The sequence below is a fragment of the Burkholderia pseudomultivorans genome, from assembly GCF_902499075.1.
GTDB classification, from domain to species: domain Bacteria; phylum Pseudomonadota; class Gammaproteobacteria; order Burkholderiales; family Burkholderiaceae; genus Burkholderia; species Burkholderia pseudomultivorans.
The window spans coordinates 113,912-170,823 of sequence record NZ_CABVPP010000007.1 but is presented as its reverse complement, the minus strand read 5'-3'; the positions used below and the strand labels follow the sequence as shown (position 1 = coordinate 170,823).

49 protein-coding genes and 1 pseudogene (2 of these 50 running past the window's edge) are annotated in these 56,912 nt (G+C 67.9%); 13 read left to right on the top strand and 37 right to left on the bottom strand.

Translation table 11 applies throughout. The annotated features are described in order from the left end of the window. From BST28156_RS08030 to BST28156_RS08020, 3 genes are all read right to left on the bottom strand, one after another. Positions 1-94, bottom strand: partial view of a DUF4411 family protein gene (locus BST28156_RS08030; RefSeq protein ID WP_060244337.1) — the 5' portion only. It extends 389 nt beyond the left edge of the window; only the first 94 of its 483 coding nucleotides appear in the window; its start codon is at positions 92-94; its stop codon lies beyond the left edge, outside the window. Then, positions 81-1,121, bottom strand: a complete 1,041-nt coding sequence (locus BST28156_RS08025; protein WP_254596358.1) for an ImmA/IrrE family metallo-endopeptidase — start codon at positions 1,119-1,121, stop codon at positions 81-83. Before BST28156_RS08025 ends, BST28156_RS08030 begins: the two co-directional genes overlap by 14 nt. A 219-nt stretch (positions 1,122-1,340) precedes the next feature. Beyond that, positions 1,341-2,213, bottom strand: coding sequence for an L-fucono-1,5-lactonase (locus BST28156_RS08020; protein ID WP_174901959.1), 873 nt, complete (start codon positions 2,211-2,213; stop codon positions 1,341-1,343). A gap of 812 nt (positions 2,214-3,025) precedes the next feature. On the opposite strand from BST28156_RS08020, the gene BST28156_RS08015 reads away from it, so the two are divergent. The 3 genes from BST28156_RS08015 to BST28156_RS08005 all read left to right on the top strand — a co-directional run bounded on the left by BST28156_RS08015 (position 3,026) and on the right by BST28156_RS08005 (position 4,990). Then, positions 3,026-3,316: a DUF3331 domain-containing protein gene (locus tag BST28156_RS08015; RefSeq protein ID WP_009692763.1), complete on the top strand. Its 291-nt coding sequence runs from the start codon at positions 3,026-3,028 to the stop codon at positions 3,314-3,316. Positions 3,317-3,496: 180 nt separating this feature from the next. Beyond that, positions 3,497-4,483 (top strand): oxidoreductase, encoded by a 987-nt coding sequence (locus tag BST28156_RS08010; protein WP_174901958.1) that lies wholly within the window; start codon positions 3,497-3,499, stop codon positions 4,481-4,483. A 204-nt stretch (positions 4,484-4,687) separates the two neighbouring features. Next, positions 4,688-4,990, top strand: coding sequence for a DUF4148 domain-containing protein (locus BST28156_RS08005; RefSeq protein WP_060244345.1), 303 nt, complete (start codon positions 4,688-4,690; stop codon positions 4,988-4,990). A gap of 228 nt (positions 4,991-5,218) precedes the next feature. On the opposite strand, the gene BST28156_RS08000 is transcribed toward BST28156_RS08005, so the two are convergent. The 5 genes from BST28156_RS08000 to BST28156_RS07980 form a co-directional block, all read right to left on the bottom strand. Continuing rightward, positions 5,219-6,193: an alpha/beta hydrolase gene (locus BST28156_RS08000; RefSeq protein ID WP_174901957.1), complete on the bottom strand. Its 975-nt coding sequence runs from the start codon at positions 6,191-6,193 to the stop codon at positions 5,219-5,221. A 12-nt stretch (positions 6,194-6,205) separates the two neighbouring features. Next, complete coding sequence (locus tag BST28156_RS07995; RefSeq protein WP_174901956.1) at positions 6,206-6,694, bottom strand: thioesterase family protein; 489 nt, start codon at positions 6,692-6,694, stop codon at positions 6,206-6,208. Positions 6,695-6,697: 3 nt separating this feature from the next. Further along, on the bottom strand, positions 6,698-7,663 hold the full coding sequence (locus tag BST28156_RS07990; RefSeq protein ID WP_009688379.1) for an L-carnitine dehydrogenase: 966 nt from the start codon (positions 7,661-7,663) through the stop codon (positions 6,698-6,700). Positions 7,664-7,751: 88 nt separating this feature from the next. Continuing rightward, positions 7,752-8,681 (bottom strand): 3-dehydrocarnitine:acetyl-CoA trimethylamine transferase CdhC, encoded by a 930-nt coding sequence (gene cdhC / locus BST28156_RS07985; protein WP_060244353.1) that lies wholly within the window; start codon positions 8,679-8,681, stop codon positions 7,752-7,754. 97 nt (positions 8,682-8,778) lie between these two features. Continuing rightward, complete coding sequence (locus BST28156_RS07980; protein ID WP_174901955.1) at positions 8,779-9,732, bottom strand: choline ABC transporter substrate-binding protein; 954 nt, start codon at positions 9,730-9,732, stop codon at positions 8,779-8,781. 311 nt (positions 9,733-10,043) lie between these two features. Between BST28156_RS07980 and BST28156_RS34690 the strand changes: the two are divergent. The 3 genes and pseudogenes from BST28156_RS34690 to BST28156_RS07970 all read left to right on the top strand — a co-directional run. After that, a pseudogene (locus BST28156_RS34690) lies at positions 10,044-10,154 on the top strand (helix-turn-helix domain-containing protein); the annotation flags it as partial. A 125-nt stretch (positions 10,155-10,279) separates the two neighbouring features. After that, positions 10,280-11,224: a GlxA family transcriptional regulator gene (locus BST28156_RS07975; protein WP_060244356.1), complete on the top strand. Its 945-nt coding sequence runs from the start codon at positions 10,280-10,282 to the stop codon at positions 11,222-11,224. A gap of 100 nt (positions 11,225-11,324) precedes the next feature. Beyond that, positions 11,325-11,687, top strand: a complete 363-nt coding sequence (locus BST28156_RS07970) for a YbjQ family protein (RefSeq protein ID WP_060244358.1) — start codon at positions 11,325-11,327, stop codon at positions 11,685-11,687. Positions 11,688-11,746: 59 nt separating this feature from the next. Here BST28156_RS07970 and BST28156_RS07965 read toward each other — a convergent pair whose 3' ends face one another. The 4 genes from BST28156_RS07965 to betC all read right to left on the bottom strand — a co-directional run bounded on the left by BST28156_RS07965 (position 11,747) and on the right by betC (position 17,309). Next, positions 11,747-12,997 (bottom strand): MFS transporter, encoded by a 1,251-nt coding sequence (locus BST28156_RS07965; protein ID WP_174901954.1) that lies wholly within the window; start codon positions 12,995-12,997, stop codon positions 11,747-11,749. 357 nt (positions 12,998-13,354) lie between these two features. Continuing rightward, positions 13,355-14,494: a porin gene (locus BST28156_RS07960; RefSeq protein ID WP_060244363.1), complete on the bottom strand. Its 1,140-nt coding sequence runs from the start codon at positions 14,492-14,494 to the stop codon at positions 13,355-13,357. A 268-nt stretch (positions 14,495-14,762) separates the two neighbouring features. After that, positions 14,763-15,728 (bottom strand): choline ABC transporter substrate-binding protein, encoded by a 966-nt coding sequence (gene choX, locus BST28156_RS07955; RefSeq protein ID WP_060244366.1) that lies wholly within the window; start codon positions 15,726-15,728, stop codon positions 14,763-14,765. 45 nt (positions 15,729-15,773) lie between these two features. Then, positions 15,774-17,309 carry a choline-sulfatase gene (betC, locus tag BST28156_RS07950; RefSeq protein WP_174901953.1) on the bottom strand — a complete coding sequence of 512 codons (1,536 nt, stop codon included), beginning with the start codon at positions 17,307-17,309 and terminating at the stop codon, positions 15,774-15,776. Between the two features lie 207 nt (positions 17,310-17,516). On the opposite strand from betC, the gene BST28156_RS07945 reads away from it, so the two are divergent. Both BST28156_RS07945 and purU read left to right on the top strand, forming a co-directional pair. Beyond that, a complete protein-coding gene (locus BST28156_RS07945; RefSeq protein ID WP_174901952.1) occupies positions 17,517-18,443 on the top strand; it encodes a choline sulfate utilization transcriptional regulator in 927 nt (308 codons plus the stop codon). Between the two features lie 171 nt (positions 18,444-18,614). Beyond that, on the top strand, positions 18,615-19,499 hold the full coding sequence (gene purU, locus BST28156_RS07940; RefSeq protein ID WP_060244372.1) for a formyltetrahydrofolate deformylase: 885 nt from the start codon (positions 18,615-18,617) through the stop codon (positions 19,497-19,499). Between the two features lie 61 nt (positions 19,500-19,560). Here the strand turns inward: purU and BST28156_RS07935 are convergent, their stop codons facing one another. The 6 genes from BST28156_RS07935 to BST28156_RS07910 all read right to left on the bottom strand — a co-directional run bounded on the left by BST28156_RS07935 (position 19,561) and on the right by BST28156_RS07910 (position 25,799). Continuing rightward, positions 19,561-20,214 (bottom strand): nucleoside/nucleotide kinase family protein, encoded by a 654-nt coding sequence (locus BST28156_RS07935; protein WP_174901951.1) that lies wholly within the window; start codon positions 20,212-20,214, stop codon positions 19,561-19,563. Further along, a complete protein-coding gene (locus tag BST28156_RS07930) occupies positions 20,211-21,104 on the bottom strand; it encodes a sugar phosphate isomerase/epimerase family protein (protein WP_174901950.1) in 894 nt (297 codons plus the stop codon). The genes BST28156_RS07935 and BST28156_RS07930 overlap by 4 nt, the downstream gene beginning before the upstream one ends. After that, positions 21,101-22,159 carry an ABC transporter permease gene (locus tag BST28156_RS07925; RefSeq protein WP_060244378.1) on the bottom strand — a complete coding sequence of 353 codons (1,059 nt, stop codon included), beginning with the start codon at positions 22,157-22,159 and terminating at the stop codon, positions 21,101-21,103. Before BST28156_RS07925 ends, BST28156_RS07930 begins: the two co-directional genes overlap by 4 nt. Further along, a complete protein-coding gene (locus tag BST28156_RS07920) occupies positions 22,156-23,169 on the bottom strand; it encodes an ABC transporter permease (RefSeq protein ID WP_060244380.1) in 1,014 nt (337 codons plus the stop codon). Before BST28156_RS07920 ends, BST28156_RS07925 begins: the two co-directional genes overlap by 4 nt. Next, on the bottom strand, positions 23,162-24,721 hold the full coding sequence (locus BST28156_RS07915; protein ID WP_174901949.1) for a sugar ABC transporter ATP-binding protein: 1,560 nt from the start codon (positions 24,719-24,721) through the stop codon (positions 23,162-23,164). Before BST28156_RS07915 ends, BST28156_RS07920 begins: the two co-directional genes overlap by 8 nt. A gap of 85 nt (positions 24,722-24,806) precedes the next feature. Continuing rightward, positions 24,807-25,799 carry a substrate-binding domain-containing protein gene (locus BST28156_RS07910; protein ID WP_060254510.1) on the bottom strand — a complete coding sequence of 331 codons (993 nt, stop codon included), beginning with the start codon at positions 25,797-25,799 and terminating at the stop codon, positions 24,807-24,809. A 211-nt stretch (positions 25,800-26,010) separates the two neighbouring features. Here BST28156_RS07910 and BST28156_RS07905 point away from each other — a divergent pair, with 211 nt between their 5' ends. Further along, positions 26,011-27,084 (top strand): substrate-binding domain-containing protein, encoded by a 1,074-nt coding sequence (locus tag BST28156_RS07905; protein ID WP_060244384.1) that lies wholly within the window; start codon positions 26,011-26,013, stop codon positions 27,082-27,084. Between the two features lie 121 nt (positions 27,085-27,205). On the opposite strand, the gene BST28156_RS07900 is transcribed toward BST28156_RS07905, so the two are convergent. From BST28156_RS07900 to BST28156_RS07850, 11 genes are all read right to left on the bottom strand, one after another. Then, complete coding sequence (locus tag BST28156_RS07900) at positions 27,206-28,861, bottom strand: trimethylamine N-oxide permease (protein ID WP_174901948.1); 1,656 nt, start codon at positions 28,859-28,861, stop codon at positions 27,206-27,208. 179 nt (positions 28,862-29,040) lie between these two features. Beyond that, positions 29,041-29,904 (bottom strand): glycine betaine ABC transporter substrate-binding protein, encoded by an 864-nt coding sequence (locus tag BST28156_RS07895; protein WP_060244388.1) that lies wholly within the window; start codon positions 29,902-29,904, stop codon positions 29,041-29,043. Between the two features lie 171 nt (positions 29,905-30,075). Continuing rightward, the gene (locus BST28156_RS07890) at positions 30,076-31,224 is read right to left on the bottom strand and encodes an FAD-binding oxidoreductase (protein ID WP_060244390.1); all 1,149 of its coding nucleotides are present in this window, start codon (positions 31,222-31,224) and stop codon (positions 30,076-30,078) included. Between the two features lie 37 nt (positions 31,225-31,261). Further along, a complete protein-coding gene (locus BST28156_RS07885; protein ID WP_060244392.1) occupies positions 31,262-32,503 on the bottom strand; it encodes an aromatic ring-hydroxylating oxygenase subunit alpha in 1,242 nt (413 codons plus the stop codon). 52 nt (positions 32,504-32,555) lie between these two features. Then, the gene (locus BST28156_RS07880; protein WP_174901947.1) at positions 32,556-33,341 is read right to left on the bottom strand and encodes an electron transfer flavoprotein subunit beta/FixA family protein; all 786 of its coding nucleotides are present in this window, start codon (positions 33,339-33,341) and stop codon (positions 32,556-32,558) included. Beyond that, positions 33,338-34,507, bottom strand: coding sequence for an electron transfer flavoprotein subunit alpha/FixB family protein (locus BST28156_RS07875; protein ID WP_174901946.1), 1,170 nt, complete (start codon positions 34,505-34,507; stop codon positions 33,338-33,340). The genes BST28156_RS07880 and BST28156_RS07875 overlap by 4 nt, the downstream gene beginning before the upstream one ends. A gap of 5 nt (positions 34,508-34,512) precedes the next feature. Beyond that, a complete protein-coding gene (locus tag BST28156_RS07870; protein ID WP_174901945.1) occupies positions 34,513-36,438 on the bottom strand; it encodes a (Fe-S)-binding protein in 1,926 nt (641 codons plus the stop codon). A gap of 2 nt (positions 36,439-36,440) precedes the next feature. After that, the gene (locus BST28156_RS07865) at positions 36,441-38,504 is read right to left on the bottom strand and encodes an NADH:flavin oxidoreductase (RefSeq protein WP_174901944.1); all 2,064 of its coding nucleotides are present in this window, start codon (positions 38,502-38,504) and stop codon (positions 36,441-36,443) included. A 59-nt stretch (positions 38,505-38,563) separates the two neighbouring features. Next, positions 38,564-39,097: a DUF5943 domain-containing protein gene (locus BST28156_RS07860; RefSeq protein WP_059479665.1), complete on the bottom strand. Its 534-nt coding sequence runs from the start codon at positions 39,095-39,097 to the stop codon at positions 38,564-38,566. A gap of 134 nt (positions 39,098-39,231) precedes the next feature. Continuing rightward, the gene (locus BST28156_RS07855; RefSeq protein WP_060244404.1) at positions 39,232-40,203 is read right to left on the bottom strand and encodes a dipeptidase; all 972 of its coding nucleotides are present in this window, start codon (positions 40,201-40,203) and stop codon (positions 39,232-39,234) included. Positions 40,204-40,236: 33 nt separating this feature from the next. After that, entirely contained in the window at positions 40,237-41,511 is a 1,275-nt protein-coding gene (locus BST28156_RS07850; protein ID WP_174901943.1) for a serine hydroxymethyltransferase, read from the bottom strand. Between the two features lie 444 nt (positions 41,512-41,955). Here BST28156_RS07850 and BST28156_RS07845 point away from each other — a divergent pair, with 444 nt between their 5' ends. Further along, the gene (locus BST28156_RS07845; protein ID WP_174901942.1) at positions 41,956-42,981 is read left to right on the top strand and encodes a GlxA family transcriptional regulator; all 1,026 of its coding nucleotides are present in this window, start codon (positions 41,956-41,958) and stop codon (positions 42,979-42,981) included. 87 nt (positions 42,982-43,068) lie between these two features. Here BST28156_RS07845 and BST28156_RS07840 read toward each other — a convergent pair whose 3' ends face one another. Beyond that, complete coding sequence (locus BST28156_RS07840; protein ID WP_437341285.1) at positions 43,069-44,442, bottom strand: discoidin domain-containing protein; 1,374 nt, start codon at positions 44,440-44,442, stop codon at positions 43,069-43,071. Positions 44,443-44,745: 303 nt separating this feature from the next. Between BST28156_RS07840 and BST28156_RS07835 the strand changes: the two genes are divergently transcribed. The 3 genes from BST28156_RS07835 to BST28156_RS07825 all read left to right on the top strand — a co-directional run bounded on the left by BST28156_RS07835 (position 44,746) and on the right by BST28156_RS07825 (position 48,084). Then, positions 44,746-46,164: an aminotransferase-like domain-containing protein gene (locus BST28156_RS07835; RefSeq protein WP_060244410.1), complete on the top strand. Its 1,419-nt coding sequence runs from the start codon at positions 44,746-44,748 to the stop codon at positions 46,162-46,164. Positions 46,165-46,172: 8 nt separating this feature from the next. Continuing rightward, entirely contained in the window at positions 46,173-47,024 is an 852-nt protein-coding gene (locus tag BST28156_RS07830) for a hypothetical protein (RefSeq protein WP_174901940.1), read from the top strand. Between the two features lie 172 nt (positions 47,025-47,196). Then, a complete protein-coding gene (locus BST28156_RS07825; protein ID WP_174901939.1) occupies positions 47,197-48,084 on the top strand; it encodes a DMT family transporter in 888 nt (295 codons plus the stop codon). On the opposite strand, the gene BST28156_RS07820 is transcribed toward BST28156_RS07825, so the two are convergent. The 7 genes from BST28156_RS07820 to BST28156_RS07790 all read right to left on the bottom strand — a co-directional run. Then, positions 48,073-48,990, bottom strand: a complete 918-nt coding sequence (locus BST28156_RS07820) for a LysR substrate-binding domain-containing protein (protein ID WP_174901938.1) — start codon at positions 48,988-48,990, stop codon at positions 48,073-48,075. The genes BST28156_RS07825 and BST28156_RS07820 overlap by 12 nt on opposite strands. Positions 48,991-49,177: 187 nt before the next feature. Beyond that, entirely contained in the window at positions 49,178-50,374 is a 1,197-nt protein-coding gene (gene fdhA / locus BST28156_RS07815; RefSeq protein ID WP_060244418.1) for a formaldehyde dehydrogenase, glutathione-independent, read from the bottom strand. A gap of 311 nt (positions 50,375-50,685) precedes the next feature. Then, positions 50,686-51,876, bottom strand: a complete 1,191-nt coding sequence (locus BST28156_RS07810) for an HlyD family secretion protein (protein ID WP_174901937.1) — start codon at positions 51,874-51,876, stop codon at positions 50,686-50,688. Then, complete coding sequence (locus BST28156_RS07805) at positions 51,876-53,738, bottom strand: efflux transporter outer membrane subunit (protein ID WP_174901936.1); 1,863 nt, start codon at positions 53,736-53,738, stop codon at positions 51,876-51,878. The genes BST28156_RS07810 and BST28156_RS07805 overlap by 1 nt, the downstream gene beginning before the upstream one ends. 8 nt (positions 53,739-53,746) lie before the next feature. Beyond that, positions 53,747-54,688, bottom strand: coding sequence for a glycosyltransferase family 2 protein (locus BST28156_RS07800; RefSeq protein WP_174901935.1), 942 nt, complete (start codon positions 54,686-54,688; stop codon positions 53,747-53,749). Positions 54,689-54,698: 10 nt separating this feature from the next. Beyond that, on the bottom strand, positions 54,699-56,294 hold the full coding sequence (locus tag BST28156_RS07795; protein ID WP_174901934.1) for a DHA2 family efflux MFS transporter permease subunit: 1,596 nt from the start codon (positions 56,292-56,294) through the stop codon (positions 54,699-54,701). Next, positions 56,291-56,912 carry the 3' end of a glycosyltransferase gene (locus tag BST28156_RS07790; protein WP_174901933.1) on the bottom strand. 662 nt of this gene lie beyond the right edge of the window, so the window shows 622 of its 1,284 coding nt (coding positions 663-1,284); its start codon lies off the right edge, out of view; its stop codon occupies positions 56,291-56,293. Before BST28156_RS07790 ends, BST28156_RS07795 begins: the two co-directional genes overlap by 4 nt.

The following is a 56,912-nucleotide window of genomic DNA, read 5'->3' as shown; positions in this document are numbered from 1 at the left end:
TCTCAGCCGCCATCCATGTCCAGAGTCCCGGAAATTGATTCGCGGGATAGTTATCCCAGGCGTAGATCATCGAAGAGGCGTCAAACACCTGCATAGAAACGTTCCAATTGGTGCAGGTCGTTGATCTTCAGGCCATCGAGATACCGGCTCGCCTTTGCCAACGTGATGTACCGCCCATCCAGCGCGTCCAGTACCGTCCGCACGAATCTGTCGCCAAAAATATGCGAGGGCTCTCGATGGCGGTACATCCGACTCCCGGTATCTTGCTCCGGCGCCGGCTGGGCAGCCCGCCAGTGTCGATAAGCAGCGTATTGCTCCTGCGGCAGCCGGCCCGCATCAAGCAGTCGGCGCAATATGACCTCTGTGCTAACGCCCCACTGTCGGCGCAGTGGCCTCAGCCACTCGTCGTACTCGGCAACTTGTCGCGGACGCGCCAGATCGTCCACCCTGGCAAGGAACGCCGCGGGTACCAGCAAGTGACCAGCGAACGCGTTCGCGTCCCGCTCGCTACCTCGGTGGGACTGCATATCGTGCTCATCGTCGATCGAACTGCCCCGGTGCAACAGCAGGTGCCCCAGCTCGTGCATCAGCGTGAAGGACTGCCGGGCTTCGTGGGTTTGCTTTTTTACAACGATGACCGGACAGTCAGGACTGTAGATGCTGAAGCCCAGGATTGGGCTCTCTTTGGCGATCTGCCACTTTCCGTTGTAGCCGTTGCTACGGAATACCAACAAACCTTGCGCTTCTACCGCCGACCTGTAACTGTCAAACGTGTTGTCATCGCCAAGGCCAAGCCACCGGCGCGCAATTCTCGCTGCTTCAGCGGGGTCGTCGCGCGGGATATCCGGCGCCTCAAATCGAGGCAAGTTTGCGTCGTCAAGGTCTTCGCGAAGGCTCAGATATATCTCGCGTTGTCTCTCGACACGCTCTATGAGCATCTTCAGTCTCGCGGTCAACTCCGGTTTTTGGTTCGCCAAGGTCCGGAAAGCCGGGGTATGTACCTCGGCTTCATCGACCGGTCCCGGCTCCAGAAAGAAAAGCGCTCCCCGGCCGAAGAAGCTCGCTACCTTGCTGAGTTGAGGAAACGTCAAGCCTCCCTCACCCGCCATCACGCGATCCATCGTCGTCTGCGAAATGCCGACCGCAGACGCGAGTTCGCCTGGCGTTGTGCCGTGATCGGCACAGCACCAAGTTATTCGCTCGGGGTTGATCGACTGTATGCGCTCCATAGCGGTTGATTATACCGACGGGGCGCCGGCTTGCCGTGCTTCCGCCGCCTCTCCGAAGTGCGCGGGCGGCGCATGGCTGATGCGTTACATGGTGGGACGCCTCCCCCGCGTTCACACCGGCACGCCATAGCACCGCGCGGCCGTCCCACCCCACAGCGCGTTGCGCTCCGCCGCCGACAGGCGCGCCTCCGCCCAGCGCTCGACGAGCGACGCGACTTCGTCGTACGAGGCCGCGAGCAGGCAGACCGGCCAGTCCGATCCGAACATCAGCCGCTGCGGGCCGAACGCGTCGAGCGCGGTGTCGAGACATTGCTCGAGGTGCCGGATATCCTGCGCGCGCAGTCCGCGCTTCCAGTCCGCCTCGGTCACGAGCCCCGACAGCTTGCACATCGCATGCGGCAGCGCAGCCAGTTCGCGCAGCGCCGTGCACCAGCGTGCATGCGCGCCGGCGTCATGCGCGAATTCGGCGAGCGCGGGCTTGCCGAGATGATCGAGCACGAGCCAATGCGCATCGTGCCGCGCGCAGAAATCGCGCAGGTCCGCCAACTGGCGTTCGAACACGAGCACGTCGTACACATAGCCGTTCGCCTGCAGCCACGCGATGCCGCGATTGAAATCGGGATCCGCGACGAACGCACCCACGTCGGCTTCGTCCTGTAGTTGATGACGAAAGCCGCGCAGCTTCGGGCTGCACCATTCGGCGACATGGTCGCCGAGTTGCGGCGAACGGAGATCCTCCCAGCCGACCACCGCCGCGATACGCGCGTCGTCGCGCGCGAGATCGAGCAGGAACGCCGTCTCGTCGCGCCCCGCGCGCGCCTGCACCGCGATCGATGCGCCGAGCGCCTGCGCGTGCATCTGCGGCCACAGCGCATCGGGCAGGTAGTCGCGAGCCAGCACGCGCATGTTCGGGCCGATCCACGGATAGTCGCTCGCGCGGTAGCGCCAGAAGTGCTGATGGGAGTCGATACGCACTGCGCCCATGGTGTCCTCGTCCCTGATCGTGCGTGCAGCGCCGCCGCGGTGCCGCCACGGCGCGGTCGGTCGTACCGCGAGGCCGCCATCTTCGAGTCGCCGGTCTCGATCTCGTCGGACTGGCAAAAACCGGTATCGACGACAGCTTTCGCCGTCGCTCGCCCTCGAGGCCGCCTCGCCCATCCCGTCGACGATCCCGACCGGTTGCGGCTTGATTGCGCCGGCCATCAGCCCGCCGCGGATCGATTCCTTCTGCTGCCTGCCGGAATCCTACCGGACGACCACGCGTTTGCGCGTCATCTCGCGCACGCCGCTTTCGCAACGCCCACCGATCGTCCGCGCATCCGGCCGAGCCAATACCGGCGGGCCTTTCAGCCGGTTTCCGGCTACGCCCGACACGCCGATCCGCGCAAAACTGACAGAAAAGTCATCTTCGCGTCAGGGTTTCAACGGGATGCGCGCGCGATCATGACGCGGTGGACTGCGCTCCGGTACGTCGCCTCCCCGCCCGCTGCCGATCCCTGCGGGCATCTCCGTCCCCCGCGGCGTGCCCCGTGACTGAGCGAGCAGACATGGCTGCGCGGCCCGCTTTGCCGCCCCGGACGTACGCGTCCGGGGCATTTTTGTCTGTGCTTTCCAAGAAAATAAGCGTGGATTGTTTCTGATTCGGCAAAAGGTAATTTGAGCCAGACAGGATGTTTTTTCCGGTCACAGACGCTTACATTTAGCGCACCACTCATGGAAACCCCTAACGGAATCGCCATCGCGCAGTGACATCCACTGCGGGGGCGGAAACCGCACGAGCTTTAGGAAACGGCAAAATGAAGGCTTCCAAATCTCTGCCTGCGCTCGATCCCGCCGACGTCCACGTCGAAATCCTCGAACAGTCCGATACGCTGCTCGTCGTCCGCTGGGTCGAACCCGGCCGCTGCCACTACGGCGAACAGCGCTGGCGCCGCCGCTTCGCGCAGCGTACCGGCACCTGCGCGCTGTCGCGTCAGGTCATCCACCGCGGCGACGAAGTGTTCCGTCCTGCCGAACGCCCGGCCCCCGCGAATGCGGCAGCCATGATCTCCGCCGCCGAAGTGCTCGGCCTGTCCGGCGGCAAGTAAGCTTCAGCGACCCGATTCGGGCCCGGCAGCGCGATACGATGCGCGCCGGCCTGGAATTGCCGGTCTAATTCCCCGCTTGTCTGCCCGGCCGGCGCCCATTATTGTTACATCACTCAATGTAACGATGGGACGTGACGGCGAACCGGTTGCCCGTCGCGCGCCGTATCGATGGAGGCAGACATGCATGCATGGAGTGCGCGCCAGGTCCCGGCGCAGGGCGGCAAAGTCGCGGTCGTGACCGGCGCCAACAGCGGCCTCGGCTGGCAGTTGGCGGAAACGCTGGCTGCAAAGGGTGCGACGGTCGTGATGGGATGTCGCGACGCGATGCGCGGCGCGGCGGCGGCCGATGCGATCCGCCGGCTCCATCCCGATGCGCGTGTCGAAGTCGAGCCGCTCGATCTCGCGGATCTCGCGTCGATCCAACGCTTCGCGGCCGAAGTCGCCGACCGCCACGGGCGCGTCGACATCCTCTGCAACAACGCCGGCGTGATGTTCCTGCCGCTGCGACATACGCGCGACGGCTTCGAGATGCAGTTCGGCACCAACCACCTCGGCCATTTCGCGCTGACCGGCCATCTGCTGCCGGCGCTGCGCGCGGCGCGACGCGCGCGCGTCGTGACGATGTCGAGCGGCCTCAACCGCGGCGGACGGATCCGCATCGACGACCTGCGCGCCGAGCGGCGCTACAACCGTTATCTCGCGTATTGCGACAGCAAGCTCGCGAACCTCGTGTTCGCGCTCGAACTGCAGCGCCGCTTCGAGCGCGCGGCGTTCGCCGGCATCAGCGTCGCCGCGCATCCCGGCTACGCGGCGACCAACCTGCAGTTCGCGGGCCCCGAGATGGAGCGCGCGCCCGGACGGATCGCGCTGATGCGCATTGCGAACCGTTATCTCGCGCAGTCTGCCGAACAGGGCGCGTTGCCCGCGATTCATGCGGCGACGGCGCCCGATCTCGCGGGCGGCGCCTATCTCGGGCCGTCCGGCTGGCTGGAGGCGCGCGGCCTGCCGGCGCCCGCCAGCGTGCCGCGCGCGGCACGCGACACGGCCGCGGCCGCGCTGCTGTGGGAGGCGTCGGAAGCCGCGACGGGCGTGCGCTTTCTCGATGCGAGCCGGCCCGCCGGCCGCGCGCCGCTCAAGCCGTTCGGCGCGGCAGCCGAAGCGCGGTGAGGCCGGGATGCGCATTCCTCATACTTATTACGCCATCTGAGAGAAAGCCCGGTGAAAGATTGATTCACCGCGCCACTGTTACCGTCCAGGAAACAATCTATCGTCAAAATCAGCGTTTACCCTGAACCCTCCGGTGACTAAGATTTAGTCAATCGCTTAAGACATGGTGTCGAGAGCGAACCCAATAAAACACCGGAGGTCATCATGAAATCGCTCGTTATCGCAGTTGCTGCCGCTGCCGCCCTGTCCGCTTCGTTCAGCACGTTCGCTCAAAGCACCGTGACCCGCGCGCAAGTGCGCAACGAACTGGTCCAGCTCGAAAAGGCCGGCTACAAGCCGGGTCTGGCAAGCCCGTACTACCCGAACGACATCCAGGCCGCCGAAGCGCGCGTGCATGGCGCCGACAGCAGCGGCTACGGCGCGCAACCGGCACCGGTCGTCCACTCGGGCGCCCCGGCTGCCGCGACGTCGTCGAACGCGCGCGACTCGATCTTCTTCGGCCAGTAAGCCGATGCGTCCCGAGCGGACGCCGCGTTTCACGCGAATCGCTATCCGGACGAGCCCCTCATGCGGGCTCGTCTTTTTTTATGAAACGCATACCTCCGCCGCCCGGCAGCGGGTGGCTTCGCCCGGGCGCCTCGCGTCCGGGCGCTTTTTCGCGTACAGCGGAAATGCGCCCGCAGCGATGCCGACGGCGGTCGATCGAGAGATCGGCGGATCGAGAGAAACAAGCCGCTAGGCACGCGGCGCGAGCAGAAACTCGCCGACCAGCCGGTGCATTCGCGCCGCCTGCGGACTCGTCGCGAGCGCGCGCCAGCAGCCGTGCACGAGCCCCGCGCCCATCCAGTAACGCGCTCGCCCGCCGGCCGCCACGATCCGCTCGACATACACGCGCGCATCGTCGCGCAGCGGGTCGTGCTCCACGCCGATCGCGAACACCGGCGGCAATCCGTCGAACCGCGTCGCGGCCAGCGGCACCGACGCGCGCAGCAGCGGATCGTCGTTCAGCTGCGCGTCGAGCGCCGCGTCGTCGTCCTCGAAGCGACCGTTCCAGTACAGCGCGCGATAGCGATGCACGTCGTCGAGCGTCAACATCGGCGCGTGCGCTTCCGTTTCGCGCGCCGGCGACTGCGGCTCGATGCCGAGCGCCGGATAGACGAGCGCGATCCCGTCGAGGCCGCCTTCGCCCGCGTCGCGCAACGCGGTTGCAACCGCCGCCGCGAGATTGCCGCCCGCGCTGTCGCCGGCCAGCGTCAGCGGCCGCACGCACGGGCCGAACGGTAAACGGCCGTCGCGCGCCGCCCGCGTGACGGCCAGGCAATCTTCGAGCGCGGCCGGCGCGCGATGTTCGGGCGCGAGCCGATAGTCGACCGCGATCACCGCCAGCCCCGTGTCGGCCGCCAGTTGCGCGGTGATCGATGCATGACTGTCGAGCGAGCCGACGACGAAACCGCCGCCGTGAAAGAACAGCACGGTGCCGCACGCTTCGCGATCCGCCGGCCCGTAGCGCCGCAGCGCGATCGCGCGCCCGTCGGGCGCGTGCCACACCGCATCGTGCTGCACGACGCCGGCCGGCAACGCAGACGGCGTCCATGCGGCCGCGAAGCGGTCGTACAGGCGGCGCTGCGCGTCGGGCGGGCGCGCCGCCGCATCGGCCGGATACCACGCGTCGACGGCCGCGACGAACGCCGCGATTTCAGGTTCGAGCATCGGTCGACGATGCTAGCGACGCGGCGGCAGCCCGATCACGCGCCCCGCATACGCGGGTGCCGCGCAGTCGCGCTGCAGCGCATGAAGCTCGGCCACGCGCGCGGCGACGTCGTCGTCGAACGGCGCCGACTTCGCGCCATCGCGCGTATCGACGTGCAGCATCATCTGCTCGCTCGCCGACACCGCGCCGTCATGCCCGTCGGCGAACAGTTCGAGATACACGTGCAGCCGCTTCGCGTCGTGCGCGAACGCGCGCGCATCGACGCGCACGCGTGTGCCTTCCTTGATCTCCTGCAGATAGTTCACGTGCGCTTCGAGCGTATAGACCGAGCGGCCCCGCTCGCGACGCGTCGCGTCGTCCAGACCGATACGGTCCAGCAGCGCATCGGTCGCGAAGCTGAAGATCAGCATGTAGAACGCGTCGCGCAGGTGGCCGTTGTAGTCGACCCACTCGGGCCGCACGACGTCGCGGTATATCGTCAGCGGGGTATCGCCCGTCATCGTCTAGTCCTCGAATCGCATTCCGTGCCGCGCCTTCACCGCGGCGATTGCCTTCAGCACCTCGGTAATGCACTCGTCGCGATAGCGTTCGAGTTCCTTGATGCTGCGCGTACCCTGCTGCGCCGACGTGCCGTCGACGACGCGGTCGATCAGCTCGTCGGTCAGCGTCGGCGCGACGAGCTTGGTCCACGGCAGTTCCAGCGCAGGGCCGAACTGCTGCATGAAGTGTCGCATGCCCGCATCGCCGCCGGCCAGCGTATAGGTCAGGAACGTGCCCATGAAGGACCAGCGGATGCCCGCGCCGAAGCGGATCGCGTCGTCGATCTCGCCCGTCGTCGCGACGCCCTCGTTGACGAGATGCAGCGCCTCGCGCCACAGCGCTTCGAGCAACCGGTCCGCGACGAAGCCCGGTACTTCCTTGCGCACGTGCAGCGGCCGCATGCCTAGCTTGCGGTAGATCTCGATCGCGGCTTCGACCGCTTCCGGCGAGGTGCGCGCGCCGCCGAGCACTTCGACGAGCGGCAGCAGGTAGACCGGATTGAACGGGTGACCGACCACGCAGCGCTCCGGATGCGTCGCGCGTGCATAGAAATCGGTCGGCAGCAGCCCCGACGTCGACGACGCGATGATCGCGTCGGGCTTCGCCGCGCGGCTGATCTGCTCGTGCAGTTCGAGCTTCAGCGCCTCGCGCTCGGGCGCGCTCTCCTGGATGAAATCCGCGTCGGCGACGCAGGCTTCGATCGTCGCGACGAACCGCAGGCGCGCGGGATCGGCGCCCGGCGCCAGGCCGACGCGTTCGAGCGCGGGCCACGCGTTCGCAATGTTCGCGCGCAACTGCTGCTCCGCGCCCGGCGCGGGGTCCCAGACCACCACGTCGAGACCGTGTGCGAGCGCGCGGGCCACCCACCCGCTGCCGATCACGCCGGTGCCGATGGCGGCGAACGTCTTGATGTCGGTCTTCACTGCCATGTCAACGCATCCTTCAAATCGAGGGGAATCGGTCGGCCGGCGCGCGTGTCGCGCGCCGCCGGCTTGCAATGCAGTACGGGTACAACGCTCATGCGTATTCGGCGATTGCGCGGCGTTCGAGCGGACGCTCGCCGCGCGCCGGCAGGCCGAGCTTGCGGCGGCCCTCGGCCGGCGTCAGCACGCGGCCGCCGAGGCGTTCGACGATTTCGCGCGCGCGCTCGACCAGCGTGCCGTTGGTCGCATGCACGCCGCGATCGAGCCAGATATTGTCTTCGAGGCCGACGCGCACATGGCCGCCGAGCAGCATCGCCTGCGCGACCATCGGCATCTGCATGCGGCCGATCCCGAAGCCGGCCCAGTGCGCGCCCGGCGGCAGGTTGTCGACCATCGCCTTCATCGTGCCGGTGTCGGCCGGCGCGCCCCACGGAATGCCGAGGCACAGCTGGAACAGCGGCGGATCGTCGAGCAGCCCTTCCTTCAGCAACTGCTTCGCGAACCACAGATGGCCGGTATCGAAGATTTCCAGTTCCGGCTTCACGCCAAGCTCCTGGATGCGCTTCGCGCCGGCGCGCAGCTGCGCGGGCGTCGATACGTAGATGTAGTCGCCGTCGCCGAAATTCAGCGTGCCGCAGTCGAGCGTGCAGATTTCCGGCAGCAGTTCCTCGACATGCACGAGGCGCGTGAGGCCGCCAACGAGGTCGGTGCCCTTGCCGAAGCGCATCGGATCCTCGCCCGGGCCGATCTCCAGGTCGCCGCCCATGCCGGCCGTCAGGTTGATGATCACGTCGACGTCGGCCGAGCGGATCCGGTCGACCACTTCGCGATACAGGTTCGGGTCGCGGCTGCCGCGCCCCGTTTGCGGATCGCGCACATGGCAGTGCGCAACGGTCGCGCCGGCCTTCGCGGCCTCGATCGCGGCGGCCGCGATCTCCTTCGGCGTGACCGGAATCGCCGGATGCTTGCCGACCGTATCGCCCGCGCCGGTGACGGCGCAGGTGATGATGACTTCGTGGTTCATGCTGTTGCCTCGCTTGACTCGGGTTGTGTCGTAGTGCGGGTGAATCGTTCGGGTGTGCCGCCGACGCGCGTGTCGCCGCGCGCCGGCCGTCACGGCGTCACAGGCCGAGGTAGGCCTTCACGGCGGGCAGGCCGTCCTTGCCGTCGAAGGTCTTGACGCCCGCGAGCCATGCATCGAGCACCTGCGGATTCTTCTTCAGGTAGGCCTTCGCGGCATCGGTCGGCTTGGTCTTGTTCATCACCGACTGCATCAGCTGGTTCTCGAGCTGCGTCGTGAAGCGCAGGTTCGTGACGAGCTTGCCCGCGTTCGGGCAGCGCGCCATGAAGTCGGGCGCCGTCAGCGTGTACACGCGCGCTTCGCCGTAGTTCGGCCCGAACGCCGCATCGCCGCCGGACAGATAGTTCATGCTGATCTGGATGTTCATCGGGTGCGGCTCCCAGCCGAGGAACACGACCCACTTCTTCTCGCGGATCGCGCGCTCGACGGTGACCAGCATCCCCGCCTCGCTCGACTCGACGAGCTTGAAGCCGCCGAGCCCGTACTGGTTCGTGTCGATCATCTTCTGGATCGTCGCGTTCGCGCTGCTGCCCGGCTCGATCCCGTAGATCTTGCCGTCCAGTTCCGCGCGATGCTTCGCGATGTCGTCGAAGGTCTTCAGGCCGGCCTGGTATTCGTAGCTCGGCACCGCGAGCGTCGCCTTCGCGCCCGACAGGTTCGGCGGCTCGACGACGTTGATCGACTTGCTGTCGAGGAACGGCTGAAGCTGCTTTTGCTGCACCGGCCACCAGTAGCCGAGCGACACGTCGAGCTGCTTGCTCTTCAGGCCGGCGAACGAAATCGGCACCGAGGAAATCGTCGTCGTCGGCTTGTAGCCGAGCCCTTCGAACACGGTCGACGCAAGCGCCGTCGTCGACGTGATATCGGTCCAGCCGATGTCGGCGAACCGTACGTTGCGGCACGTCGCGCCGTCCGTCTCGGCCTGCGCCGCATTGGCGAGCGCGCCCGTCGCCAGCGTGACCGCGACGAGCGCGGCGATCTTTGTCGACTTCATGGTTTCTCCCGGTTGGACCGATATGCATCGGGTGCGCGGATTGCGCCCCGGCCTGCATCGTGGACTCAAAAGTAACGGGCCATTTTCAACGCAATGCGACCGGCGGCGACCAGTTCTTGCCTGGTTGCGACTATGCGTGGAAACCACTACGGTTCGGCTCGGCCTTGTGGGGCGGTGTTTCGGTCAATTTTCCGAGGAATCGGGGCTTGTCCCGATGCGTCATGCGCTAGCGCGCAGCGGATGGGACAGCGGAAAATGGACAGGCAGATTTCGATCGGTGTAGAACACGTGCTGTCGGCGCATGCGCAGGGCCGCTGGGTTTCGCCCATCTCGGCCATTTCGCGAACGCATACAAGGCCGAGTTCGGCGAACTGCCTTCGACGATAGTGCGCCGCTCGGCGCGCCACACGAAAACCCGCTGACCGCGCAAAACCCGCGATAATCACGGGCGGACCGTTCGGCTCCGGCGCGCTGGCCGCGGCGCGTGCCCATGCGTGTGCCGCCCTGCAAGATGCACGACGTTCACCGGATTTCATTTCCCACTGCAATGCCCGAGGATTTCCATTTCCTGCTGCTGCCCGGCTTCTCCGCCCTGGGCTTCATGTCCGCGGTGGAGCCGCTGCGCGTCGCGAACCGGTTTCGCACCGAGCTCTACCGCTGGCACGTGATCAGCGTCGACGGCGCGCCCGTCGCCGCGAGCAACGGGATCCCGGTCGCGGCCGAAGCCGCGTGTGCGGACGTCGAGCATGTCGATACCGTCTTCGTCGTCGCCGGCTTCGACCCGCTCGTGTGCTACACGCGCCCGCTCGCCGACTGGCTGCGCCGCCAGCACCGGCACGGCGCGACGCTCGGCGGGATCGATACGGGCAGCTTCGTGCTGGCGGAGGCCGGGCTGTTCGATGCATCGCAGTCGCTCACGCTGCACTGGGAAGCGCTCGCCGCGTTCCGCGAACGCTATCCGGACCTGAACGCGACGCAGGAGCTGTTCGAGATCGACGACCGGCGCATCACCTGCGCGGGCGGCACCGCATCGATCGACATGATGCTCGACCTGATCGGGCGGCGGCACGGCGCCGATCTCGCGGCCGTGATCTCCGAGCAGTTCGTGGTCAGCCGGATCCGGCAGCGCTCGGACAGCCAGCGGCTCGAGATCGCCGCGCGCTACGGCGTGCACAACCGCAAGCTGATCCAGGTGATCGGCACGATGCAGCGGCACATGGAGAATCCGCTCGGCTCCGATGCGCTCGCGGAAGAAGTCGCGATCACGCGCCGCCAGCTCGAACGGCTGTTCAGCACGACGCTGAACGACACGCCGACGCGCTTCTACCAGAACCTGCGCCTCGAACGCGCGCGCGAGCTGCTGCAGCAGACCGACATGAGCATCACGTCGGTGTGCGTCGCATGCGGGTTCGAATCGCCGTCGCATTTTTCCCGCACCTATCGCGCGCGGTTCGGCGTGAGTCCGCGCAGCGACCGGCGCGCGACGCGCTGACGCCGGCTGGCGTCGCTGCGCAGCCGCACGTTCGCACGGTCGCGCGTTCGCATCCGGATAGAATCGTCGTTCGATCACTCCCGCCCGCGCCGGCTCCGCCATGACCGATATTTCCCGCCCCCTCGACGACCTCTCGCCCGATCGCGTGACGACCGCGTTCGACCTGCCCGGCCATACGACCGTGCGCTCGCTCGGTGTCGCGCAAGGCATCGTGGTGCGCTCGCGCTCGATCGTCGGCTCGTTCGGCGCGGCGCTGCAGACGCTGTTCGGCGGCAACATCACGCTCTACACGTCGCTGTGCGAAAAAGCGCGTCAGCAGGCGTTCGACAAGATGCTCGCCGATGCGCGCCGGCTCGGTGCGAACGCGATCGTCGCGATGCGCTACGACTCGACCGAGATCGGCGCGGGCGTGACGGAAGTCATCTGCTACGGCACGGCCGTGCGCGTGGCGCACGACGGCTGAGCATGACGGCGGCGTCGCCATCGCGCGGCGCCATCAGCCGCAGCCGCGCACGACGTGCGTCACGCATCGCGTTCGAGCGACTTCATGTGCGTCAGTTGCGGGAACAGGCGCATCCACGCGAGCGCGACGGCGACCGTCGCCGCCCCGCCGACGACGATCGCCGCCGGCGCGCCCCACCATGCGGCAGTCACGCCCGACTCGAATTCGCCAAGCTGGTTCGACGTGCCGATGAACAGCGCATTGACGGCGCTGACGCGCCCGAGCATCTCGTCGGGCGTGCGCAGTTGCACGAGCGACAGGCGCACGACCACGCTGATCACATCCGATGCGCCGAGCGCCGCGAGCGCGAACAGCGACAGCGCGAAATGCCGCGACAGTCCGAACACGATCGTCGCGATGCCGAACGCGATCACGCCGCCGAACATCGCGCGGCCGGGCCGCCCTTTCAGCGGAAAGCGCGTGAGCCACAGCGTGCCCGCGAGTGCGCCGACCGCGGGCGCCGCGCGCAACGCGCCGAGCCCCCACGGCCCGACCTGCAGGATGTCGCGCGCATAGATCGGCAGCAGCGCGGTCGCGCCGCCGAACAGCACCGCGAACAGGTCGAGCGACAGCGCACCGAGGATCGCCGGCTCGCGCCGGATGAATGCGATCCCGGAGAATACCGACCTCAGCGTGACGGGCTCGCGCGACGGCGGTGCGCTGCGCAGCGGAATCCTGCCGCTCAGCATCGCCGCGATCGCGAACGCGACGACGCTGGTGCCGAACGCGACCGGCGCGCCGAAGCCGTACAGCAGCCCGCCGAATGCGGGGCCGAGAATCTGCGCGGCCTGGTTCGCGGACGTCGACAGCGCGGTGGCGCGCGGCAGTTCGGGGCGCGGCACGACGGCCGGCAGCAGCGAAGACACCGACGGCGACTCGAACGCGCGCGCGGTACCGACGATCGCGGCCAGCGCATAGACGCCCGGCGCACTGAGCCAGCCTTGTGCGGCGCCCAGCAGGAACACGCCCGATGCGAGCGCCTCGACGCTCTGGCAGATCGTCGCGATGCGCCGCCGGTCGTAGCGGTCGGCGACCTGCCCGACGACGAGCGTCAGCGCGAACATCGGCACGAACTGCGCGAGGCCGACCAGGCCGAGCGCAAACGCGCTGTGCGTAATCGCGTACACATGCCAGCCGATCGCGACCGACAGGATCTGGAACGCCAGCGACGACATCACGCGCGTGCCCCAGAAGCGCAGGAACGGGACGTGGCGAAACAGGTTGGCAGGCAGGTCGGACGGCGGGCGGGTTTCGGGTAACGGGGTCGTCATCGGGGTCTCGGCGATCGGCGCATGGCGAGCGGCGGCACGATGCAGCCGCTCGCAGGCCGTTCGACCGGCGGCCGTGCCGCGGCCAAGTCGCGATGATATGACAAACGCCGAAAACGAGCCGACGTCTGGGCGGCGCGTGACGGAAGGAAAGATCCGTCCGCGTTTAGCGAAAGCGAGCTAACGATCGATCGCTTTCGATCGCTGCCCGTCATGCCTTTCTGAAGAATCCGAAGCGCATGCTGCTCAAGCTGCTGGAAGGCGACCAGAACGCATCAGCCCCCCAAAAAAAAAGCGCGAACCGCAGTTCGCGCCAAAGAGAGACCTCGCTGAAGACGTGGAAAACCCCACCCGCTCCGCTCAGAACGAATGCCGCATCCCGATCCGCACGTCGGCCTGCGTCTGCGTCGTCGACGGCGTGAAGCTGTAGCCGATCACCGCATCGACACCCTGCGACGCGCGCAGGTAGTCGCCCGAGATGTACACGTCGGTGCGCTTCGACAGCAGATAGTGGAGGCCAGCCGTGCCCTGGTTCCAGTGGTGGCCTTCGAAGCGCGTGTGCTGGTAGCCCGCGATGAAGCTCAGCGCCGGCGTGAACTGGTACAGGCCGCCGCCTTCGTACACCTGCATGTGCGACGACTGGCCGAAGCCCTTGATCGTCGTGTACGAGAAGTTCGCGTCGAGCGACAGCTTGCCGATCGTGTAGCTCGTGCCGATGCCGAACGTGCCCTGGCTGTCGACGTTCATCGGCGTGTCCGCGTACAGGTCGGTGCGCGCGCCCGTGACCGGATCGACGGTGACGGTCTGCTGGCCGAGGAACGTGTGCGTGCCGATCATCGCGTACGGATCGAACGCGTAGATGCCGTTCGGGTTGTTCAGGCGCGTGTAGGCGGCGCCGATCGAGAAGTCGCCCTTCGTGAAGCTCGCGCCCGCGCTCCATGCGCTGTTGCGGTGGAAGTTGCCGGCGACGTTGCCGAACGAATACATCGCACCGACCTTGAAGCCGTTGAGATCGTTCGACATGAACTTCACCGAATTCGGCAGGCGGTCGCCGTTGAAGCGGTCGAAGTCGCCCTGGTGGATCGCATAGCCGCTGCCCCACGCCGAGATGTTGTAGATCGATACGAGCTCGTTCGTGATGTCGAGCTGGTTGCCGAACGACAGCGTGCCCCAGCCGTTCTGCAGGCCCACATAAGCCTGGCGGCCGAATTCGGCGCCGCCGAAGCCGAGCTGCCCGTTGCCGAGATGGAAGCCGCTCTCGAGGGCGAACACGGCCTTCAGGCCGCCGCCGAGATCCTCGGTGCCCTTGAGCCCGAAACGGTTCCCGTACGAGACGCCATCGTCGAACTTGACCACGTGCGAGCCGCCCGTGTTGTTCACATACGTGATGCCCGCGTCGAGGATCCCGTACAGCGTCACGCTGCTCTGTGCATGACCGATCGCGGGAATACACGCCGCGCACGCCAGCGCAACTGCCACGGCAACTTTCGATTGCTTCATTGTCGACCACCCTCCCTGACCCGTTCGATGGAAAGAATCCTTGCCGGGCGCGTACCGCGCTGCGCCGGTCGATTCGTATTTGGTACATCCGATGGCTTCGGTGTTGCATTTTTCGCAATAACCCAGCCATTGGCGAAAAATACAAACCCATATTTCCCGTCACCCGTCTGAAGGCGACACCAAATGGTCTCGATGCGACCCGCTCGGGAAAACACGGAGGACGGGCGGCCCCGGCACAGGCAGCCGCCCAGAGGCGCGTCGACGCGCGTCAACGGCCGTCGAGCGCCGCCCGCACGGCAGGCAGGCCCGGCGCGCCGGCGCTGGTCGTCACGCCGTCCAGCCAGCCGGCGACGAGCGCGGGATCGGCCTTCAGCGCGTGCTGCGCGGCCAGCGCGGGCGAGGTCTTGTTGTCTAGCATATCGGCGATCATCCGGTTCTCGACGTCGACCGAGAACGTCATCTGCCGGAACAGCCGCGCGAGATTCGTGCACTGGTCGGCAAATCCGGAGCGCGCGACCGTGTTGACCGTCGCGCCGCCATAGTTCGGCCCGAAATACGCGTCGCCGCCCGACAGGTAGGTCAGGTGGAACTTGGTGTTCATCAGGTGCGGCTCCCACGCGAGGAACACGATCCAGCGCTTGTCGCGCACCGCGCGCTCGACCTGCGTGAGCATGCCGGTTTCGCTCGATTCGACCAGCGACCAGTTCGCCGTGCCGAGCGCGTGGTCGGACAGCATCCGCTTGATGTTCTGGTTCGCCGGCGCGCCGGGCTCGATCCCGTAGATCTTGCCGCCGAAGCGGTCCGCGTAGCGCGCGAGATCGGCGAAGGAATGCACGCCGGCGGCCGCCACGTAGTCGGGCACGGCCAGCGTGAACTTCGCGCCGCTCAGGTTCGCGTGCAGCACGTCGATCGACTTCTCGTCGACGAACGGCTTCACGAGCGGGCCCTGCGCCGGCATCCAGTTGCCGAGGAACACGTCGACCTGCCCTTTCTTCAACCCCTGGTACGTGATCGGCACCGACAGGTTCGCGACGTCCTGCCGATAGCCGAGCGCCTTCAGCACGACACCGGCCATCGCGTTCGTCGCGTCGATGTCGGTCCAGCCGGGCGCGGCCATCCGCACGTCGCGGCAGGTCTGCGGCTCGGCCGCGCGAGCCGTCGTCATCGCCGTCATGCAGGCGGCCGCGGCAAGCGCCGCGCCGATCCGGGTTGCTGCATTGCATTGCCGTTTCATCGTCCGCTTCCTCCGTCGTTCATTCATGATCGCGATGCGGGACGCTCAGCGCCCGACGCGCGGAAAGCGCGCCATCGCTTCGAGCGTGTCGAGCTCGATGTGATTGCGCATGTAGCGCTGGCTCGCGTCGGTAAACGGCTGCCAGTCCCACGCCTGGATGCGGCCCTGCGTGGTGGCCGCGTAATGGAAACGCCGCCGGCGCTGGCTCGCGCGCACCTGCCGGTCCAGCTCGGGCAGGTTCCAGCGCCGCGCGGCCTCTTCGCGGAACGCCGCGAGCACGTCGGCCGCCGCCGGCACGCCGGCGAGGTTCGTGCGCTCGCGCGGGTCGTCGGCGAGGTTGTAGAGCTGGTCGGGATCGGCCGGGCAATGCACGTACTTCCAGTCGCCGCGGCGGATCATCACGACCGGCGCGACCGCGCCTTCCGCCAGGTATTCGCCGAGCGCGACGTCGTGCGCGGGCGCGCCGCGCAGGTGCGGCACGAGGCTGCCGCCGTCGACCGGGTCGGGCCAGCCGCCGTCGGGCGCGGCGCCGGCGAGCTCGACGAGCGTCGGCAGCAGGTCGACGTGCGACACCGGACCGCGCACGCGCGCGGCGTCGAAGCGGCCCGGCGCATGGACGATCAGCGGCACGCGGCAGCCGCCTTCGAAGAACGTCATCTTGTACCAGAGCCCGCGCTCGCCGAGCATGTCGCCGTGGTCGGACGTGACGATCACGATCGTGTCGTCGGCGAACCCGCATTGCTCGAGCGCGCTCAGCACGCTGCCGAACTGCGTGTCGACGTACGACGTCGCGCCGTAATACGCGCGGCGCGCGGCGCGGATCTGCGCATCGGTCGGCGGCGTGCGGTCGTTTTCGCAGACGAAGCGCAGCCGCTGCGAATGCGGATCGCTGTCGGCCGCGTCGAGCCGCACGGCCGGCATGTCGATCTCGTCGTCGCGGTACAGATCCCAGTATTCGCGCGTGATCGCGTACGGATCGTGCGGATGGGTCAGCGACACGACCATGCAGAACGGCCGCGCATCGTGGCCCGCCGCACGCTCGCGCGCGACGTCGTAGAGCTTCTGCTTCGCGGCGAACGCGACTTCGTCGTCGAAGTCGAGCTGGTTGGTGCGCACGCACGGGCCGGCATCGAGCACCGAGCTCATGTTGTGATACCAGCTCGGCCGCTCGGTCGGATGGTCCCAGTCGGGCACCCAGCCGAAGTCGGCCGGATAGATGTCGGTGGTCAGCCTCTCCTCGAAACCGTGCAGCTGGTCGGGGCCGCAGAAGTGCATCTTGCCGGACAGCATCGTCCGGTAGCCGGCCGCGCGCAGGTAGTGCGCGAACGTCAGCGTTTGCGCCGGCAATTCGGCCGCGTTATCGTAGGCGCCGATTTCCGACGGCAGCTTGCCGGTCAGCAGCGAGAAGCGCGACGGCGCGCACAGCGGGCTCGCGCAATATGCGGCGTCGAACACGACGCCTTGCGCGGCGAGCCGGTCGAGCGTCGGCGTGCGGGCGACGCGGTTGCCGTAGGCCGGCAGCGCGAACGGCGTCAACTGGTCGGCCATCAGGATCAGAATGTTGGGTGTCGGGTTCGTCATCGGCGTTCGTGGAGAAATCGGTGTTCGAATGGAGCGGCGCGCCGCTCGCACGACGGTGCGTCCGGCATCACGGACGCCGCCCGAAGAAACTGCCGCGCGACCGTGCCGCGACTGGCTAGAATCGCGGAAAGCCTTGCGCGGCGCAGGTAGGCGCCGTCCGATGCACTATCGCCCGCCCGAATTCGCGCGGGAAGGCGTCCGGCCCTTATGGGGCCATTAGAGAGACTTATGTCGAAATCCGAAGCGTTACCGTCGATGCAGGCGCTGCGTGCGTTCGAGTCGGCTGCGCGGCTCGCGAGCTTCACGGCCGCCGCGCGCGAGCTCGGCTCGACGCAGCCGGCCGTCAGCCAGCAGGTGTTCCAGCTCGAAGCGGAGCTGGGCGTGCCGCTGTTCGAGCGCAGCCCGCGCGGCGTCACGCTGACGCACGACGGCGAATGCCTGTACGAAGCCGTGCGGCTGAGCCTCGACACGCTGCGCGGCGCCACCGCGACGCTGCGCGCGCGGCGCGAACACGGGTCGCTGACGATCGTCACCGATTTCGGCTTCGCGACCTACTGGCTGATGCCGCGTCTGGCGGGGCTGAAGCATGTGATGCCGGGCGTCGACGTGCGCGTGGTCACGTCGCAGGATTACGACGCGCAGCGCGACCATGCTGACATCGCGATTCTGTTCGGCGACGGCCACTGGCCGTCGTGCACCGCAGCACGGCTGTTTCCGGAAGCCGTCACGCCGGTATGCTCGCCGGCGTTCCGCGACGCGCATCCGCACGTCGCGCGCGCCGACGACCTGCTCGCGCTGCCGCTGCTGCACGTGCAGCCGACGCGCCCCGAACGCTGGCTGTCGTGGGCCGGCTGGTTCGACGCGCACGGCCTCGATGCGCCGGCCGCCGCGCGCGGCGTGACCTTCAACAGCTACGCGCTGGTGATCCATGCGGCGCTGCTCGGCGAAGGCGTCGCGCTCGGCTGGGCGCCGCTCGTCGACGAACTCGTCGCCGGCGGCCAGCTCGTGAAGCTCGTCGACGCGCCCGTCGTCACGTCGCGCGGCTACTTCCTGGTGCGGCCGCCGCAGCGGCCCGAGCCGGACGCGACGCACGTGTTCCGCCGCTGGCTGCTCGACGCGTGCGCGGGCGCGTAGCGCGGGCGGCCGTTCCCGGCGCGCTGGCGCGCCGATACCAGCCACACGGCGGGTTGGTTCTATCCGCTGCCAAATCGTCCTGATTTACTTGAGCCTCCCGCGAGCCACGCGGCGCGCCGCTTCCGGCCGCCGCCGCGCGGCTTCGCGCCCCCCTGACATCCGAGGAGTCTCATGAGCGCCGACCCACGCCCCGATCAATTCGTCCTGACGCTGTCGTGCCCGAGCGCGGCCGGCCAGGTCGCCGCCGTCGTCGGCTTTCTCGATCGCCATCGCTGTTATGTCGATGCGCTGAACGTGTTCGACGACGATCTCAGCAACCGCTTCTTCGTGCGCTGCGTCTTTCATCCGACGGATGAAACGCTGCAGATCGACGCGCTGCGCCACGAGTTCGCGCCGATCGCGACGAGCCTCGCCGGGCAGGACGGCGACATGCAATGGGCGATTCACGACGTGAACGCGCGGCCGAAGGTGCTGATCATGGTGTCGAAGCTCGAGCACTGCCTCGCGGACCTGCTGTTCCGCTGGCGGATGGGCGAGCTGAAGATGGACATCGTCGGCATCGTGTCGAACCATCCCGACTTCGAGCCGCTCGCCGCGCAGCATGGACTGCCGTTCCGGCATTTCCCGATCACGGCCGAGACCAAGGCGCAGCAGGAAGCGCAGTGGCTCGACTTCTTCGAGACGAGCGGCGCCGAACTCGTGATCCTCGCGCGCTACATGCAGGTGCTGTCGCAGGAAACGAGCGCGAAGCTCGCGAACCGCGCGATCAACATCCATCATTCGTTCCTGCCGGGTTTCAAGGGCGCGAAGCCGTATCACCAGGCGCATGCGCGCGGCGTGAAGCTGATCGGCGCGACCGCGCACTTCGTCACCGACGATCTCGACGAAGGCCCGATCATCGAGCAGGTCGTCGAGCGCGTCGATCATGCGCTGCGTCCCGAGCAATTGCTGGCGGTCGGGCGCGATGTCGAGTGCATCACGCTTGCGCGCGCGGTGAAGGCGTTCATCGAGCGAAGGGTGTTTTTGAACGGGGATCGGACGGTGGTGTTTTCGTAACGCGATGAAGCCGGGCGCGGTATCGGCGAAGCCGGCCGAAAGCCGCGCTTCGCCGCTCCCCTCACCCGTTATCGACGCTGAAATCCGCGCGGACGCTGCGCGACAGCACCGTATCGATATTGATCGAATCGTTGCCGTCCATCTTCGCGCGCAGCGCCGCGTCATCCATCCCGTAGCCGCGCCAGCGCGCGGTCAGCCGCTCGACGAGCGTCGCGCGCGGCACGTCGAGCATGATCGTCACGTCGAACGACGGTCGCAACGCATCCCACGGCTTCTCGTCGAGCAGCAGGTAGTTGCCCTCGACCAGGATCAGGCGGGCCGAGGCCGGCACGATGTCCGCGCCGGCCCGCGCGATCTCCAGCGACCGGTCGAACACGGGCACCGCGATGTCCCGGCCGTCGTCCGCACGCAATCGCGCCAGCAGTGCCGCCAGGCCGTCGACATCGAACGTATGCGGCGCGCCCTTGCGCGCACGATCGCCGCGCAGGCCCAGCACCCGATCGTCGTAATGGAAGCCATCCATCGCGACGACGGCCGCACGCCCGCGCGCACCTTGGTCGATGCAGGCACGCAGCCGCTCCACGAACGTGCTCTTGCCGGCGCCCGGCGCGCCGGCAATCGCGACGATGCGCCGCGCCGCCCGCTGCGTCCGGAGCAGGTGCCCGGCCAGTTCCGCGCAATCGACGCGACGCGCCGCCGTCGCCGCGCCGCTCATGGCAGCCGGCTCCGTTCGGCCTGTTTCAGCGCCTCGCGCGCGGACTTGAGCTGCACGCGCATGAACGCGAGTGCATGCGCCGCGAGATCGTGACTGTCTTCCCACAGGTTGCGCCAGATCGCGAGAATGCCTTCGAGCGGCTGACCGACGACGCGCGACGAAAAGCTCTCGAACGCGATCGGCCCCGTATAGCCGCTGACCGCCAGCGCGCGGAATACCGCCGTGAAATCGACGTTGCCCGACCCCAGATAGCCTCGATGCGATTCGCCGATGTGCACGTAGCCCAGATGCTCGCCCGTGTCGCGGATCGCCGACGTCACGTCCGATTCCTCGATATGCATGTGGTACGTGTCGAGATGCACCTTCACGTTCGGCCGGCCGATGCGCCGGCATAGCTCGACGCCCTGCGACGCGGTATTGAGCACGTTCGACTCGTAGCGATTGACGACCTCGAGGCCGAGCGCGACACCGCTTTGCGCGGCCGTCTCGGCTACCTGCGCGAGGATGTCGGCGGACATCGCGACGCCGTCGGCCGTGGTCGGCCTGAAGTTCTTCTGGAACGCCGAATAGAGGATCCCGCAGACATGCGTCGCGCCGCAGTCGCGCGCGACGCGCAGCGCGGCCTCGAGTTTTTTCCTGCCGCGCTCGGCTTTCTGCGCATCGCCGCTCGAAATGTCCGACTCCGCATCGAGCCCGAGCGAGAAAGTAATACCGAGGCCGTATCGTTCGAGTTCGCGGCGCGTGAATTCGACGTCGATCGAATCGGGATCGAGCGCGGGCACTTCGATGAAATCGAAGCCCACCTCGGCCGTGTTCGCGATCGCGCGCGCGCACGCATCGCGGCTCCAGCCGGCCTCCCAGACCAGTGCATGTACGCCAAGCTTGTTCATTTCGTCTCCTTCCGTTGAGCGGGTTCGAGGCCGCTGCGCGCGGCCGCTGCCGTGCGCGTGCGGTGACGGGGTCGCGATGCCCGTTGCGCCCACGCCCAGCGCACCAGCATCACCGCGAGCAGGAAAGCCCCCCACAGCGCGGTCGCGAGATGCTGGCTCGCGCCGAGCAGGTTGAGGCCCGACGCGATCACTTGCAGGATCACGAGCGCGATCACGACCGGCGCGACGCGGCCGAAGCCGCCGAACGGGTCGACGCGTCCAAGGAAGCAGGCGAGCACCGAGATCAGCAGGAACGCTTCGCCATGACCGACGCGCACCGAGTTGAAACGCGACAGCATCACGACACCGGCCACGCCGCACATCAGGCCCGACAGCATGTAGATGCGCGTGATCGCACGCGTGGTCGAGATGCCCGAGTAGCGGGTCGCCTCGACGTTCGAGCCGATCATCCGCGTCACGAAGCCGAGCCGCGAATATGTCATCACCATGTGCCAGATCAGCGCGCAGCCCGCGAAGATCCACAGCGGAACCGGCACGCCGAGCCACAGTCCGTTGCCCATCGCGCGCACCACCGGCGGGAACCCGGAAATGTCGCCGCCGTGCGTCACGAATTCGCCGAGGCCGCGCAGGAAGATCATCGCGGACAGCGACACGAGGATCGGGCTCGCGCCCGTATGCGCAATCACGGCGCCGATCAGCCAGCCGGCCGCCGCGCCGGTCGCGAGCGCGGCCGCGATGCCGAGCGCGACCGCCGCGAGACCGGCCTCCGGGCCGCCGTGCGACTGGATCACCCATGCCATCGCGAGTCCCGCGATGTTCGCGGTGAACGTGACGGCCAGATTGAAGCCGCCGGAAACCAGCGGCATCAGCATCGCGAGCGTGAACAGCCCGAGCTCGGGCAGCTGGAACGCGATCGACACGAAGGTGCCGCCCGTGAGGAAGCGGTCCGACGCGACGCTCATCGCCAGGACGACGCACGCGAGAAAGCCGAGCAGGCCGGCCACGTCGCCCGGCACGGACAGCGCCGGAACATCGCGGGAATCCACGCGTTTCATGACCGGGCCCTCGCACGCGGCGCCAGGAAGCGCGAGCCGGCGAGTCGGGCAGCGCCGTCGCTCGACACGGTGATCGCGACCAGGATGACCGCGCCGACGATCATCTTGAATGCATACGGCGACACGCCGAGCAGATTGAGCCCGTTCGCGGTGATCGATACGAGCAGGATGCCGAGGACCGCGCCGAGCACCGTGCCGCGCCCGCCGCCGAGTCGCGCGCCGCCGAGCACGACGGCGGCGAGCACGTCCAGTTCGCGGCCGTACAGCGCGTTCGGCACGACTTCCTGCACGTAATGCGCCTGCATCAGCCCGGCGATGCCGGCCATCATCCCGAGCCAGCCGTACGCGACGTAATGCATCGTCGCGAGATCGATGCCGACGCGCCGCGCGGCTTCCGGATTGTCGCCGGTCGCATAGAGCTGGCGGCCGAGTGTCGTGCGCCGCAACAGGAACCACGTCGCGACGACGGCCACCGCCATCACCGCGACCGGCAGCGCGAGCGACGCGACGCCGGCGGGCGTGTCGACCTGCACGAGCGTGATGCGATTCATCCACCAATCGGGCAGATCGTAGATCGACACGCCGCCGGTCACGAACATCAATCCGCCGAAGAACAGGTTGAAGGTCGCGATCGTCGCAACGATCGACACGATGCGGAACCGGTAGACGAGCGTCGCGTTCACCGCGCCGAGCAGGATGCCGAAGCCGGCCGCGACCGCGAAGCCGAGCGCCCAGTTGCCGCCGCCGACCCGCATCACCGTCAGCGCGGTGAGGTACTGCACCACCGACGCGCCGACCGCGAACGAGATGTCGATGCCGCCCGCGATCAGCACGATCAGCAGGCCGGCCGCGAAGATGATGTTGACCGAGCTCTGGTTGAGCAGGTCGAACAGGTTCGACAGCGTCAGGAAGGTCGGCGTCGCGATGCCGAGGCCGGCCGCCATCGCGACGATCACGGCGAGCAGCCACGTTTCGGTCGCGCCGATGCCGAATGATCGCGGGTTATGCATGAACGTCTCGCTCGATGTGGTCGATCGGCGTGCCGCCCGGCACGTATTGCGCGACGATGCGGCCGTCGCGCATGTGCAGGATGCGATCTGCGTTGAAGTAGACCTCGGGAATCTCGTCGGAAATCAGCAGGATCGCCATGCCTTGCGCCGCAAGCTGCCGGACGATCGCGAAGATGCCGGCGCGCGCGCCGACGTCGACGCCGACCGTCGGCGAATCGAGGATCAGCAGCTTCGGCTGCGTGGCAAGCCATTTCGCGAGCACGATGCGCTGCTGGTTGCCGCCGGACAGCGTCGACACCGCATCGTCGGGGCTGCCGATCTTGACGGCGAGACGTTCGATCCATTCGCCGATCATCCCGTCGCGCCGGCGCGGAGAAATCAGCCGTGCCGCACCGAGCAGGCGGTCGAGCACGGCGATCACGCTGTTGTCGCCGATCGATTGCGGCTGCACCAGCCCCAGTTGCAGGCGATCCTCCGACACATAGGCGATGCCGGCGCGAATCGCGTCCCGATTCGAGCGCAGCGACAGCAGCCGACCGTCGAGCGCGATCGTGCCGGCCTCGGGCCGCGTCATTCCGAACAGCGACAGCGCCAGCTCGGTGCGCCCGGCGCCGAGCCGCCCCGTCATGCCGACGATCTCTCCGCGGCGCACCTCGAACGACACGTCATCGTATTCGCCGCGCCTCGACAGCCCGTCGACCCGCAGCATCGCGGGCGCGCTCGACAGGTCGGCCGTGCGCACCGTGTAATCGAAGGTGCGCCCCGTCATCAGTTCGGTGAGCCGCGTCTGCGTCATCCCGGCCGTCGGGAAGGTTCCGACATACCGGCCGTCGCGTATCACGGTGACGCGAGCGCATACGTCGAGCACTTCCGCGAGCCGATGGCTGACGAACACCACCGCAATGCCGTCGGCCGACAGGCGGCGCACGATCGCCAGCAGCGCCTGCGTCTCGGCATGACTGAGCGACGCAGTCGGCTCGTCCATGAACACGAGGCGTGCATCGGCGACGAGCGCGCGCGCAATCGCGACCACCTGCCGCTGGGCAATCGTCAGCGTGCGCACCGGGCGGCGGAGATCGAGCGCGACACCGAGCCGCGACAGAATCTGCCGCGCGGCTGCGCTCATCCGCCCGTAGTCGACCAGCCGCGGACGCGCGCCGAGGTTCTGCTCGAACGCGATGTTCTCGGCGACCGTCATCTCGGGAAACAGCGCGAGGTCCTGCCAGATCACCTGGATGCCGAGCGCGCGGGCCCGCGCCGGATCGAGATCGACGGCCGGCTTGCCGTCGAAGCGGATCACCGCGCCGGGTTCCGGACGATGGACGCCGCTCACGATCTTGATCAGCGTGCTCTTGCCGCAGCCGTTCTCGCCGGCCAGGCACAGCACCTCGCCCGGCATCACGTCGAAGCGCACGTGCTGCAACGCCTGCACGCCGCCAAACGTCTTCGACACGTTGTCGAGCTCGAGCAGCGGCGCGCCGGCTGCGCGCGCGACCGACGGCGGGGCCGCCCGGCCGGACGCCGCGGCTTCGCGGGAATGGGCAGACATCATCGCTGGGCTCCGGTGCGGCCTGCTATCGAACATCGGAAGAATCGAACGACTGCGTCGCGTGGCGCGTCGCGCCCGCACGGGCCGCTTACAGCCCCTGCTTCGCGAGATCGTCGACGGTTTTCGCGTTCAGCTCGACGAGCTGATTCACGATCAGGTTGTGTCCGTCGGGATGCACGACGCCGAGCCCCGGAATCGTCATGCCGTCCTTCACGGGCTGCCCCTTCGCGAGCATCGTGCCGAGCGTCACGAACACTTCGCCTGCCTGCTCGGGGTTCCACATGTAGCCGCCGTTGAGCACGCCTTCATGCACGAGTCGCCGGCCTTGCCCCGGGGAAAACGGGCCGAGCACGACGACCTTGCCCTTCGCCTGCCGCTCGGCGACCGCGCGCGCGGCGCCGATCGGCCCCTGGCTGCCAAACGCAAGAATTGCCTTCAGGTTCGGATGCGCGCGCATCAGGTCGAGCGCGGTCTTGCGCGAGGCGTCCACATCCTCGGCCACGCCGTAGCGATCGCCGACCAGCTTCATGTCCGGATAGTTGGCCTTCAGATACGCGATCGCGGCGTCGGCCCACGCGTTGTGCAGCGGGACCGTCAGCGAGCCGACGAACACCGCGTATTCGCCCTTGCCGCCGACCGCCGCCGCGAGGTTCTTCGCATAAGCCTCGCCGAACCCCTTCGCGGAAGCCAGCTCGAAATTCCAGTCGGTGTTCTTCTGCTTCGGCGACTCGTGCGTGATGACCTTGATACCCGCGGCCCGCGCACGCTGCAGCACCGGTTCGAGCACCTCGGCATCGTTCGGCACCACGCCGATCACGTCGACCTTCTGCGCGATCAGGTCTTCGATCGCGCGCACCTGCAGCGCCGGGTCCGCGCTGGTCGGCCCGACCATGAACGCCTTCACGCCGAGTTGCTCGGCACGTTTCCTGATGCCTGCGTCCATCGCGTTGAACCACGGGATCCCGCCGATCTTCACGACGACGCCGATCACCGGCTTGTCCGGCGATGCCGACGCGATGCCTGTTGCGAGCGCAAACGCAATCACACCCGCGCACACCGTGCGCAAGAAATTCACTGACATGTCTCCTCCATCCAGGAAGACGACCGTCGCCGGCATTTCGGACGCCGGCATGGCGGTCGGTTGCTAAATCCATTCAGCAAACCGTTTCGTGTATGCTGAATCCATTTAGCTTCGACGGGAAGCATGGGAAAACCCTGATAGGGAACGGCACGCCGAAACGCATACCGTCGGCATAGGACAAAAACCACACTCAAGGGGAGAAGCGACGCAGATGGCCCGCACGAACCCAGGACGCAAGTCCACGATTTACGACATCGCGAAGGCAACCGGCTCATCGACGTCCACGGTCAGCATGGTGCTGAACGGCACCTGGGCGCGCTACCGGATCAGCGAGGAAACCGCCGCGCGCATTCTCGACAGCGCCAAGGCGCTCGGCTACAACGTGAACCTGAGCGCGCGCGGTCTGCGCCTGTCGCGTTCGGGGCTGGCGGGCATGGTCATCCCGCACTACCGCAACCGCTTCTTCGCCGGGCTCGCCGAAACCTTCGAGGACGAGGCGCGCCGGCGCGGCCTGTGCCCGATCGTCGTCGGCACGCAACGCGACCGGGATGTCGAACTGAACGTCACGCAGACGCTGCTCGCGCAGCGCGTCGAACTGCTGTTCATCGCCGGCGTGCGCGACCCCGCACCGCTCAATGCACTGTGCGACGCGGCCGGCATACCGTCGATCAACGTCGACCTGCCGGGAGAAGGCGCGCCGTCGGTGGTGTCGGACAACCGGGCAGGCGCGCGGGCGCTGACCGACGTGCTGATCGACAAGATGATTGCGCGCGGCAATGCACCCGACGAACTGATGCTGCTCGGCGGAATCGCCGGCGAATACGCGACCGAGATGCGCATCGCGGGCTTTCACGATGCGTTTGCCGCGCGCGGCCTGCCGCCGCCGTCGTCCGACGCGATCGAACGCTGCGGCTATGCGCCGGCCGCCGCACGCGAGGCGCTCGCGCGGCGCTACGATGCGCTCGGCCGATTGCCGGCCGGCATGCTCACGAATTCGATCACGTCGTTCGAAGGGCTCGTGCGGTTCGCGTCGGAACTGCCGTGGGACATCTGGCAGCGCACGGCCGTCGGCTGCTTCGACTGGGACCCGTTCGCCGCACGCCTGCCGTTCGACGTCACGATGCTGCGGCAGGACGTGCAGCGGCTGATCGCCGAAGCCTTCGCGCTGCTCGACAAGGGTGACGCCGCGAGCGGCGCGCCGCACCCGGTCGTGATGGTGCCGACGCGCTTCATGCGCACGCTCGACGACGACACGCGCGCGAGCGACGAAGAACCGGCAGGCTGATCGTACGCGCGCCGAATGAACCAGGCCCGACCGTTCTGTCGACCGGCCGGGCCTGGTTCATGTACGTGCTTCGCCGGGAGCGTGTGCGGTATCCGTTCCCGGCAGGCAACGCGTCAGGCGCTCACTTCACCCATGCGAAGTAATACGACAACCCGATCGTCAGCGCCGCAGCGACGAGCGCCGCATACGGCGCGAGATTCAGCCACATGCTGCGCTTCGGCACTTCCAGCTCCATGTCGCGCTGCATCTGCGCCGGGAAGCGGCCGCGATCCTGCCAGTAATGGCGATAGAGGAACACCGGCACGATCAGCAGCATCGCGATCAGGCCGTTGCGCAGCGTGCCGTCGCCTTGCAGGTTCGCACCCGCGCCGACATAGACGAGATTCGCATAGCCGCACAGCGAACCTGCGACCAGCAGCCACGTCGGACAGCGGAACGGACGATCCCAGCTGCCGCGATCCATCCGGTGGATCCAGCCCGACTGCAAATTCAGGAACACGAACAACATGTAGCAGACGTTCGAGATCGACAGCACCGTCATGTAGTCCGACATCATCAGCAACACGAGGTTGAAGCCGAGATCGGTCCACATCGCGCGCGTCGGCGAGCCGTGCTCGTTCACGTGCGACAGGTACTTCGGCAGCCAGCCGTCGACCGATGCCTGGTACAGCGTGCGCGACGAGCCCATCATCGACGTCATCACGATCAGCAGAATCGACAGCATCAGCATCACGACGACCGCGTTCGCAACCCACGCGCCGCCGCCGACGATCTTCGCCATCGCGGCCGCGACGCCGGTGCCGTCGCCGATCGCCGGATCGAGCATCGCCTGCGTGCCGAGCGCGCCCTGGAACGCCATCGGTACGAGCGTCATCACGACCAGGCACAGCGCGCCCGACCAGAAGATCGCTTTCGCGGTGTCGCGGCGCGGATCGCGGAATTCGCGCGTGTAGCAGACGGCCGTCTCGAAGCCGTACGACGCCCAGCCGGCCATGAACATCGCACCGAGCGCCATCGTCACGCCCTGCCCGTTCCACGCGCCGAACGTCGCGGCCGTGAGATTGCCGTGCGCGTCGTGACCGAGCGGCAGCAGCGGCAGCAGGTTCGACATCGGCACGTCGCCGGTGACGAACGGCACGATGCCGACGATCAGCAGCGGCGTGAGCGACGCGATGCCGAGAATGCGCTGCGTGCGCGCAGCCTTCGACGCACCGCTGTGCTGAAGCTTGAACGTGACGAGAAGCAGGATCGTCGCGATGATGAACGTCGCGTTGATCCGCAGCGACAGACCCGGCTTGATGAAACCGAGATCCGCAACCTTGAGCTGCCAGTGCAGCACCGCCGCATCGGCGGGAAAGAGACTCGTGAGCGCATAGCTCGCCGCGAGGCCGCAGCCCAGCGCGAGCATCGGCGACCACGCGAGCCAGTTGCACCACACGGAAACCGGGGCAATCAGCTTGCTGTAACGGACCCAGCCGATCGCGCCATACACCGACGCGCCGCCCGATTTATGGGGAAATAGCCCCGATATTTCCGCATAAGTCGCGCTTTGAATCAGCCCCATCGTGATCGCGGCGATCCAGATCGCCCACGCGGGCTGGCCGATCGTCGCACATACGCCGCCGATCGTGAACAGCACGCCTGCCGGCACGCCGCTCGTTACCCAGAATGCATCCTTCCAAGTCAGGCCACGGTGCAGCGTGTGGCCCGTCGAATCATGTGAGATGGTTGCCTCAACATCACTGGTGCGGTTCGCACGCAGTCCTGCCTGACTCATCCAAATCCTCCTGTGATGACTCCGCACAAGCGCCGCAGTGTAACAAATTACGGGCTTTTTTGCAGAATCGGCAAAAAAATTCCGGGATATGGCCGCAGTGCATCGCTATTATTTCGGATTCCTGCAAGCCATTCCCGGACTGTCTCTTTAGTTGTTTAATGCGACGAATCGCCGCGCGTTTACTGCGCGCCTTCCGTCCATGCATTCACGCGGTCGGCATGCGCCGCGATCCATGCGTCGGCCGCCGCTTCCGGCTTCGAACCGTTCTGGATCGCCAGCATCACGCTGTCGATTTCGCCCGGCTTCCACTGGAATTTCTTCAGGAACGCGACCACCGGCTTCGCCTTCGTTTCGAGCGCCGGATTCACGACGCTGTCGACGTGCTCGGCTTCGCCGTACACCTTCTTCGGATCGTCGAGGAAGCGCAGCTTCCACTTCGCGAACATCCAGTGCGGCGCCCAGCCGGTGATGACCACCGCCTTGTTCGCATGGACCGAGCGTGCGAGTTCGGCCGTCATCGCGCTGCCCGAGCTCGGCATCAGCGTGTAGTTCAGCCCATAGCTCTTGATCGCGTCGTCGGTCTTGCGCATCACGCCCGCGCCGGCATCGATGCCGACGATGCGGCCGCCGAAATCGCTCTTCTCCGCGTTGAGGTCGTCGATGCTCTTCGCTTTCACGTAGGCCGGCACGATCAGGCCGATCTTCGCATCGGGGAAGTTGGTGCCGAGATTGACGACCTTGGTCTTGAACTGGTCCCAGTACGCGCCCTGCGTGACCGGCAGCCACGCGGACAGCGTGCCGTCGAGATCGCCGCGCGCGACGCCCTGCCACATCACGCCGGCCGCGACCGGCACCAGCTGGACCGGGTAGCCGAGCTTCTTCTCGATGATGCGGGCGGCGACGTTCGACGTCGCGACGCTGTCGTCCCAGCCTTCGACGTAGCCGATCTTCAGCGTCGGCTTCGTATCCGCGAGCGCCGACGCGCTCAGCGCCACCATCGCCGACAGTGCGCCGGTCCACAACAGCTTTCCGAGTAGTTTCATGGCAGATCTCCTTGATTTGCGCACCGTGCGCGTTGTCTCTCTAGGTTCTTCAACCACAATTCCGCGGTATCGCTGTTTTCCGACGGATGCTTGCCTGGAAACGACGCGAGACGTCGCGCCGCGGCAAAAAAACGCCCGTTTCCATCGACGACGGAAACGGGCGCTGTCGGCTTACTTGTCGATCACGAGATCCGACAGCGGCTTGCTGCAGCACAGCAGCACCATGCCCTGATCGATCTCGCGCTGGCGGATCCCGCCGTTGTGCTTCATCTCGACCTGTCCCGACACGAGCTTCACCTTGCAGGTGCCGCACATCCCCTGCGTGCACGATGCCGGCAGCCGCACGCCGGACTGGCGCGCCGCATCGAGCACGTGCTGCTCCGAGCCGCACGCGATCTCGCGGTTGCTCTTCGCGAAGCTGACCGTGTACTGCTTCGTCGCGACTTCACTGCCGTCCGCAGCCGGCGCGAGCTCGGCAAGCAGTTCGTCGCTCGCGGTCTGCGCGAGCGTCTCGAACGAGAAGCTCTCTTCGTGATACTGCTTGCGATCGAAGCCCGCTTCGTCGAGCAGGTCGCGCACGGCCTTCATGTAAGGCGCGGGGCCGCACGTGAAGATCTCGCGCTCCATGAAATCCGGCGCAATCAGCTTCAGCAGCGGCAGCGTCAGGAAGCCCGTGACGCCCGGCCAGTTGGTGCGCGCGCCGACGCGCTCGACGACGTACGATGTGCGGAAGTTCGCGTGATTCGACGCGATCAGGTCGAGCTCGCGCGCGAAGATGATGTCGTCCGGCGTGCGCGCGCTGTGCACGAACACGATGTCGCGATCCTCGGCGAGATCGTGGTGCGCGCGGCTCATCGACATCAGCGGCGTGACGCCCGAGCCCGCCGACAGGAACAGGTACTTGCGCGCCGGATGCCGCGCGCACGTGAATTCGCCGGCCGGCCCGAGCACGCGCACCGATGCGCCCGGCTGCAGGTTGTCGTGCAGCCAGTTCGATACCTTGCCGCCCGGCACGCGCTTGACGGTGATCGACACCGTGTGCGGCCGCGTCGGCGACGACGAGATCGTGTAGCAGCGGTTGATCGTCTCGCCGTCGATGTCGAGTTCGAGCGTGAGGAACTGCCCGGGCTCGAACGAGAATGTGCGGCCCTGCGGCGAACGGAAGAAGAAACTCTTCACGTCGTGCGTTTCCTGCCGCACGTGGCAACACACCAGCGTTTCCTCGACGTCGCTCGTCCAGCGCTCGGAAAGGGCGTTCCAGAAGGCCGGGCGCGTGACCCGGCTGTCGGTCGGCTCGAAATTGGCCGCATCTCGCATCATGTCTGACTCCGCTGCTAAATCGCTAGATCGCTAATCGCTATGCGCCGGTTTTTTCGGCGAGCCGGCCGATGTACCAGGCCGAGAATTTTTCGACGAGCCCTTCCGTGTAAGGCGAGTACGGACCCGGCTCGTATGCGCTGCTGTTCGCGCCGCGCTGCGAGAATTCGACGAGCGCGCGGTCCTGGTCGTTGGTCGCGTTCCACACGGCCGTCAGGTTCTTCACGTCGTAGTCGATGCCTTCCTTCGCATCCTTGTTCACGAGCCACTTGGTGCGCACCAGCGTCTTGCCGGCCGACAGCGGGATCACCGAGAACGTGACGATGTGATCGCTCATGAAGTGGTGCCACGAGTTCGGCTGCGTCCAGAACGACAGGCCGCCGAGGTCGGCCTGGTCGAACTTGCCGAGCAGTTTCTTCGATGCGACCTTCGCGTCGAGCGTCTGCGATTCGCCGCTGCGGTCGAGCGGCAGGCGCTGGGTGCGGAAACCCGTCACGTCGAGCAGCTTCTCGATCTCGGCGGACGGCAGGCCCATCTCGGCCCACTCCTTGCCGCGCCGGACGCAGGTCTCGGCGAACGCGTCCATGCCTTCGGCGTTCGCATCCGAGCGCTGGTAGCCGAAGCCGTATTCGTACAGCGAAATGGTCAGCTCCGGATGGTTCGCGACGCAGTGATAGCACTCGCGGTTGTTCTCCATCGTGAGCTTCCAGTTGCCCTCCTCGATGATGTCGATCTGCGCGGCGATCTTCGTGTTCGGCAGGTCGTGCGGCAGCAGGTACGGCTCCATCTCGGCGCGCATCTTCGCGAAGTCGACCGGCGGCTCGTCGGCGAGGCAGATGAAGATCAGGCCCGCGAGGTTCTCGACGTGCACCGACTTCAGGCTGTGCTTGCAGCGGTCGAACTTCTCGCCCATGTGCTCGGCGAACATCAGCTGGCCCGTCAGGTTGTAGGTCCAGCTGTGGTACGGGCACACGATGTTGCCGACCGAACCCTTGTCCTCGTTGCAGAGGCGCGCGCCGCGGTGACGGCACACGTTGTGGAATGCGCGGATCGCCATGTCGTCGTCGCGCACGATCAGGATCGAATCGCTCCCCAGTTCCACCGTCACGTAATCGCCCGGTTCGGGGATATCGGGTTCGACCGCCACCTGGATCCAGTGCTGGCGGAAAATCGTCTCCATGTCCAGCGCGAAGATCTCCTCGCTCGTGTAGAACGGCGCCTCGAGGCTGTAGCCTTCCTTGCGCCGCTCGATCAGTGCACGAATGTCTGCCGATACTTTCATCGTTTGCTCCGGATTCCTTGCATCCCAGTGTGTTTGCCGACAGGCATCAAAATCAGTAGTCGATGAGCTGATGCTCGCGCAAATACGCAAGGATCACTTGTGCTTTTTCGACTGAACTCCCCTCAATTACGACGTTCCCGCCGCGGCTTTCGGTCGTCGTCGCCGACAGCATCCGGGCATGCCCGGAGCGCTTCTCGGCCGCGACCAGCTTGACGGGTTTGCGCTCGATCGCGCCGACCGTCCACGCGGCCGCTTCGGCATCCCTGCCGGTCGCCGTGCGGGTCGGACGGATCGCGCCGGCACGCAGCCGGGCGTAGGCGTAGCGCGGCTGCGCATTGGCAAGCGGATGGACCGCGACGACGGCCGGCAGCGCCGCATCGACGCGCCGCCGCAGACCTTTCGGCAAAAATTGCCGGACCGCCGCGCGGCCGCCGTCGATCGTCACGTCGACGGCCGAGCCGACGAGCGGATAACCGAGCGATGCGGCGACGCGATACGGCAGCATCCCGGTGTCGTACGCACCCTCGGCGCGCGTGCCGGTCAGCACGAGGTCGTAGCCCTCGACGCGCGCGGCCAGCGCCTGCGCGACATCCTCGCCGTCGTCGCAGACCAGCACCTCGACCTCGCGCGCACCGAGCGCCAGGTATTCGGCGAGCGCCGGATTCGCGGGATCGCCCGCATGGATCACGTCGAGCTTCGCGCGATGCCGCTCGGCGAGCGCGCGGCCGGTCTCGAGCGCGGCCGCGTCGTTGCGGCTGTAGCGCGCGACGCCGCTCACGGGGTGCCGGCCGACGGACACGAGCACCGCGATGCGTTGCAACTGGCGGGGGGCATTCATGCTGCGACTCCTTCCGGTTCACGGGCGCCGACCGCGGCCGGCGATTGTCCGCGCGCGGCGCGCGCGGCCTGCACCTGTTCGATCAGCGCGGCGATCGTCGCCTGCGCGTCGCCGACCACCGTCAGGTTCGCGCGCTTCGCGATCGGCGCACTGCCGTCGAGGTTCACCGCGATCACGTGGCGGCAGTCCTTGATCCCCTGCAGATGCTGCACCGCGCCCGAAATGCCGAACGCGATGTACACGCTTGCCTCGACCGTCTTGCCGGTCGCACCGACCTGCTTGTCGCGCGTGAAGTGGCCGTTGTCGACCGCGACGCGGCTCGCGCCGATCGCCGCGCCGAACGTGCCGGCCAACCGCTCGAACGCGCCGATGTCGGTCACGCCGTTGCCGGCCGAGACGATGAAGTCGGCTTCCTCGAGCGCGACCTGCGCGGCATCGAGTTCCTCGAGGCCGAGATCGCGGTATGGTTGCGCGGCGTCGCCGTCCGGCCGGATGAAATCGGCGCCGAGACGTTCGCCCGCGCCGACGAACGGCAGCTTCGCTTCGACCGCGTTCGGCGCGAGCAGGATCACGTCGGGCAGCGAACGCGTCGCGAACGCGCGCTTCGCATGCGCATACGCGCCGACGTGCTTCGCGTCGATCTCGACGACGTGCGTCGCGACGCTCGCGCCGGCCGCCGCCGCATAACGGCGACCGAGGTCGCCGTCGCCGGTCGCGTTGTCGGGCACGAACACGTGTTTCGGCGCCAGCGCCGCCACGCAGGCCTGCAACGCCTGCAATTCGCTTTCGGGCGCGAACGCGCGGCGATCGAAGCCGGCGAGTTCCAGCAGCTTGTCGACGCCCAGCTCGGCGACGTCGTCCTTCAGTTCGCCGAACGCGAGCAGCGCAACTTCGGTCTGCGCGTCAGCAAGCAGCGCGGCGGCGGCGATCGCCTGGCGCGCCGGATCGTCGAGTGCGCCGCGCTCGCTGTGGGCGACCACCAGCAGCACGTGCTTCGGATCCTGCAGCGCGCGGCGCGGCTTTGCGGCAGACGCCGCGTGACCGTGCGCGGACCAGTTCGCGACGCTGGCGTCGGCGCTGCCTTCCTCGCCGAGCGTGATGCGCTTCAGGCCGGCCGGCGTGATGATGAAGGGCCGGCGCGGATCGATTCGTTTGATCGTGTTCATCCGGTTCACTCCAGCGAGGCGGCGACGAGTTCGGCCACATCGAGCACGTCCGGGCGCGGGCCCACGACGCCTTCGAGCATGGCCGTGCAGTTCGGGCATGCGACCGCGACCACGTCGGCACCGATGGTGCGCGCGTCGGCGATGCGAATGTCCGGGATGCGTTGCTTGCCGGGGATGTCGGTCAGCGGCGCACCGCCGCCACCGCCGCAGCAGCGGCCGCGCATGCCGTTGCGCTCCATCTCGACGACCTGGATCCCGATCGTCTTCAGCAGCTTGCGCGGCGCGTCCGTCTCGCCGTTGTAGCGGCCGAGGTAGCACGGATCGTGATAGGTGGTGCGCTTCTCCTGCAGCGCTTCGACCGCCTTCGGCGCAATCCGGCCGCTGTCGGCGAGCTCCGCGAGATAGGTCGTATGGTGCTTGACCGTCACGCGAAGGCCGAGCGCGCGATATTCGTTGCGCAGGCTGTGCATCACGTGCGGGTCGGCCGTGACGATCTGCTGGTACGACAGCTCGCCGAGCGTGCCGATCAGGCGCTTCGCCATCTGCTGGAACGTCGCCTCGTCGCCGAGCCGGCGTGCGACGTCGCCCGTGTCGGTCTCGGTCGGGCCGAGCACCGCATAGTCGACGCCGGCCTTGTTCAGCACCGTGACGAACGCGCGCAGCGTGCGCTGGTAGCGCATGTCGAACGCCCCCTCGCCCGCGACGAACAGCACGTCGACCGGCTTGCCCGGCTGCGCGACCGGCGCGCTCAGGTCGACCGACCAGTCGTAGCGCGCGGCCGTGTCGTAGCCGCCCATCGTGCCGGTCTCGCGCAGGTTCGCGAGCACTTCCTGGCCCTTGCCCGGCACCGTGCCGTGCACGAGCGTGCGGTTGCGGCGCATGTCGACGATCGCGTCGACGTGCTCGATCAGCATCGGGCATTCCTGCACGCACGCGCGGCAGGTCGTGCACGACCACAGCGTCTGTTCCTCGATCAGGCCCGACACGATCGGGCCGTTCGGCTCGCCGCGATGCTGGCCGACCGCGAGGCCCGGCGTCGGGCTGCCCGCATACGCGGCGTCGGTGCCGCCCGCCATCCCGACGACGAGATCCTGGATCAGCTTTTTCGGGTTCAGCGGCTGGCCCGACGCGAACGCGGGGCACGCCGCTTCGCACTTGCCGCACTGCACGCAGGCGTCGAAGCTCAGCAGCTGGTTCCAGCGGAACTCGACCGGCTTCGCGACGCCGTATTCCTCGTGCTCGATGTCGGGCAGCTTCAGCGCGGTCGGCGGCGTCGCCTCGCCGTTGCCGGTGAACGACGCGCGGGTCGCCGCGAAACGCTCCTGGCGCGGGTGGAAGGCCAGATGCAGCAGGCCGGCGATCGCGTGCTTCATCGGGCCGCCCTTCGCGGCGCCGATCGTCATCGTGAACGCACCGGCGCCGATCAGCAGCGCGCAGAGCACCGCGAACGCACCCGACATCGCGCCGGTCGGCACCAGCATGAACAGCACGAGGCCGAGCGCGAACGAGCCGAGCAGCCAGGGCAGCGCATTCCACGGGCCCTTGGAGAGCCGCGCCGGCACGTCCTTCGCCGCGCGGCGGCGCCATACGAACACCGCGCCGACCAGCATCGCGAGCGCCGCCAGGAAGATCAGCTTGTCGAGCCACGGCGAATAGATCGCGAGGCCGTAGTTGACGAACACCAGTGCGAGCGCGGCGATCGCACCGCCGGCCGTCGCGACGTGCGTCTTCGCGATGTACGGATCGCGCGCGACCACGTGGTGCAGGTCGACGAAGTAGCGCTTCGGAATCGCGAACAGGTTCGCGATGCCGAACGTGCCGGGCGCGGTAGCCCGGCCGAGACGCCAGTACGACGAGCGCTTCGCGACCGCGAACGCGAGCCCCGCCACCGACAGCCACAACAGTGCGGTAATCAGGAAAGCCGGATTCATCTTTAGAAATCCTTGACGAGACGCAGCGAGTCGTAGATCGCGCCGTGGACGTTGTGCATCGAGATGCAGTCGCCGACGCGGAACAGCAGGAAGCGGCCGTTGCCGAGTTGTTCCGACAGGCACGGCTGCGGCTCGGCCGCGAACAGCGTGTGCGGATCGATCTGGCCGCGGTTCACCGATTCCGGCTTCAGCTTCCAGTACAGCTCGTCGTTCGGCGACGAACCGTTCTCGATCACGACCTGGTCGACCGCGCGCTCTTCCAGCTCTTCCGTGTACTCGTTGCGCAGCACGGCGATCTTCTTGCCGTCTTCTTCATAGACGCGGTCGAGCATCGTGTTCGGCGTCGGGATCACGCCGAGCGCGTACAGGCGGCGATAGAAGATCGGGAAGGTCGTGCCGCCGCAATCGTCGGCGACCTTCACGTCCGGCGTGACGACCTCGACCTTCGAGCCGCGGCTCGCCATGAAGTCGGCGACGCCCGCGCCCGCGTGGGTGCTCACGCCGTCGAACAGCAGCACGTTCTGCTTCGGCTCGACCTTGCCGGTCAGGATGTCCCACGAGCTGACGGCCAGCCCTTCGGCCACGCCCCAGCCCGGCACCTGCCACGTGAAGCTCGAACCGCCGGTCGCGAGCACGACGATGTCCGGCTTCTCGGCCATGATCGTCTTTTCGTCGGCGGCCACGCCGAGGCGGCGATCGACGCCCAGGCGCTTCGTCTCCATGTCGAACCAGCGGATGATCCCCGACATCTGTTCGCGCTGCGGCGCCTTCGCGGCGATCATCACCTGTCCGCCGACTTCCGCGTTCTTCTCGAACAGCACCACGTCGTGGCCGCGCAGTTTCGCGACGCGCGCCGCCTCCAGCCCCGCCGGGCCCGCACCCACCACCACCACCTTGCGCTTCGGACCGCGCGACTTCTCGATCACATGCGGCATCGTCGCTTCGCGCGAGGTGGCCGCGTTCTGGATGCACAGCACGTCGAGGCCGTTGTACTGGCGGTCGATGCAGTAGTTCGCGCCGACGCACTGCTTGATTTCGTCCTCGCGGCCGTCGCGGATCTTGATCACCATGTGCGGATCGGCGATCTGCGCGCGCGTCATGCCGACCAGGTCGATCATCCCGTTGGCGAGCAGGCGTTCGGCCTGGCCCGCGTCGCGGATGCTCTGCGCATGCATCACCGGAATCTTCACGACCGACTTGATGCCGGCCGCGAGATGCACGAACGGCTCCGGCGGCAGCGCCATCGGCGGCATGCAGTTCGCGATCGTGTTGTGCGTGTCGCCGCCCGAACCGACCACGCTCAGATAGTCGATCAGGCCCGTCTCCGACATCGCCTGCGCGATCTCCTTCAGCGCTTCGTGATCGAGGCCGTCCTCGTGGAATTCGTCGCCGCACATCCGCAGGCCGACGCAGAAATCCTTGCCGACCGCCTCGCGCACCGCCGTCAGCACCTCGATGCCGAAGCGCAGGCGGTTCTCGAGGCTGCCGCCCCATTCGTCGGTGCGATGGTTCGAGCGCGGGCTCCAGAACTGGTCGATCAGGTGCTGGTGCGCGGCCGAGATCTCGATGCCGTCCATGCCGGCCGCCTGCACGCGCTTCGCGGCCGCGGCGAAATCGCCGATGATACGGCGGATTTCCTCGATCTCGATGATCTTCGCGTTGCCGCGGTGCACCGGCTCGCGCACGCCCGACGGCGACATCAGGTGCGGCCAGTGCTCGCCGTGGAACGACGAGCGGCGGCCCATGTGCGTCGCCTGGATCATGATCTTCGCGCCGTGCCTGTGCATCGCGTCGGCCAGCCGCGTGAGCGGGTCGATGATCTTGTCGTTCGACAGGTTCACCGATTTCCACCAGCCCTGCGGACTGTCGATCGACACGGGGCTCGACCCGCCGCAGATCGCGAGGCCGACGCCGCCCTTCGCCTTCTCCTCGTAATAGCGGATGTAGCGGTCGCCCGGCAGGCCGCCCGGCTCGGCATACACCTCCGCATGCGCGGTGCTGACGATCCGGTTGCGCAGCGTCAGCTGGTTCAGCTGCATGGGTTTGAACAGGTGGGGATAACGCATCGCAGGCGACCTCTGGCGTTCGAATGTCTCGTGTTGCGGGTGTTTTCTGTATCAGTGCATTAGTGCGCGATCGGCGACACTTCGAAGACGCAGTGGTCGTGATGCTCGGCCGCACACTGCACTTCCTTCGACTGCGCGCGCGGCGCGTCCTTGCCTTCCGGCGTCGTGTCGTTGACCCAGTCCATCGCGCCGGCGAACCAGCCGGCGAACATGTAGCAGAGCTTGCCTTCCTTGCCCGGCTGCTGCAGCACGAACGACGAGTGGCGCAGCTCGATCTTCGCGTGCGCGCTGGCCGGGTCGGCCTCGACGATCGAGAACAGGCCCCAGCCGCGCTGCGACAGGCGCTTCAGGTAATGCTCGAACACCGCCATGCCGGTCAGCCCGTGCTGCTTCGCTTCCTTGTCGCACCAGTGGTATGCGGACTTGTAGCCGGCCTTGTACAGGATCGCGGCGTACGCTTCGACGCCGAGCGCTTCCTCGACCGCGACGTGGTTGTTCGTGAAGAAGTGGCGCGGCACGTACAGCATCGGCAGCGCGTCGGTGGTCCAGACGCCGGTATCGGGATCGACGTCGATCGGCAGTTGCGGTTGCATCGTGGTGACTCCGTGAGGAAAAACGCCGCGCGGCTCGGGCGCAGGCATGTAATCGTCCGCGCGCCCGCGCACATCGCGCGGGCACGTCCCGTTCTTTTGAATCGAATCGCTGGCGGTCGGGCGGCTCGCGGCGCTTACGCGCCCCACACGTCCTTGAACACGCGCACCCAGTTCTCGCCCATGATCTTGCGGATCCGCGACTCCTTCCAGCCGGCGCGTTCCATCGCCGCGGTCAGGTTCGGGAATTCGCCGATCGTGCGGATGCCGTCCGGGTTGATCACCTTGCCGAAGTTGGTCAGCTGGCGATAGCGGCCCTTGTCATGCGTGAGCATGTCGAAGAATTCCTTCGCGAAATCCTGCGTGAAGTCGGTGCCGATGCCGACCGCGTCCTCGCCGATCAGGTTCACGACATAGTCGATCGCCTCGATGTAGTCGTCGATCGTCGCCTCGATGCCGCGCTTCAGGAACGGCGCGAACATCGTCACGCCGACGAAGCCGCCCGCATCGGCGATTTCCTTCAGCTGCGCGTCGCTCTTGTTGCGCGGATGCTCCTTCAGCCCAGACGGCAGGCAGTGCGAATAGCACACCGGCTTCTTCGAGAACGCGATCGCTTCCGACGACGTGTTGCCGCCCACATGCGACAGGTCGACCATGATGCCGACGCGGTTCATCTCGGTGATCACTTCGCGACCGAAGTCCGACAAGCCGCCGTCGCGCTCGTAGCAGCCGGTGCCGACCAGGTTCTGCGTGTTGTAGCAAAGCTGCACGACGCGCACGCCCATGTCGGCGAATGCCTCGATATAGCCGAGGTTGTCCTCGAACGCATGCGCGTTCTGGAAGCCCAGGATGATCCCGGTCTTGCCTTCCTTCTTTGCGCGGAAGATGTCTTCCGTCGTGCGGACCAGCGTCAGCAGCTCGCCGTTGTCGCGGATCTTCTTCTTCATCACGCCGATGTTGTCGACGGTCTTCGTGAAGTTCTCCCACACCGACACCGTGCAGTTCGCGGCCGTGATGCCGCCCTTGCGCATGTCTTCGAACACCGGCTTCTCGAACTTCGAGATGTTCAGCCCGTCGATGATGATGCTGTCCTGATGCAGCGTGCTCATGGTTTTCTCTCGCTCCAGTCGTGTCGGTGTCGATCAGTAAATCGGGAAGCGCTCGCACAGCGCGAAGATCTCGCGGCGCACGCGCTGTTCGGTCGCGCGGTCGCCGTCCGGGTTCGCGCGCAGCGCATCGAACACCTCGAGGATCAGGCGGCCGATCTCGCGGAATTCCGCGACGCCGAAGCCGCGCGTCGTGCCGGCCGGCGTGCCGAGACGGATGCCCGACGTGACGGTCGGCTTCTCGGTGTCGAACGGAATGCCGTTCTTGTTGCAGGTGATGCCGGCGCGCTCCAGCGCCTGCTCGACCGGCGCGCCCTTCAGGCCCTTCGGGCGCAGGTCGACCAGCAGCAGGTGGTTGTCGGTGCCGCCGGTGACGAGATCGACGCCGCCCGCCTTCAGCACTTCGCCGAGCGCCTGCGCGTTCGCGAGCACGTTGTCGATATAGGTCTTGAAGTCCGCGTGCAGCACTTCGCCGAACGCGACGGCCTTGCCGGCGATCACGTGCATCAGCGGACCGCCCTGCAGGCCGGGGAACACGGCCGAGTTGATCTTCTTCGCGATCTCCTCGTCGTTGGTCAGCACGAAGCCGCCGCGCGGGCCGCGCAGCGTCTTGTGGGTGGTCGACGTGACGACGTGCGCATGCTCGACCGGATTCGCGTGGCGACCCGCGGCGATCACGCCGGCGATGTGCGCCATGTCGACCATCAGCTTCGCGCCGACGCTGTCGGCGATCGCGCGGAAGCGCGCGAAGTCGAGCGCACGCGGATAGGCCGAGAAGCCGGCGATGATCAGGCTGGGCTTGTGCTGCTGTGCGAGTTCCTCGACCTGGTCGTAATCGATCCGCATCGTGTCGCGGTTCACGCCGTACTGGACCGCGTTGAACCACTTGCCCGACAGCGCCGGCTTCGCGCCGTGCGTCAGGTGGCCGCCCGCGTCGAGCGACATGCCGAGCACCGTGTCGCCCGGCTTGGCCAGCGCGAGCATCACCGAGCCGTTCGCCTGCGCACCCGAGTGCGGCTGCACGTTCGCGTAGCCGGCATTGAAGATCTGCTTGACGCGCTCGATCGCCAGCGCCTCGACCTCGTCCGCGAACTCGCAGCCGCCGTAGTAGCGCTTGCCCGGATAGCCTTCCGCATACTTGTTGGTCAGCACCGAGCCCTGCGCCTCGAGCACTGCGCGCGACACGATGTTTTCCGACGCGATCAGCTCGACCTGCGACTGCTGACGCTCGAGTTCCTTCAGGATGGCGCTGCGCACCGGCGCGTCGCGCTCGGCAAGGGGCTGCGAGAAGAAAGGCTGGGTGTTCGACATAGTGCGTCCGTGGCGAAGAATGGAGGGCTGCAACCGATGCTCAAGGCCCGCCGTACCTGGGTTTTCCGTCTGTCCCGGGCAAGGCTGCCGACGGCTCTATTCTTGTCGTTCGGATTTTCGGCAGATTGATGAATTTAGACGCGTTCTTTGCCTTTTCCGCCATGCGCGTCCGTTTTGTACAAGTAACCGGTCGTGCTTTTTCGGATGACCAATAAAACGGACGAATCGATTCACCTATGAACTGGCACGCCGGCAGTGCCTCGGCCGCCCGATCGGGGTGCAGGCCGTCACGGATTCGGTGCAGTGCAGCATCGCGCTTCAGGCCAGACAACGTATGGAGCTAGGGTTTAGCCGTATGGCACGCTTGTTGCGCTCGCTCACACAATACCGCAGCCCGATCCGTGCCTCGGGCCAAAGCTATTAGAGATTCAAGGAACGCTCCCCATGTCGCCCGACCGCACAGCGTCGCTGTCCCACTTCGCGTTCATGCCTTTACCGAATTTCACGATGATCGCGTTCACCAATGCGATCGAGGTGCTTCGGATGGCAAACTACCTGAGCGGCCAGCCGCTCTACCGCTGGTCGGTGATCAGTCCGGACGGCGGCCCGGTCACGGCGAGCAACGGCCTGACGGTCGACACGGGCCCGGCCGAATGCGCGGGGCAGCCCGACATCGTGTTCGTCTGCGGCGGCGTCGATGTGCAGCGCGCGACGACGCCCGCACATCTGTCGACGCTGCGCCGCTTCGCGCGCTCGGGCATTCCGCTCGGCAGCCTGTGCACGGGCACCTACGCCCTCGCGAAGTCGGGGCTGCTCGCGGGCTATGCATGCGCGATCCACTGGGAAAACATGTCGGCGCTGAAGGAAGAGTTTCCGGACACGCGCTTCCTGAAGGAACTGTTCGTGATCGACCGCGACCGCATCACGTGCACGGGCGGCGTCGCGCCGCTCGACATGATGCTGAACCTGATCGCCGCGCGCGTGGGCACCGCGCGCGTCACGCAGATCGCCGAGCAGTTCATCGTCGAGCACGTGCGCGACACGAGCGCGCAGCAGCGGATGCCGCTCGTCGCGCGCCTGGGCTCCGCGAACAAGTCGCTGTTCGAGGTGATCTCGCTGATGGAGAACAACATCGAGGAGCCGCTGTCGCGCGAGGAGCTCGCGCGGCTCGCGAACATGTCGCAGCGGCAGCTGCAGCGCCTGTTCCGCGAGCATCTCGGGATGACGCCGACGCACTACTACCTGACGCTGCGGCTGCGCCGCGCGCGCGAGCTGCTGTTGCAGACCGACATGTCGATCATGCACATCACGATGGCGTGCGGCTTCCAGTCCGCGTGTCATTTCAGCAAGAGCTATCGCGACGCGTTCGGCGTCGCGCCGACGCGCGAGCGCCGCAAGCAGGTCGCACCGCTCGCGCAGGGCGCAGCCGCCACCGGGCCGGCGTTTCCGACACTCGTGATTCACGCGTGACGTAACCGCGCATCGCAACGAAAAAAGCGACCCGCCGAGGTCGCTTTTTTCATCTGCCGCCGGCGCGCCGCGCCGGCGCCGCCCCGATTACGATCCCCACACCTGCATCTGGTACAGCGAGTAGCCCCACTGCGTCGCGCGCTTGGTGCCGACCATCCGCACGTAGCGGCCGCGGCCGTTGAGGTTCGGCAAGGTCACGTGCTGGTACGACACGCCGTTGTTCGTCGAGTAGATCGTCGTCCAGTTCGCGTTGTCGTTCGACGTCTGGATCTGGTAGACGAGCGCGCCCGCGTCCCAGTACAGGTCGATGCTGTTGATCGTCTTCACCGCGCCGAGGTCGACCGAGATCCACTGCGGGTCGACGCCCGTGCCTTCCGGCGAATCCCAGCGCGTGCTGGTCGTGTTGCCGTCGAACGCCTTGTCCGGCGTCATCGACGCGTTGTAGCTCGCCGATGCCGCGGCCGGTCGCCCTTGCGACAGCAGCGTCGGCTGCGCCGCGGCCGGACCGCCGTAGTAGCTCGCGCCGAGCTTCGCCTTGGTCGAGTCGGCGTTCACGCCGAACGGCGTCAGGCTCCAGCGCTGGCCGGTCGTCACATCGCCGACATACAGTTGATAACCGCCCGCCGTCGTCGACGAGAAGAACAGGTAGTTGGTGCTGCTCACCGGCGCGGGATCGGAGTTGTTGCTGACGCAGTCGTTGAGCGCCAGTGCGTTCGGCGTCGCCGCCGGATCCGCGGCCTTCGCGTAGATCTGGTCGAGCCCGCCGCTATCCTTCCAGCGCGCGTAGAACACCATGCCGTCCGCGCGCACGATCGGATAGTAGGTCTGCAACCCGGCGGGATGATCGAACGTGGCGGTTACGCCGGTCGCGATCGTGCGCTTCATCAGGCCCATGTTCGCGCCGGTGCCGGTCGCGTAGTAGACGGCGCTCGCATCCGGCGCGAGAAACGGCATCGAATATTCGGCGCCGGACGGCGCGTTCGTCAGGCTCACGATCGACGTGAACACCGGGCCCGCGCTCGTATACGACAGCGTGCCCTGCTTCACGTCGCCGTTCTGCTTGAACACGAGCGTCTTGCCGTCCGCGCTGAACTTCGGATCCTCGTTGCGCGTCGCGCCGGTGCTGTTCGTCATGTTGACCGGCGGCGTGCCGGCGCCGAGCTGCAGCATGAACACGTTCCATGCGCCGTTGCTGATGCCCATGAACGCGAGCCACTTGCCGTCGGGACTGAACACGCCGTTCATCGGGTCGGTGATGCCCCACGTGCTCTTGCTCAGTTGCGTCAGCGTGTGCGCGGAAAAATCGTAGAGGAACAACTGGCTCGTGCCGTCGCCGTATTTCACGTAGCTGTGATAGACGAGCTTGCCGGTCAGCGCGGCGGGAAACGATGCACTCGACTGCACCGGAGGATTGCTGACACAGGCCGCGAGGGCGGTGTGGCCGAACAGGCCGAACGTCATGCCGGCCACGATGGCGGCAAGAACGGATTTCGATTTCACGCTGAAGATCCTGACAAAAAGGAGACGCCGGCAGACGAAGCCCCGCGCGGTGCGCGTGACCACGGATCAGCCGTCGTGCAGCGTGAATTCCGTATATCGAGTGGACGTCGGGTTGAAGGTGGCGAGAGCATGCCTGCGAATCGTTCGAGAAAACAGGATCAGAGCCCATCGAAAATAAACGGATCACGATGGAAGACCGGTGCCCGAGCGACACGCGCCGTGCTACTCTTTTTTCGGCAGGAACCCGCTCGACTTGAGGCAGGCATGAAGCGTTATGCGATGCTCGCCGGAACGATCGCCGATTCGATCCGGCGCGGAGATCTGGCCCCGGGTGCGCGCATCCCGACGGTGCGCGCCGCTTGTCGCGCGTATCACGTCAGCCCGTCCACCGTGTTCCGCGCGTACTACGCGCTCGAGAGCGAGGGACTGATCGTCGCGCGCGCACGATCCGGTTATTTCGTGGCGAACCTCGAAGACCGGCACCTGCGGGCGGGGCACGATCCGCCGCGCAAGCCGGCCGCTGCACCGCCCGACGACGACGCACTGTTCCGCCTGCTCGACACCCTTCGCTGCGAGGACATCGTTCCGCTCGGCTCGGCGTTCGCGAGCTATTCGCTGTTTCCGATGAGCAGCCTGTGGCGATACGCGGCGACGGCGGCGCGCAACATGGATCGCACGCAAGCGCTGTCCGGCTTCCCGCCCGGCGACGACGGACTGCGGCGCCAGATTGCGCTGCGCTACCTGAGCGCGGGCGCGGCGCTGCCGCTGGACGAGATCGTCATCACGACCGGCGCGCTCGATGCGCTGACGCTCAGCCTGCAGACGCTGACGCGCCCCGGCGACGTGGTCGCGATCGAGCGGCCCGCGTTTCACGCAGCGCTGCAGGCCGTACGACGCCTGCATCTGAAGTCCGTCGAAATTCCGGTCGATCCGCGCACCGGACTCGATCTCGATGCGCTCGCCGAAGCGCTCGACACGCATCCGGTGCGTGCCTGCTGGTTCATGACCTCGTTCCACAATCCGACCGGCGCGACCTTGTCCGACGAACGCAAGCGCGCGCTGATCGATCTGCTGGCCGCGCGCCGCGTGCCGCTGATCGAGGACGACGTTTACAACGAGCTGCATTTCGGGCCGTCGCCCGCGCGCCCCGCGAAGCTGTACGACGATAACGGGCTCGTGCTCCACTGCGGGTCGTTTTCGAAATGCCTGGCCCCCGGCTTCCGGATCGGCTGGGTCGCGGCCGGACGCTACGTGCAGCAGATCAGGCACGCATCGTGCACCGGCGCACCGTCGGCCGACCTCACCGCGCAAATCGCCATTTCCCGCTATCTGCGCGACGGCGGCTACGACCGGTTCCTGCGCAGGCTGCGGCGCAATCTGGCCGCGCATCAGGCGCAGATGCTCGCGGCCGTGCGCGCGTATTTTCCACAGGGGACCGAAGTATTTGCACCGCGCGGCGGCTATTTTCTGTGGATCGAGCTGCCGCCGCGCGTCGATGCGCTGCGCCTGTTCGGCGCCGCGATGGAAAACGGCATCAGTATCGCGCCCGGGCCGATCTTTTCGACGACCGGCGGATTCCGTCGCTACGTCCGGCTCAACTACGGCCGGCCGTGGACGCCCGCCGTGGAGAGCGCGATGCAGACCATCGGAACGCTGGCCGCCCGTCAGCGCGATACGGAGTAGCGCAGATCATGCATATCCTGCCCAAGCGGAACATCCGCGCACGCGAAACCGTGCGCGGCATCGCGCGTGCACGCGCCGACGCACACCGCACGACGAGCTGCCAATGCCGGCAATGCGGCTTCGTCGCGTTTCGCGCGCTCGAGCACTGCCCGGCCTGCGGCCGGCGCAGCTGGCCGTTCGAACCGGTGCAAGACCGGGCCGGCGACGCGCGCATCAGACACGCGGTGCGATCGTTCGACAGCTGGTCGGCGCGCGTTGCGCGGGCGCTTCGCAACGCGTCGCTGCGCCGTCCCAGCCCGGCAACCGCGCCGCTGCTCAGCATCGCGACCGTCGTGCTGCTGGTCGGCGGCTATGTGGCGACCGACCGGATGTGCAGGGCCGATCCGACCTGCCGCCCGCCCGACGCATCGGGTGTAACCGTCGCCGACGCCCGCGCGTCCGACGATTCGGCGACGTTGCCGGGCGATCCGTCCTTGCCGGTACTGCCGGTGCCCGTTTATCCGTTTCATTCGGTCGACGCGCCGCAACTGGCGGTCGATCGGCACGGCGCAACCGGGGCCGGCGCGCAGTCGGTTCGTGCGGCACGATCGGCCGACACGATCGCGACGGCGGCCGCGCGCAGCGACGCATCGCTGTCCGCGCCGAATCGCGCGCTCGCCGCACGCGCGTGCGCGCGGCATGCGGATCCCGCGTGCACGCACGCGGCGCCGCCCGCGTCGGTACGCACGGCCGTCTGGCACAGCCCGCGCGATCCCGCGCACCGGTCGCATGCGCTGCGTCGCGTCAGCACACACGGCGGCCATGGGCGGCGACACGCATCGAATACCTTCGAGGTCGCGAAGCTCTATCGCGGTCATTGAGCGCCCGCGCGCCGGCGCGCGCCGCTCGATTCATTTTTCTAAACCGGCCCGCAGAAAACCTCGTTTGCGCCGCAGCGGCCGCCTCGCGTTCAATGGGTCATCCGGTCGCGCCGACGCGCCTCGCATGTCGCGCGTCGCGCCGGCCGCCCGAGCCAACGAACGGAGTTTCTTCATGAATGCATTGCAGCTCGTGACCCTCGCGGCAATCTGGGGCGCGTCGTTCCTGTTCATGCGAATGGGCGCGCCGGCGTTCGGCGTCGTCCCGCTGATCGCGCTGCGCGTCGCGATCGCCGCGCTGCTGTTGTCGCCGGTGCTGCGCGACGCCGGCGCGCGGCGCGAACTGCGCACGCACGTCGTGCCGCTGTTCGTGGTCGGCGTGACCAATTCGGCGCTGCCGTTCTGCCTGCTGACCTATGCGGCGCTGTTCGTGACGGCCGGCACCGACTCGATCCTGAACGCAACCACGCCGCTGTGGGCCGCGATCGTCGCCTACCTGTGGCTGCGCGCGCCGCTGACGAAACCGCAGGCGATCGGGCTGGCACTCGGCTTCGCCGGGGTCGTCGTGCTCGCCGGCTCGGCGCTCGGCGCGGGCACCGCCGGCGCGCCGGGCGCGATCGCCGCCGCGATGGTCGCGACGCTGTCGTACGGGTTCGCCGCGCATTACTCGAAGCGCAGGCTCGCGAACGTGCGGCCGTTCGTGTCCGCGTTCGGCAGCCAGTTGTTCGCGGCGCTCGTGCTCGCGCCGCTGGCGGTGCCGCTGTGGCCCGACAGCGCGGTTCCCGCCTCCGCATGGAGCGCCGTCGTGCTGCTCGGCGCACTCTGCACGGCCGTCGCGTACCTGCTGTATTTCGGCCTGATCCGCAGCGCGGGCGCACAGTATGCGGCGTCGGTCACGTTCCTGATCCCGATCTTCGGCGTCGTCTGGGGCGCGATCTTCCTGCACGAGACGATCACCGTGCAGACCATCGCCGGCTGCGCGATCATCCTGCTCGGCACCGCGCTCGCGACCGGCAAGATCAAGGGCTTCACGACCGCCGTCGCGCGCGGCTCACGGCAATAGCGCGGGCGGCTCGTCGGCGCCGCTGTCGCCGATTTCCCGCGCGAGCCAGTCGCGAAACGCGGCGATCTTCCATTCGTGCTGGCGGGCCTCGCTGCACACGACGTAATAGGACAGCTCGGTCGGCCAGGGCCGCGCCAGCACGCGCACCAGCCGCCCGGCCGCGACCTCGTGCTGCGCATAGATGTCGCGCACCAGCGCGATGCCCTGCCCGGCCACCGCGGCGCGGATCAGCAGCGCGTCCTCGCTGAAGCTCGCGCCGCGCTGCGCGCGCGCATCGTCGATGCCCTGCGCACGCAGCCACAGCGCCCAGTCGGCGCGGTCCGCATCCTGCAGCAGCGGGTAGGACAGGCAGTCGGCCGGCTGTTCGAGCGGCCGCGCGGGATCGAGCAGCTGCGGGCTGCATACGGGCCACAGCTCCGGCGTCCAGATCCGGAACGACGCATGGCCCGGATAGCGGCCCAGCCCGTGACGGATCGCGACGTCGACGTAGTCGCGGCGCAGGTCGACCAGTTGCGCGCGCGTCTCGACGGCGATTTCGATTTCGGGGTAGCGGGCATTGAACGCGCCGAGGCGCTGCACGAGCCACGTGTTCGCGAACGACGCGGTGGTCGTCACCGTGAGGCGCACGACGCGCCGGTTCGCGCCATGCACGTTCGCCCATGCGGCCTCGATCTCGCCGAACCCGCCGGCGAGCTGATCGAACAGCGCGCGGCCGGTGCCGGTCAGTTCGAGCTCGCGGCCGTTGCGTTCGAACAGGCGCACGGCGAGCCGGTCCTCGAGATTGCGGACATGCTGGCTGACGGCGCCGGGCGACAGGCACAGCAGGTCGGCCGCCTGCTTCATGCTGCCGCATCGCGCCACCTCGACGAAGGTGTGCAGCGCGGCGAGAGGGAGTGACTTGGCCATCCGTGGATCCGCCTGCGGTCGGCGGCGGCAGGTTCGGGAACAGGGCGTCGATTATCGCAGCAATCCCGGACCGCGGCGACCGGCGGCGGTCGCGCATCGCGCCTGACGCATTCCAGAGGCGACTCAAAAAAGCGGGCGGCGCCGTCTCCGGCACCGCCCGTTTCGTGTTGCGCCGATGCGCGTGTCGTCAGGCCGCGAGCAAGCCGTGCGGATCGATGACGAATTTGCGCGGCGCGCCGCCGTCGAACTTCTTGTAGCCTTCCGGCGCGTCGTCGAGCGAGATCACCGACACGTTGACGATCTTCGCGATCGGCAGCCGGTCGAACAGGATCGCCTGCATCAGGTTGCGGTTGTATTTCAGCACCGGCGTCTGACCCGTGAAGAACGAATGCGACTTCGCCCAGCCGAGGCCGAAGCGGATGCTCAGGCTGCCGTGCTGCGCGGCCTTGTCCTTCGCGCCCGGATCGTCGGTCACGTACAGGCCCGGGATGCCGATCGCGCCGGCCGGCCGCGTGATTTCCATCAGCGAGTTCAGCACCGTCGCGGGCGCCTCTTCCGAGTGGCCCGACGAGCCGTGGCCATGCGCTTCGAAGCCGACGCAGTCGACCGCGCAGTCGATCTCCGGCACGCCGAGGATCTGCTCGATCTGCTCGCCGAGCGTCGCGTCCTTCGACAGGTCGACCGTCTCGAAGCCCATCGCCTTCGCGTGCGCGAGGCGTTCGGCGTTCATGTCGCCGACGATCGTCACGGCCGCGCCGAGCAGGCGCGCCGATGCGGCGGCAGCCATCCCGACCGGGCCCGCGCCCGCGATATAGACGGTCGAGCCGGGCTTCACGCCCGCGCTGACCGCGCCGTGATAACCGGTCGGCAGAATGTCGGACAGGCAGGTGAGATCGCGGATCTTCGCCATCGCCTGGTCGCGATCGGGGAATTTCAGCAGGTTGAAGTCCGCGTACGGCACCAGCACGTACTCGGCCTGGCCGCCGATCCAGCCGCCCATGTCGACGTAGCCGTACGCGCCGCCGGCGCGCGCCGGGTTCACGTTCAGGCAGACGCCCGTATGCGTGTCCTTGCACATCGCGCAGCGGCCGCACGCGACGTTGAACGGCACCGACACGAGATCGCCGAGCTTCAGCGTCTCGACGTCGCGGCCGATCTCGACCACCTCGCCGGTGATCTCGTGACCGAGCACGAGACCGACCGGCGCCGTCGTGCGGCCGCGCACCATGTGCTGGTCGGAGCCGCAGATGTTCGTGCTGACCACCTTGAGAATCACGCCGTGGCCGATCGCGCGGCCGCTCGGATCGACCATCTTCGGATAATCGATCTTCTGCACCTCGACCTTGCCCGGCCCAAGATAGACGACACCTCGATTGCTGCTCATCGTATTGTCTCCATGTCTCGTTGGATGGCGCCGCTGCGCGCCGGCGAATGCGGCACGCACGCAACGTGCTGTTCGAGAGTAGTCCCGGAGGCGGGGGCGCCGATGTCCAAAACGCGACACGGGTTTGAACGGCGCCGACATCGATGGCGGAAATGCGAAAGTCGGGCGGGAAAGCGGCCGCGATCCGCGCGCGGCGAAGGCGCGCCGGAGGCCGGACGGCGCGGGTGACCCCGCTGCCCGGCAGCCGGTGCAGGCGCCGGACCCGGCGGCGCTCGGGCCCGCGTACCGGCGCAGGACGTCCGCCGCAGGCGTCAGCCGCCCTGATTGTCGCGCACGATCGCCGCGACCGCCGCGTCGGCCTCGCTCGCGACGCCGTCGTGCACGCGCGTGGCGACGGCCGGCGTCGGCGGCTCGCTGTCGAGTGCGTGCCCGTTGCGATCGTGCGTGTCGACCGTTACGCGCATCGACAGTCCGACGCGCAGCGGATGCGCGGCGAGATCCTGCGGCTCGAGCGCGATCACGACCGGCACGCGCTGCACGACCTTGATCCAGTTGCCGGCCGCGTTCTGCGACGGCAGCATCGAGAACGCGCTGCCGGTGCCCGCCGAGAAGCCCTGCACGCGTCCGCGATAGACGACGCGCGAGCCGTACAGGTCCGACACCGCCTGCACCGGCTGCCCGATCCGCATGTGGCGGATCTGTCCTTCCTTGAAGTTCGCCTCGACCCACAGCCGGTTCAGCTGCACGATCGACATCAACGGCACGCCGGGCCCGACCTGCTGGCCGACCTGCACCGCGCGCTGGCCGATCGTGCCGTCGACGGGCGCAACGATCGTCGTGCGCTTCAGGTTCCGGTACGCGAGCCTGAACTGCGCGGCCGCCTGCACGACGGCCGGACTCTCGTCGACCGGCAGCTTGCTGCCGAGCGCGCGCGCCGCGTCGAGCTGCGCCTGCGCGGCCGCAAGATTCGCCTGCGCGCCCGCGACCGCCGCCCGCGCGCGGGCCAGCTCCTCGGGCGCGACGATCTCGACCGACGCGCCGCTGCGCGCCGCCAGCGCGCGCTGCGCAAGCGACAGGTCGGCGCGCCGCGCATTCACGGCCTCCACGTACATCGTGTTCGAGATCCGCGCGTTCGCGACCTGCCGCACCGCCTGCACGAGCTGCGCCTTCGCCTGCGCGAATGCGACGGACGCTTCCGCATCGTCGAGCCGCACCAGCGTCTGGCCGGCGCGGACGGTCTGCGTATCGGCGACGAACACGTCGGTCACGGTACCGGGCACCTGCGCGGCGACCTGCACGATGCTGCCGGCGACATACGCGTCGTCGGTGTCCTCGTCGTAGCGGTCCAGCAGCAGCCAGAACGCGAGCCAGGCGAGCGCGGCCAGCAGCACGGCCGCGAAAAACAACGTGAAGCGCTTGCGGCGCGTCGCCCGGCGTGCGTCGAGCGCCGCGTCGGACGACGCGGCAGGCGGTACCGCAGTATGGAGATTGTCGTGGTGCATCAGTCGCTTTGCGTAACGATCAGACGATCGTGCTGGAACACGGGGATGGCCGGCAGCGCGGCCGGAGCGGGGCTCGACGGCGTCGCTGCCGACGTGCGCGCGGCCACCGTCGACGGCGCGGCGATCGCGCTCGACGCATCGGGCCGTGCGCGACGCGCGGCGTCGGCGGCGGCCGACGTATCGGTCGTTGCCGCAGGCGACGCGGCATCGGGATATGGAACGACGGCACTGGCGCCGGCTGGTGCGCGCGACGGTGCGATTCCGCTCGACGGCGCGTCCGCCCTGCCGGCCAGCGCATTCGCCGCCGCGCCGCGTTTCGTGCGCACGCCCCGTGCCGCATGCGCCGATGCCGCCGGCACCGAAGCCACAGCCGGTCCTGCATCGAAGCCGCCGCCGAGCGCGCCGATCAGCGCGACGCGCAGCGTCCGCTGCCGGCCGAGCAAGCCGATCAGTTGCGCGCGCTCGTCGACCAGCGTCAGCTCCGCGACGTCGACGTCCTTCTGCATCAGCACGCCGCGCCGATGCCGGTCGCTCGCGATCTGCACGATCTTCTGCGCGGCGGCGACCGCGTCCTGCTGCTGCGCGACCAGCGTCTGCGACGTCTGCAGCGACGTGACGAGCTGCGCGACCTGCCCGAGCGCGTCGTCGACGGTCTTGTTGTACAGGCCGATCGCGACGTCGGCCTGCGCGACGTCCGCGCCGAGCTTCGCCTTCAGCCGGCCGCGATCGAAGACCGGCAGCGAGATCGCCGGGCCGACCGAGCCGGCGAGCGCGTCGCGCGAGAACAGCGACGCGGGCGTCAGCGCGAACACGCCGCCGAGCGCGACGAGATTCACGTCCGGATAGAACTGCGCCCGCGTCGAATCGGCGTTCGCGAACGCGGCTTCGACGCGCAGCCTGGCCGCGACGATGTCGGGCCGGCGGCCGAGCAGTTCGGCCGGCAGGCGCGCAGGCAGCGCGGGGCCGGCGAACGCGCCGACGCGCGGCCGCTGCAGCGCGAGCCCGCGCTCGGGGCCGCGCCCCGACAGCACACCGAGCTGCAGTTGCGCGAGCTTGATCTGCTCGTCGCTCAGCGCGATCTGTTCGAGCAGCCGGCTGCGCTTGATCGACGCGTCGCTCGCGTCGTACGCGTTGTCGAGGCCGCGCGCGGTGCGCTCGCGCAGCACGGCCGTCACGCGCTGGCCGATCGCCAGCTTCTGCTGCAGCAGGTCGCGCGACGCATACGCCTGGTCGAGCTGGCAATACACGGTGACGATCGCGACGGTCAGCGCGAGCCGCACCTGTTCGGCCTCGACGCGCGCCGCGTCGCGCAGCGACATCAGGCTCTTCGTCGCGGCGCGGTTCCGGCCCCACAGGTCGAGCTGGTAATTCAACCCGACGAATACCGACGACGGCGACACGACCGGGTCGCCGAAGATCTCGACCGGCACGCGATAGCCGCCGACCGACACGTCGGCGACGTTGTCGCCCGGCTTCGGCATCCGCGCGCGGCTGACCGTCGCGCCGGCGGTGCCCGTCAGCCCGGTCAGCGAGTCGAACTGCTGCAGCTGCGCCTGCGCGATCCGCAGCCGTGCCTGCGCGACCTGCAGGTCCGGATTGTTCTGCGTCGCTTCGGCAACGAGCGCGTCGAGCTGCGGATCGCGCAACTGCGTGACCCAGTCGGGCGCGGGCCACGCGCCGTTCGCGCCGGGGCCGGCCGTGTGCGCGAGCGCGTCGTCGGCCGGCGTGCGCAGCGACAGCGACGGCAGGAAGCCCGCCGGCGCACATCCGCCCAGCGCCAGCAGCGCGGCCGCCGCAACGACCGTCCAGCCGCGCCGCCGGCCGCCATGCGCCGCCCGCCTCCGCTCGATCGAATGCCGCATCGCGCGCCTCACCGCTGCGCCATGCCGCGTTGCGCACGCGCGGCGAGCCGCGGCCGCGTGCTTTCGAGCGGGCCGAGCCGGCCGAACAGCCCGTCCGCGATGCCGAACAGGATGCCGGCGAGCTTCGCGCGCTTGTCGCGTTCGACGAGCGCGATCTGCACGACCTGCCAGACGGTCAGCAGGTTCGGCACGATCGCCACCGGGAAGCGCAGCCCGTACTGCATCCCGAGCTGCACCGCATTGCGCGCGCTGTAGTAGCGCCGCTGCCACGAATGATTCATCGACGTCATTTCGAAAGGGCCGATCGCATGGCGCTGCTTCGCGCCGATCCGGTGCGGCATGACCAGCGACGGCACGACATAGAGCGGCACGTTGCGCGCGAGCGCGCGGAAGCTGTATTCGGTATCGACATGGTCGATGAACAGCGTTTCGTCGAAGCGGCCGAGCCGCTCGAACGCGGCGCGCGACACCATGCAGCCCGACGAGATCAGGAACGCGCAGCGCTGCATCGGCGCGTCCGGCTCGATCCGCAGTCGGCGCAGCGCGATGCCGTCGGTCGACAGTTCGGGCAGGAAGCTGCGCGCGTTCTCGTCGAAGATGCGCGGTCCGGCAAGATAGGCGCGATCGGCCATGCGCGTGCCGACGTCGCGCATCGCCGCAAAGTAGCCGGCCGGCACCGACGAATCCTGGTCGAACAGCGCGACCGCGTCGATGCGCTCGCGAAACAGCGCGGCCAGCCCCGCGTTGTACGCGCCGGCGATGCCGCCGCGATTGCCGTGATGCAGCAGCGCGATGCCTTCGCGCGCGCACAGCTCGCGCGCACGCGCATCGGGCTGCGGCGTGTTGTCGACGACCAGCAGCGCGTCGCACGCGTGCCGCCATGCGCCGAGCGCCGCGAGCTGCGCGTCGGTCGGGTGATACAGGATCACGAGTGCGCCGAGCGTCGTCATGGCTTTCTCCTCAATGCCCGAAGGAGGCCGCCGCGCCGCGCTTCGGCCGCGTCAGCCACATCATTGCCGCGAGCACGATGCAGGTGACGCTCGCCATCCAGAACAGGTCGCCCGTCGCCATCATGTATGCCTGCTGCATCACGACCTGATGCAGCGTCGCCAGCTCGCGCGTGCCTTCGACGCCCATCGCGTTCAGCGCATGCACGAAGCGCTGCGTATTCGCCGACGCATGCGTGACGGACTGCGACACGACGTCGTAGTGATAGGTCGCGCGGTTGTCCCACAGCGTCACGCTCATCGCGGTGCCGAACGCGGCCGACAGCGTGCGCAGGAAGTTCGACAGGCTCGACGCGGCCGCGAGCCGGTCGTCGGGAATGCGCGACAGCGTCGCGGCCGTCAGCGGAATGAAGAAGCACGGCAGCCCGATGCCCTGGATCAGGCCGGGCGTCGCGATCTGCACGAACGTCATCTTCAGCGTGAAATGCGCATCCCACGCGAGCACGCCGGCGAACACGAGGAAGCCGAAGGTCGCGAGCACGCGCGCGTCGAAGCGGTGCGCATGCAGGCCGACGACGATCGAGAACACCAGCGCGAGCACGCCGAGCGACGCGGTCGCGAGCCCCGCATGGAACGCGTTGTAGCCCATCACGGCCTGCATCCACAGCGGAAACACGACGCCGACCACCGAGAAGCTCATCATCCCGAGCGACACGATCAGCACGCAGAACGAGAACGTGCGGTCGCGAAACAGGCTCAGGTCGACGACCGGATGCGCTTCGCCCGCTTCCCAGATCAGCAGCGACACGATCGCGAGCGCCGCGACGACCGCGAGCGCGACGATCAGCGGCGAGCCGAACCAGCCCTTGTCGTGGCCGAGGTCGAGCATCGCCTGCAGCGCGCCGACCCCGATCACGAGCAGCACGATGCCCGGCACGTCGATCGGGCCGGCCGCGCCGCGCTGCGCGTCGGGCCGCAGCATCGCGGTGCACACCGCGAACGAGAACAGCCCGATCGGCAGGTTGATCAGGAAGATCCACGGCCACGACAGGTTGTCGACGATCCAGCCGCCGACCACCGGCCCGAAGATCGGCGCGAGCAGCACCGTCATCGCCCACAGCGCGAGCGCGACCGTGCGTCTGGCCGGCGGGAACGCGCGCAGCAGGATGGTCTGCGACAGCGGCACCATCGGCCCCGAGCACAGCCCCTGCAACGCGCGGCAGACGACCAGCACGTGCAGGTCGCGCGCGAGCCCGCACAGCAGCGACGTCAGCGTAAACAGCAGCACCGCGCCGACGAACAGCCGCAGCTCGCCGATGCGGCGCGCGAGCCAGCCGGTCAGCGGCACCGCGATCGCAGCGGCGACCGAGTACGAACTGATCACCCACGTGCCCTGGCTGTTCGCGACGCCGAGGCTGCCGGAAATGGCCGGCACCGCGACGTTCGTCACGGTCGAGTCGAGCACCTCGATGAAGGTCGCGAGCGACAGCGCGAAGGTCAGCAGCGCGAGACGGATGCCGCGCACTGGCCGCGATGCCGGCGCGAGTGCGGACGCGTCGAAGGCGGCCGGCGCGGCGGGCGCGTCGTGAAGCGGCGACGCGGTGCTCATGCGCCCGCCGTCGCGGGATCGGCCGGCGCGACCGCGCGGCCGCGCGCCGGCACGAAGCGCTCGATGAAGTCGGCGGCCGCCTCGCAGCCGTCCGGCGCGGCCGCCAGCCGTGCGCGGATGCGCGCAGCATGTGATGCGCATGCGGGATCGCCGAGCACGCGCGCGAGCGCCGCGCCGAGCTGCGCACCATCGACCGGACCGTCGACGCGCACGCCGCAGCCGCTCGCCGCGACGCGCTGCGCATTGTCGAACTGGTCGTGCGCGAACGGCGTCACGACCTGCGCAATGCCGGCCTCGAACGCGAGCGCCGCGGTGCCGATGCCGCCGTGATGCACGAGCGCGCGGCAGCGCGGCAACAGCGTGCGCATCGGCACGAAGCGGCGCACCAGCAATCGATCGGTGCCGGCGGCGGCAGCGTCCGGCGTCAGCAGGATGCCGCGTGCGCCGGTCGTGCGCAGCGCGTCCGACACCGCGCGCGCATACGCGGCGTGATCGACGCGCGTCGAGCCGGCCGTGAACACGACGGGCGGCTCGCCGGCCGCGAGAAACGCGTCGAGTTCGGCGTCGGCGTCGCTCGACGCGATATCGTTGAACAGCGGAAACCCGCTTTGCCGATGA

Bases quoted from the DNA above. Each gene is read 5' to 3' on its own strand.
- BST28156_RS08025 (WP_254596358.1), bottom strand. From the start codon at position 1,121: ATGGATCGCGTGATGGCGGGTGAGGGAGGCTTGACGTTTCCTCAACTC.
- BST28156_RS08020 (WP_174901959.1), bottom strand. From the start codon at position 2,213: ATGGGCGCAGTGCGTATCGACTCCCATCAGCACTTCTGGCGCTACCGC.
- BST28156_RS08015 (WP_009692763.1), top strand. From the start codon at position 3,026: ATGAAGGCTTCCAAATCTCTGCCTGCGCTCGATCCCGCCGACGTCCAC.
- BST28156_RS08010 (WP_174901958.1), top strand. From the start codon at position 3,497: ATGCATGCATGGAGTGCGCGCCAGGTCCCGGCGCAGGGCGGCAAAGTC.
- BST28156_RS08005 (WP_060244345.1), top strand. From the start codon at position 4,688: ATGAAATCGCTCGTTATCGCAGTTGCTGCCGCTGCCGCCCTGTCCGCT.
- BST28156_RS08000 (WP_174901957.1), bottom strand. From the start codon at position 6,193: ATGCTCGAACCTGAAATCGCGGCGTTCGTCGCGGCCGTCGACGCGTGG.
- BST28156_RS07995 (WP_174901956.1), bottom strand. From the start codon at position 6,694: ATGACGGGCGATACCCCGCTGACGATATACCGCGACGTCGTGCGGCCC.
- BST28156_RS07990 (WP_009688379.1), bottom strand. From the start codon at position 7,663: ATGGCAGTGAAGACCGACATCAAGACGTTCGCCGCCATCGGCACCGGC.
- cdhC (WP_060244353.1), bottom strand. From the start codon at position 8,681: ATGAACCACGAAGTCATCATCACCTGCGCCGTCACCGGCGCGGGCGAT.
- BST28156_RS07980 (WP_174901955.1), bottom strand. From the start codon at position 9,732: ATGAAGTCGACAAAGATCGCCGCGCTCGTCGCGGTCACGCTGGCGACG.
- BST28156_RS07975 (WP_060244356.1), top strand. From the start codon at position 10,280: ATGCCCGAGGATTTCCATTTCCTGCTGCTGCCCGGCTTCTCCGCCCTG.
- BST28156_RS07970 (WP_060244358.1), top strand. From the start codon at position 11,325: ATGACCGATATTTCCCGCCCCCTCGACGACCTCTCGCCCGATCGCGTG.
- BST28156_RS07965 (WP_174901954.1), bottom strand. From the start codon at position 12,997: ATGACGACCCCGTTACCCGAAACCCGCCCGCCGTCCGACCTGCCTGCC.
- BST28156_RS07960 (WP_060244363.1), bottom strand. From the start codon at position 14,494: ATGAAGCAATCGAAAGTTGCCGTGGCAGTTGCGCTGGCGTGCGCGGCG.
- choX (WP_060244366.1), bottom strand. From the start codon at position 15,728: ATGAAACGGCAATGCAATGCAGCAACCCGGATCGGCGCGGCGCTTGCC.
- betC (WP_174901953.1), bottom strand. From the start codon at position 17,309: ATGACGAACCCGACACCCAACATTCTGATCCTGATGGCCGACCAGTTG.
- BST28156_RS07945 (WP_174901952.1), top strand. From the start codon at position 17,517: ATGGGGCCATTAGAGAGACTTATGTCGAAATCCGAAGCGTTACCGTCG.
- purU (WP_060244372.1), top strand. From the start codon at position 18,615: ATGAGCGCCGACCCACGCCCCGATCAATTCGTCCTGACGCTGTCGTGC.
- BST28156_RS07935 (WP_174901951.1), bottom strand. From the start codon at position 20,214: ATGAGCGGCGCGGCGACGGCGGCGCGTCGCGTCGATTGCGCGGAACTG.
- BST28156_RS07930 (WP_174901950.1), bottom strand. From the start codon at position 21,104: ATGAACAAGCTTGGCGTACATGCACTGGTCTGGGAGGCCGGCTGGAGC.
- BST28156_RS07925 (WP_060244378.1), bottom strand. From the start codon at position 22,159: ATGAAACGCGTGGATTCCCGCGATGTTCCGGCGCTGTCCGTGCCGGGC.
- BST28156_RS07920 (WP_060244380.1), bottom strand. From the start codon at position 23,169: ATGCATAACCCGCGATCATTCGGCATCGGCGCGACCGAAACGTGGCTG.
- BST28156_RS07915 (WP_174901949.1), bottom strand. From the start codon at position 24,721: ATGATGTCTGCCCATTCCCGCGAAGCCGCGGCGTCCGGCCGGGCGGCC.
- BST28156_RS07910 (WP_060254510.1), bottom strand. From the start codon at position 25,799: ATGTCAGTGAATTTCTTGCGCACGGTGTGCGCGGGTGTGATTGCGTTT.
- BST28156_RS07905 (WP_060244384.1), top strand. From the start codon at position 26,011: ATGGCCCGCACGAACCCAGGACGCAAGTCCACGATTTACGACATCGCG.
- BST28156_RS07900 (WP_174901948.1), bottom strand. From the start codon at position 28,861: ATGAGTCAGGCAGGACTGCGTGCGAACCGCACCAGTGATGTTGAGGCA.
- BST28156_RS07895 (WP_060244388.1), bottom strand. From the start codon at position 29,904: ATGAAACTACTCGGAAAGCTGTTGTGGACCGGCGCACTGTCGGCGATG.
- BST28156_RS07890 (WP_060244390.1), bottom strand. From the start codon at position 31,224: ATGATGCGAGATGCGGCCAATTTCGAGCCGACCGACAGCCGGGTCACG.
- BST28156_RS07885 (WP_060244392.1), bottom strand. From the start codon at position 32,503: ATGAAAGTATCGGCAGACATTCGTGCACTGATCGAGCGGCGCAAGGAA.
- BST28156_RS07880 (WP_174901947.1), bottom strand. From the start codon at position 33,341: ATGAATGCCCCCCGCCAGTTGCAACGCATCGCGGTGCTCGTGTCCGTC.
- BST28156_RS07875 (WP_174901946.1), bottom strand. From the start codon at position 34,507: ATGAACACGATCAAACGAATCGATCCGCGCCGGCCCTTCATCATCACG.
- BST28156_RS07870 (WP_174901945.1), bottom strand. From the start codon at position 36,438: ATGAATCCGGCTTTCCTGATTACCGCACTGTTGTGGCTGTCGGTGGCG.
- BST28156_RS07865 (WP_174901944.1), bottom strand. From the start codon at position 38,504: ATGCGTTATCCCCACCTGTTCAAACCCATGCAGCTGAACCAGCTGACG.
- BST28156_RS07860 (WP_059479665.1), bottom strand. From the start codon at position 39,097: ATGCAACCGCAACTGCCGATCGACGTCGATCCCGATACCGGCGTCTGG.
- BST28156_RS07855 (WP_060244404.1), bottom strand. From the start codon at position 40,203: ATGAGCACGCTGCATCAGGACAGCATCATCATCGACGGGCTGAACATC.
- BST28156_RS07850 (WP_174901943.1), bottom strand. From the start codon at position 41,511: ATGTCGAACACCCAGCCTTTCTTCTCGCAGCCCCTTGCCGAGCGCGAC.
- BST28156_RS07845 (WP_174901942.1), top strand. From the start codon at position 41,956: ATGTCGCCCGACCGCACAGCGTCGCTGTCCCACTTCGCGTTCATGCCT.
- BST28156_RS07840 (WP_437341285.1), bottom strand. From the start codon at position 44,442: ATGACGTTCGGCCTGTTCGGCCACACCGCCCTCGCGGCCTGTGTCAGC.
- BST28156_RS07835 (WP_060244410.1), top strand. From the start codon at position 44,746: ATGAAGCGTTATGCGATGCTCGCCGGAACGATCGCCGATTCGATCCGG.
- BST28156_RS07830 (WP_174901940.1), top strand. From the start codon at position 46,173: ATGCATATCCTGCCCAAGCGGAACATCCGCGCACGCGAAACCGTGCGC.
- BST28156_RS07825 (WP_174901939.1), top strand. From the start codon at position 47,197: ATGAATGCATTGCAGCTCGTGACCCTCGCGGCAATCTGGGGCGCGTCG.
- BST28156_RS07820 (WP_174901938.1), bottom strand. From the start codon at position 48,990: ATGGCCAAGTCACTCCCTCTCGCCGCGCTGCACACCTTCGTCGAGGTG.
- fdhA (WP_060244418.1), bottom strand. From the start codon at position 50,374: ATGAGCAGCAATCGAGGTGTCGTCTATCTTGGGCCGGGCAAGGTCGAG.
- BST28156_RS07810 (WP_174901937.1), bottom strand. From the start codon at position 51,876: ATGCACCACGACAATCTCCATACTGCGGTACCGCCTGCCGCGTCGTCC.
- BST28156_RS07805 (WP_174901936.1), bottom strand. From the start codon at position 53,738: ATGCGGCATTCGATCGAGCGGAGGCGGGCGGCGCATGGCGGCCGGCGG.
- BST28156_RS07800 (WP_174901935.1), bottom strand. From the start codon at position 54,688: ATGACGACGCTCGGCGCACTCGTGATCCTGTATCACCCGACCGACGCG.
- BST28156_RS07795 (WP_174901934.1), bottom strand. From the start codon at position 56,294: ATGAGCACCGCGTCGCCGCTTCACGACGCGCCCGCCGCGCCGGCCGCC.